This window comes from Micromonospora sp. D93, assembly GCF_018070365.1.
Lineage (GTDB): Bacteria > Actinomycetota > Actinomycetes > Mycobacteriales > Micromonosporaceae > Micromonospora > Micromonospora ureilytica.
In genome coordinates this window covers 56682-112385 of sequence record NZ_JAGPXW010000025.1, presented here as the reverse complement: position 1 = coordinate 112385, position 55704 = coordinate 56682, and the positions used below count along the sequence as shown (strand labels likewise).

Annotated in this window: 51 protein-coding genes (1 of these 51 cut by a window edge); 17 read left to right on the top strand and 34 right to left on the bottom strand. The window is 71.6% G+C overall.

What is annotated here, in order from left to right; genetic code table 11:
- The 6 genes from KBX71_RS24735 to KBX71_RS24710 all read right to left on the bottom strand — a co-directional run.
- On the bottom strand, positions 1-705 hold a 705-nt coding region (locus tag KBX71_RS24735), incomplete at its 3' end, for an IucA/IucC family protein (RefSeq protein ID WP_210820288.1).
- Positions 702-2330, bottom strand: coding sequence for an IucA/IucC family protein (locus KBX71_RS24730; RefSeq protein WP_210820287.1), 1629 nt, complete (start codon positions 2328-2330; stop codon positions 702-704). The genes KBX71_RS24730 and KBX71_RS24735, both read right to left, overlap by 4 nt.
- Complete coding sequence (locus KBX71_RS24725; protein ID WP_210820290.1) at positions 2327-3496, bottom strand: acetyl-CoA carboxylase biotin carboxylase subunit family protein; 1170 nt, start codon at positions 3494-3496, stop codon at positions 2327-2329. Before KBX71_RS24725 ends, KBX71_RS24730 begins: the two co-directional genes overlap by 4 nt.
- A 104-nt stretch (positions 3497-3600) precedes the next feature.
- Positions 3601-4299: a hypothetical protein gene (locus KBX71_RS24720; RefSeq protein WP_210820286.1), complete on the bottom strand. Its 699-nt coding sequence runs from the start codon at positions 4297-4299 to the stop codon at positions 3601-3603.
- A gap of 24 nt (positions 4300-4323) precedes the next feature.
- Positions 4324-4977 carry a DUF305 domain-containing protein gene (locus KBX71_RS24715; RefSeq protein WP_210820285.1) on the bottom strand — a complete coding sequence of 218 codons (654 nt, stop codon included), beginning with the start codon at positions 4975-4977 and terminating at the stop codon, positions 4324-4326.
- A 29-nt stretch (positions 4978-5006) separates the two neighbouring features.
- Positions 5007-6890 (bottom strand): sigma-70 family RNA polymerase sigma factor, encoded by a 1884-nt coding sequence (locus tag KBX71_RS24710; protein WP_210820284.1) that lies wholly within the window; start codon positions 6888-6890, stop codon positions 5007-5009.
- Between the two features lie 321 nt (positions 6891-7211).
- Here KBX71_RS24710 and KBX71_RS24705 point away from each other — a divergent pair, with 321 nt between their 5' ends.
- Complete coding sequence (locus tag KBX71_RS24705; RefSeq protein ID WP_210820283.1) at positions 7212-7397, top strand: hypothetical protein; 186 nt, start codon at positions 7212-7214, stop codon at positions 7395-7397.
- Between the two features lie 233 nt (positions 7398-7630).
- Entirely contained in the window at positions 7631-8437 is an 807-nt protein-coding gene (locus tag KBX71_RS24700) for a SigB/SigF/SigG family RNA polymerase sigma factor (protein ID WP_210820282.1), read from the top strand.
- Positions 8438-8442: 5 nt separating this feature from the next.
- On the opposite strand, the gene KBX71_RS24695 is transcribed toward KBX71_RS24700, so the two are convergent.
- The 10 genes from KBX71_RS24695 to KBX71_RS24650 all read right to left on the bottom strand — a co-directional run bounded on the left by KBX71_RS24695 (position 8443) and on the right by KBX71_RS24650 (position 18801).
- Positions 8443-9510 carry a DUF2855 family protein gene (locus KBX71_RS24695; RefSeq protein WP_210820281.1) on the bottom strand — a complete coding sequence of 356 codons (1068 nt, stop codon included), beginning with the start codon at positions 9508-9510 and terminating at the stop codon, positions 8443-8445.
- A 90-nt stretch (positions 9511-9600) separates the two neighbouring features.
- Positions 9601-10818, bottom strand: a complete 1218-nt coding sequence (locus KBX71_RS24690; RefSeq protein ID WP_307847292.1) for a PP2C family protein-serine/threonine phosphatase — start codon at positions 10816-10818, stop codon at positions 9601-9603.
- A gap of 29 nt (positions 10819-10847) precedes the next feature.
- The gene (locus KBX71_RS24685; RefSeq protein ID WP_210820279.1) at positions 10848-12338 is read right to left on the bottom strand and encodes a glycoside hydrolase family 130 protein; all 1491 of its coding nucleotides are present in this window, start codon (positions 12336-12338) and stop codon (positions 10848-10850) included.
- Positions 12335-13387 carry a glycosyltransferase gene (locus tag KBX71_RS24680; RefSeq protein WP_210820278.1) on the bottom strand — a complete coding sequence of 351 codons (1053 nt, stop codon included), beginning with the start codon at positions 13385-13387 and terminating at the stop codon, positions 12335-12337. The genes KBX71_RS24685 and KBX71_RS24680 overlap by 4 nt, the downstream gene beginning before the upstream one ends.
- Positions 13384-14520, bottom strand: a complete 1137-nt coding sequence (locus KBX71_RS24675) for a glycosyltransferase (RefSeq protein ID WP_210820277.1) — start codon at positions 14518-14520, stop codon at positions 13384-13386. Before KBX71_RS24675 ends, KBX71_RS24680 begins: the two co-directional genes overlap by 4 nt.
- Positions 14521-14636: 116 nt before the next feature.
- Positions 14637-15641, bottom strand: a complete 1005-nt coding sequence (locus KBX71_RS24670) for a glycosyltransferase family 4 protein (RefSeq protein WP_210820276.1) — start codon at positions 15639-15641, stop codon at positions 14637-14639.
- A complete protein-coding gene (locus KBX71_RS24665) occupies positions 15638-15811 on the bottom strand; it encodes a hypothetical protein (RefSeq protein ID WP_167492970.1) in 174 nt (57 codons plus the stop codon). Before KBX71_RS24665 ends, KBX71_RS24670 begins: the two co-directional genes overlap by 4 nt.
- Before the next feature lie 299 nt (positions 15812-16110).
- Positions 16111-17142, bottom strand: a complete 1032-nt coding sequence (locus KBX71_RS24660; protein WP_210820275.1) for a medium chain dehydrogenase/reductase family protein — start codon at positions 17140-17142, stop codon at positions 16111-16113.
- Positions 17143-17231: 89 nt separating this feature from the next.
- Positions 17232-17789 carry a TetR/AcrR family transcriptional regulator gene (locus KBX71_RS24655; RefSeq protein ID WP_210820274.1) on the bottom strand — a complete coding sequence of 186 codons (558 nt, stop codon included), beginning with the start codon at positions 17787-17789 and terminating at the stop codon, positions 17232-17234.
- 130 nt (positions 17790-17919) lie between these two features.
- On the bottom strand, positions 17920-18801 hold the full coding sequence (locus KBX71_RS24650; protein WP_210820273.1) for a helix-turn-helix domain-containing protein: 882 nt from the start codon (positions 18799-18801) through the stop codon (positions 17920-17922).
- A 131-nt stretch (positions 18802-18932) separates the two neighbouring features.
- Between KBX71_RS24650 and KBX71_RS24645 the strand changes: the two genes are divergently transcribed.
- A complete protein-coding gene (locus KBX71_RS24645; protein ID WP_210820272.1) occupies positions 18933-19799 on the top strand; it encodes an oxidoreductase in 867 nt (288 codons plus the stop codon).
- On the opposite strand, the gene KBX71_RS24640 is transcribed toward KBX71_RS24645, so the two are convergent.
- Complete coding sequence (locus KBX71_RS24640; protein WP_307847290.1) at positions 19796-21343, bottom strand: MFS transporter; 1548 nt, start codon at positions 21341-21343, stop codon at positions 19796-19798. The genes KBX71_RS24645 and KBX71_RS24640 overlap by 4 nt on opposite strands.
- A gap of 104 nt (positions 21344-21447) precedes the next feature.
- On the opposite strand from KBX71_RS24640, the gene KBX71_RS24635 reads away from it, so the two are divergent.
- Positions 21448-21927, top strand: coding sequence for a helix-turn-helix domain-containing protein (locus KBX71_RS24635; RefSeq protein WP_210820270.1), 480 nt, complete (start codon positions 21448-21450; stop codon positions 21925-21927).
- A gap of 122 nt (positions 21928-22049) precedes the next feature.
- Positions 22050-23300 (top strand): HNH endonuclease signature motif containing protein, encoded by a 1251-nt coding sequence (locus tag KBX71_RS24630; RefSeq protein WP_210820269.1) that lies wholly within the window; start codon positions 22050-22052, stop codon positions 23298-23300.
- Between the two features lie 295 nt (positions 23301-23595).
- Here KBX71_RS24630 and KBX71_RS24625 read toward each other — a convergent pair whose 3' ends face one another.
- The 6 genes from KBX71_RS24625 to KBX71_RS24600 form a co-directional block, all read right to left on the bottom strand.
- Positions 23596-23994, bottom strand: a complete 399-nt coding sequence (locus tag KBX71_RS24625) for a hypothetical protein (RefSeq protein WP_210820268.1) — start codon at positions 23992-23994, stop codon at positions 23596-23598.
- Between the two features lie 63 nt (positions 23995-24057).
- The gene (locus tag KBX71_RS24620) at positions 24058-26280 is read right to left on the bottom strand and encodes a glycoside hydrolase family 27 protein (protein WP_210820267.1); all 2223 of its coding nucleotides are present in this window, start codon (positions 26278-26280) and stop codon (positions 24058-24060) included.
- A gap of 46 nt (positions 26281-26326) precedes the next feature.
- Positions 26327-28414 carry an alpha-galactosidase gene (locus tag KBX71_RS24615; RefSeq protein WP_210820266.1) on the bottom strand — a complete coding sequence of 696 codons (2088 nt, stop codon included), beginning with the start codon at positions 28412-28414 and terminating at the stop codon, positions 26327-26329.
- Positions 28411-29232 (bottom strand): carbohydrate ABC transporter permease, encoded by an 822-nt coding sequence (locus tag KBX71_RS24610; protein WP_210820265.1) that lies wholly within the window; start codon positions 29230-29232, stop codon positions 28411-28413. Before KBX71_RS24610 ends, KBX71_RS24615 begins: the two co-directional genes overlap by 4 nt.
- Positions 29229-30149 carry a carbohydrate ABC transporter permease gene (locus tag KBX71_RS24605; RefSeq protein WP_210820264.1) on the bottom strand — a complete coding sequence of 307 codons (921 nt, stop codon included), beginning with the start codon at positions 30147-30149 and terminating at the stop codon, positions 29229-29231. Before KBX71_RS24605 ends, KBX71_RS24610 begins: the two co-directional genes overlap by 4 nt.
- 1 nt (position 30150) lies before the next feature.
- The gene (locus KBX71_RS24600; protein ID WP_210820263.1) at positions 30151-31446 is read right to left on the bottom strand and encodes an extracellular solute-binding protein; all 1296 of its coding nucleotides are present in this window, start codon (positions 31444-31446) and stop codon (positions 30151-30153) included.
- Positions 31447-31605: 159 nt separating this feature from the next.
- On the opposite strand from KBX71_RS24600, the gene KBX71_RS24595 reads away from it, so the two are divergent.
- The 8 genes from KBX71_RS24595 (at position 31606) to KBX71_RS24560 (ending at position 38748) form a co-directional block, all read left to right on the top strand.
- On the top strand, positions 31606-32352 hold the full coding sequence (locus tag KBX71_RS24595; protein ID WP_210820262.1) for an SDR family NAD(P)-dependent oxidoreductase: 747 nt from the start codon (positions 31606-31608) through the stop codon (positions 32350-32352).
- 35 nt (positions 32353-32387) lie between these two features.
- Positions 32388-33098, top strand: a complete 711-nt coding sequence (locus KBX71_RS24590; RefSeq protein ID WP_124818433.1) for a FadR/GntR family transcriptional regulator — start codon at positions 32388-32390, stop codon at positions 33096-33098.
- Positions 33095-34240: a galactonate dehydratase gene (gene dgoD, locus KBX71_RS24585; protein ID WP_196928571.1), complete on the top strand. Its 1146-nt coding sequence runs from the start codon at positions 33095-33097 to the stop codon at positions 34238-34240. The genes KBX71_RS24590 and dgoD overlap by 4 nt, the downstream gene beginning before the upstream one ends.
- Positions 34234-35073 carry a hypothetical protein gene (locus KBX71_RS24580; protein ID WP_210820261.1) on the top strand — a complete coding sequence of 280 codons (840 nt, stop codon included), beginning with the start codon at positions 34234-34236 and terminating at the stop codon, positions 35071-35073. The genes dgoD and KBX71_RS24580 overlap by 7 nt, the downstream gene beginning before the upstream one ends.
- A gap of 10 nt (positions 35074-35083) precedes the next feature.
- Positions 35084-35704, top strand: a complete 621-nt coding sequence (locus tag KBX71_RS24575) for a bifunctional 4-hydroxy-2-oxoglutarate aldolase/2-dehydro-3-deoxy-phosphogluconate aldolase (RefSeq protein WP_210820260.1) — start codon at positions 35084-35086, stop codon at positions 35702-35704.
- Positions 35701-36642, top strand: a complete 942-nt coding sequence (locus tag KBX71_RS24570; RefSeq protein ID WP_210820259.1) for a sugar kinase — start codon at positions 35701-35703, stop codon at positions 36640-36642. The genes KBX71_RS24575 and KBX71_RS24570 overlap by 4 nt, the downstream gene beginning before the upstream one ends.
- Before the next feature lie 20 nt (positions 36643-36662).
- Entirely contained in the window at positions 36663-37544 is an 882-nt protein-coding gene (locus KBX71_RS24565) for an SMP-30/gluconolactonase/LRE family protein (RefSeq protein ID WP_210820258.1), read from the top strand.
- A 100-nt stretch (positions 37545-37644) separates the two neighbouring features.
- Positions 37645-38748, top strand: coding sequence for an L-dopachrome tautomerase-related protein (locus KBX71_RS24560; protein WP_210820257.1), 1104 nt, complete (start codon positions 37645-37647; stop codon positions 38746-38748).
- A gap of 22 nt (positions 38749-38770) precedes the next feature.
- Here the strand turns inward: KBX71_RS24560 and KBX71_RS24555 are convergent, their stop codons facing one another.
- The 9 genes from KBX71_RS24555 to KBX71_RS24515 form a co-directional block, all read right to left on the bottom strand.
- A complete protein-coding gene (locus KBX71_RS24555; RefSeq protein WP_210820256.1) occupies positions 38771-39523 on the bottom strand; it encodes a dienelactone hydrolase family protein in 753 nt (250 codons plus the stop codon).
- A gap of 116 nt (positions 39524-39639) precedes the next feature.
- The gene (locus tag KBX71_RS24550) at positions 39640-41649 is read right to left on the bottom strand and encodes an FAD-dependent oxidoreductase (RefSeq protein WP_210820255.1); all 2010 of its coding nucleotides are present in this window, start codon (positions 41647-41649) and stop codon (positions 39640-39642) included.
- 102 nt (positions 41650-41751) lie between these two features.
- Positions 41752-42432, bottom strand: a complete 681-nt coding sequence (locus tag KBX71_RS24545; protein ID WP_210820254.1) for a response regulator — start codon at positions 42430-42432, stop codon at positions 41752-41754.
- Positions 42429-44978 (bottom strand): DUF4118 domain-containing protein, encoded by a 2550-nt coding sequence (locus KBX71_RS24540; RefSeq protein WP_210820253.1) that lies wholly within the window; start codon positions 44976-44978, stop codon positions 42429-42431. The genes KBX71_RS24545 and KBX71_RS24540 overlap by 4 nt, the downstream gene beginning before the upstream one ends.
- 72 nt (positions 44979-45050) lie before the next feature.
- Entirely contained in the window at positions 45051-45932 is an 882-nt protein-coding gene (locus KBX71_RS24535) for a potassium-transporting ATPase subunit C (protein WP_210820252.1), read from the bottom strand.
- Entirely contained in the window at positions 45932-48127 is a 2196-nt protein-coding gene (kdpB, locus tag KBX71_RS24530; RefSeq protein WP_210820251.1) for a potassium-transporting ATPase subunit KdpB, read from the bottom strand. The genes KBX71_RS24535 and kdpB overlap by 1 nt, the downstream gene beginning before the upstream one ends.
- A 20-nt stretch (positions 48128-48147) precedes the next feature.
- The gene (gene kdpA / locus KBX71_RS24525) at positions 48148-49803 is read right to left on the bottom strand and encodes a potassium-transporting ATPase subunit KdpA (RefSeq protein ID WP_210820250.1); all 1656 of its coding nucleotides are present in this window, start codon (positions 49801-49803) and stop codon (positions 48148-48150) included.
- Positions 49803-49892 (bottom strand): K(+)-transporting ATPase subunit F, encoded by a 90-nt coding sequence (gene kdpF, locus KBX71_RS33950; RefSeq protein WP_036410889.1) that lies wholly within the window; start codon positions 49890-49892, stop codon positions 49803-49805. Before kdpF ends, kdpA begins: the two co-directional genes overlap by 1 nt.
- A 438-nt stretch (positions 49893-50330) precedes the next feature.
- Complete coding sequence (locus KBX71_RS24515; protein ID WP_210820249.1) at positions 50331-51371, bottom strand: TRM11 family methyltransferase; 1041 nt, start codon at positions 51369-51371, stop codon at positions 50331-50333.
- A 72-nt stretch (positions 51372-51443) separates the two neighbouring features.
- Here KBX71_RS24515 and KBX71_RS24510 point away from each other — a divergent pair, with 72 nt between their 5' ends.
- Positions 51444-52343, top strand: a complete 900-nt coding sequence (locus KBX71_RS24510) for a zf-HC2 domain-containing protein (RefSeq protein WP_210820248.1) — start codon at positions 51444-51446, stop codon at positions 52341-52343.
- A gap of 37 nt (positions 52344-52380) precedes the next feature.
- Here KBX71_RS24510 and KBX71_RS24505 read toward each other — a convergent pair whose 3' ends face one another.
- Together KBX71_RS24505 and KBX71_RS24500 are read right to left on the bottom strand one after the other, a co-directional pair.
- Positions 52381-53025, bottom strand: coding sequence for a TetR/AcrR family transcriptional regulator (locus KBX71_RS24505; protein WP_124818398.1), 645 nt, complete (start codon positions 53023-53025; stop codon positions 52381-52383).
- A gap of 118 nt (positions 53026-53143) precedes the next feature.
- On the bottom strand, positions 53144-53401 hold the full coding sequence (locus KBX71_RS24500; protein ID WP_210820247.1) for a hypothetical protein: 258 nt from the start codon (positions 53399-53401) through the stop codon (positions 53144-53146).
- A 141-nt stretch (positions 53402-53542) separates the two neighbouring features.
- Between KBX71_RS24500 and KBX71_RS24495 the strand changes: the two genes are divergently transcribed.
- From KBX71_RS24495 to KBX71_RS24485, 3 genes are all read left to right on the top strand, one after another.
- Positions 53543-53758: an AlpA family transcriptional regulator gene (locus KBX71_RS24495; protein ID WP_112621205.1), complete on the top strand. Its 216-nt coding sequence runs from the start codon at positions 53543-53545 to the stop codon at positions 53756-53758.
- 255 nt (positions 53759-54013) lie between these two features.
- The gene (locus tag KBX71_RS24490) at positions 54014-55174 is read left to right on the top strand and encodes an acyl-CoA dehydrogenase family protein (protein ID WP_210820246.1); all 1161 of its coding nucleotides are present in this window, start codon (positions 54014-54016) and stop codon (positions 55172-55174) included.
- On the top strand, positions 55164-55704 hold the 5' portion of the coding sequence (locus KBX71_RS24485; protein ID WP_210820245.1) for an acetyl-CoA C-acetyltransferase. It continues 674 nt past the right edge of the window; the window shows 541 of its 1215 coding nt (coding positions 1-541); the start codon lies at positions 55164-55166; its stop codon lies off the right edge, out of view. Before KBX71_RS24490 ends, KBX71_RS24485 begins: the two co-directional genes overlap by 11 nt.

Here is a 55704-nt window from a genome sequence, read left to right as displayed (position 1 = left end):
GGGCGGGATCAGCGACAACTGCCAGGGGTGCACCGGCAGGACGCGGTGCCCGCGCGGGGGGCGAGGCGGGTCGAGGGCGGCCACCAGCGGATCGAACGGCCCGGCCTCGGCGATCAGATCGTCAGGTACGGCGAGCCAGTGCAGCCGGAACGCCGTGCGCAGCTCCGGCGCGTACGCCCGCCAGCTGTCCGGGTCACCGCTGCGCCACTTCGGCGTGGGGTGGTGCGGGTGGCCGAAGACAAGTGACTGCTCGGAGTCGACGTAGGCGTCGATGGCAGGCTCACCGGTGGGGGTCGGATTCTCGGCCGGTCGCTCGGCCAGGAGCCGGGCCACTGTGTCCCGGCTGGCCCGGACCTGCTCGACGAACTCGTCGTTCGCCAGGCCGGTACGACTGGCGAGTTCCGCCGCGACCAGAGCGGCCAGCCCGTCCGCGTCCAGGTCCTCCCACCGTCCGCCGCCGATCTTCCGTTGCGCCGGCCCGGTGTAGCGGTGCGCGCCGAGCGGCGAGGTTCGCGCGACCTCGCAGCGCACTGTGACGTCGAGGTGCCGCAGCAGCAGCCGCACGGCGCCGTCGACCACGGCAGGGGTGCCGTCCGGCGGGGCCAGCTCGCGCAGCAGGCAGCCGAAGACGGCGTGGGCGGCGGCCAGGTCGGCGAGCTGACCGGCGTCGGTGACCGGCCGGGAGCGCAGCTGCGCGCTCGTCATCGTGTCTCCCGGAGGTAGTTCGGGCCGGTACGCAGGTAGTACTTGTTGATGTCGGCGCAGCCCAACCGCTGTTTGGGCAGCAGCGTGCCGGCGGTGAGCATCGCCTTGATGGGCAGCCGGGTGGCGTGCAGGACCCGCTCGGTGAAGGTCCGCGACGCCGGTCCGTCTCCCCACCGGTCGCGGGCGGCGGCGAGCCGGGGCACCAGCGCCTCGGCGGGTGACGGCACGGGTAGCCCTCGGGCCGCCAGGGCGACCAGTGGCGCGGCCGCGGCCAGGTGCAGGGTGATGGTGATGAACACGTCAGCCAATTCCTGCGGGTCACGCGCCCACATCCGGTCGTCGTGCAGGGTGAGCCCATCCGGGCCGTCGTGCCGCGCGTCCAGCCGGGCGCCGTCGTTGTCCTTGTAGAGCAGGCCGACCGCGCCGTCCGGGTGCACCAGCAGGTGGATGTTCTGCGGGTGCGCCTCCAGGGCGATCCCGTGGCGTAGCCAGAGGAAGACGTGCCAGTCGAGCAGCAGGTCCAGGTAGGACTCCAGCAGCGGGACGGGTCGATCCGGGCTGATCCGTTCGAGGACCGTGCCCGCCACCGGGTCGGCGGCGGCGAGTGCCGCGACCGGCACCACCTGGACATCGGCCAGGTCACGCGGGAATCGGCGCAGCAGGAAACCGCGCCGCTCGTCGCCGTCGACGTGCGCCCAGGTGCTCTCGTCGGCGTGCCGGATCCGACCGGCGAAGGTGGGTTCGGCGGCGGCGATCCGGTCGAGCAGTGCGGCGACGGCCGCGCCGTCGGCGAGCGAGCCCGGTTGCAGCGTGCGTCGGTTGCGCGCGCCGAGGCTCGCGGTCGGCAGCGGCAGTTTGAGGTGCACGTGCGGGTCGTGGTCGAGTGCCACCGTCCGCATGGACAGGGTGGGTCGCACCGGGGTCACCGGCAGCTCGGTCACCGGAAGCGTGTCGCGGGCCACGGTGATCGGATGTGCTGGCAGCAGCAGCTGATCCGGTCGCGGCGCGTGCGGCCACCACGATGGGAGTTCGCCCGCGAGCCGGACGTCCTCGGCGGGGACGGCGTACCAATGCAGCGCGAAACGGGGGGCGTGCTCCGGGGCGTACCGGAGCAGTTCGTCGTCGCGGAGACCGTGCCGGCACCGGTCGGTGGGGTAGACGGGGTGGCCCTGGTGGGCGGCGAGCACGTCGTCCAGGAGCGCCGACGGCAGGCCGCCCGGGGTGATCGCGCGTTCGGCGGCCACCTCGGTGAGCACCCGCTGCCGGTTGCGGGCGGCGAGCCGTCGGGCCCGCAGGTCGGCGCGGCACTCTACGCCGAACTCCCGCCAGCCGGCCTCGGCCTCGGCGTTGTCGCGCGGGGCGAGCAGCGTCAACAGCCCGTCCACCGTCTCCGTACGCTGCGGGTCGCCGTCGTCGACCACCAGCAGCACCATCGGCGCAGCACTGCGCAGGGACTGCTGGAACCCGTCCACCCGGACCGGGATGCGCAGCAGGCCAGCGCGGTGCGGCACCTGCCACCAGTCGGGCCCGTCCGCTCGGCCGGCGCTGAACAGACCGAGGTGGTCCTCGCGCAGCAGGCCGTCGAGCACCCGGGCGAAGACCTCCCGCTCGCAGTCGTCGCTCACTCGGCGATGGTCCACTGGAGGTCGCCACGGAGGGCTGCCAGCGACTGCCGGACGGTGGGCTCGTCGGGGCCGATCCCGTGCAGCACGGCGAGGTAGTCGCGGTTCGTGCCGGTGTGCTCGGCGGTACGGCCCACCTCGCGCAGCGGATGGCAGCCCAGCCGGACGTCGCCGTGGACGGTGTCCAGCGGGCCCGGTGCGGCGACGAGCCGGCCGGACCGGTCTGCGCAGACGTACTCGACCCGGGCGTAGCTGTCGACGGTGTCGGGCAGGCCGAGGGCGGTCAGCGGTTCGCCGAGGTGCAGCCGGATGACGTGCTCGAACAACGGCACACCGAGCAGTTCGGCGAGGATCAGGTCCATCCGGTCGCCGATGAGGCGGTAGTTCACCTCGATGAGCCGGACCCGGCCGTCGGAGATGACGTACTCGGTGTGGCAGGCGCCGAAGCCGACACCGAGCGCGTCGAGCCGCGTCCGCAGTTGGGTGCGCGTCCGCTCCGCCGGGGGCGACCAGGCGAGGGTCTCCTCGGTGAAGGTCGGTGGCGGGCCGAGGCCGGTGTGCCACCCGCCGAGGGAGGCCAGCTCGGTGCCGTCGCCGAGGGTTTCGAAGGTCCGCAGCTCACCGTCGAGGTACTCCTCGACCACAAGTGCCACGTCGGGCCGTCGGCCACGGATCTCGGCCACCCGGGCGACCAGCTCGGCGTGGTCGGCCACCAGGTACGCGTCCTCACTGGCGACCCCCTCGCGGGGTTTGACCACCGCGGGGAACACCTCGGTCGGCACCTTCGGGGCTGCGCCGGGGTCGACGGTGACGGCGCGTACCAGATCGAGGCCCGCAGCGGCGATCGCCCGGCGGGCGGCGGCCTTGTCCTTGCAGAGACGGGCGGCGTCCGGGTCCTTGCCGGGCAGGCCGAGCTTTCGGGCGGCGATCGCGGTGGCCTCCTGGAGATGGTCGCTGTTGGACAGTAACGCCACCGGTCGGGTCGGTGCCGCCGCCGCGACCACAGCGGCCGCGTCGCGAACCGCACAGCGCGTCACCTGCACGTCCGCCGGCCATTCGGCGGGCCGGTCGGTCAGCACGGTGGCCGCCAGCCCGAGCGACGCCGCCGCCGGGAGAAACCCGTCCAGGACGGCGTCGGTGGGGTTGAGCGCGGTCAGGTAGAGCCGCATGCCGCCTCCGTCAACTACCACGATGAGACGATTAGGGTAGCCTACCCTTATTGAGAGGTATGGTGCCCGGTCGGCGGGCGCTGGACCAGTGCGCCAAGCGACCGTCAGCCGTTGGCGTTCCAGAAGCCGACGAGCGTCGCGGTCCACCACCCGATCTGCGAGATCGTGGCGGCGGCGACGCCGGGCAGCAGGGCGGACCAGGGCGGACGACCCCGCACGGCCACGAGTCGATCCCGCACCCGGCCGAGGAACAGCCCGTTGATGCCGACCACCAGCACGGCGAGCAACTTGACCCAGACCAGCCCGGACGACGTGTCCGGGCCGAGGACCGCCCCACTGGCGAGCAGACCCACCAGGCCCAGCCAGATGAGCAGGTGCGCGCCGCGCGCGGCGGTCAGCACCGTGCCGAGGGGTTCCCGGCGCAGCAGCCAGCGGAGGCTGAACCAGTCCACCGTCAGCACCGCGCCGAAGCCCACCACGAGGCAGGTCAGGTGGCAGAAGAGCGCGACCATCCGCGCACCCGGCGAGAGGGTGACGTGCGGTGCCACGAGGATCGCGAGCAGCCACCCGAGACCGACCGACACTACCGAGGCGACGACCGCGGCGCGGCCGGCGGCGCGACGGTGACCACCACGCCAACCTACCGCCGGCGTCGAGGCGTCCGCGTCGGACGGCGATGCGCTCCGGGGCCGGTGCGTCGCGCGCCGGGCCGGGCGGATGGCGTCCGCCGTGACGGCACGGTGGGCGGGGCGGGACGCCCGGGACGCGGGACGAACGTCGGCGTGCAGGTCAGACGTCCCCATCGGCCGGCCCTCTGGACGGCATGCTCAGCCACCCGGTGCAGCTGTGGGCGCGCCGGGCCGGTCGTCCAGCGTGCGCAGCTCGGCGGCCCGCGCCTGCTGCATCCGGCCGGCGAGCGCCTTCAGCTCCGGGCTTCCCCCGGCGTTCTGCTCACCCCGGCACAGCACCACTGTCTGCGTGAGGTGCGCCCGGATCAGGGCAGCCGCCCGGGACGACACCTCGGCGTCGGACGCGGCTCGCAACTCGGCGAGGCTGGCATCGGTGACCATGCCCGGCATCTGATGCCCCTCGTGGATGTTCAGCTCCGGCACGTTGCCGGCGGCCAACAGCCCTCGCAGGTCCCGCAACTCCGCCTGATGAGCCGTCCGAAGTTCGCCGAGAAGAGCCCGCAGCGACGGATCCGCGTCCGCCGGTCGGGTGTCGAGCTGGTCGATCAGCGCGAGGGCGCCCTCGTTCATCGGGATCAGCAGTTGGATGAAGGCGTCGTCGGTGCCGTTGAGCACCACCGGCGCGGTCGGCACCGCGGCGGCCGACGAGGCGGTTGCCGACGAGGGCACCGGCGCCTGCTCGGTGCGGCCCCAACCCTGGGTGAGACCGACGGTCAACGCCGTGGCGACCAGGGTCACGATGACACCGGCCAACCGTCCGACCCGGACGTGGGACCCCTGGCGCTCCGCCATGATCTGCTCCTCCATCCGTTCGCCAGTGCTCAACGGGCGGCTTGGAACGCGCGGCCGACGACTGTCGCCTCGGTCCCGTCGCTGAACAACCCGGACCGGTCCTTGTCGGTGGCGGGTAGACCGAACCAGGCGTAGCGCTGCAGGTAGGAGAGTTGGCCGAGCATGGCGGTGGCCGCCGTCAGGAAGGCCGCCTGCTGCTCCTGACTAGGGAACTGCGGACCGCCCCCGGCGAAGCGGATCAGCGCGAACTCGGTCAGCCAGATCGGCTTCCGGTACCGCTGGTAGACGGCCTGGAGGTACTGCCGGAGTTGGGCCACAGCGGTGGCGGTCGTGAAGTCGGCGCCGAACCAGTGCAGCGTGATGAAGTCCACCCGGTGACCGCGGGCCTCGGCGCCGGTCATGAACCTGTCCAGCCAACCCTGCGGGTCCGGACCACCCCAGGCGACCGCCGGGCTGCCCAGCCTGCTGCCCGTCGCCATCAGCTGCGGCCACAGGTTCAACGCCTGCTCGACCGTCATGTTCGCCTGCTCGGGCATGTCCGGCTCGTTGAAGGTGAGCAGGTACGGTCCGGCGGCCTTGGCTCGAGCCAGCTCCGCGGCGGTGACGTTCTCCGCGCTGCGGATCATCGGCACGAACGTCGCACCGCGCGGAGTGCTGATCCCCGGATGCTGGGTGCCCCAGGTGTAGTACCAGCCGGCCTTGGAGTTCGCCAACGCCTGACTCGCGCCGGCGAAGTTCCACACCCCGACGCCCTTGCGCGCGGAGCTGACCACCGGCGCGACCGGAGCTTTCGACGAGGGCCGTGTGCTCGGCGAGGGCGCGACGCTCGGGGTGGCGACGGCGGTGGGCGCCGTGGACGGCGGCGCCGCCCACGAGGGTGCGGACGGCTCGTCCGGCAGGATCACCACAGCCATGGTGATGGCCAGGACGGCGGCGGCCACACCGGCGGCGAGGGACGGTACGAGGCCACGGGGCCGGTTCGCCGCGAGGTCGACGACGCTCTGGCCGCCGCCCGCGTCGGTGGACACTCCACCGGGTGGGGTCGGCCCGGCGGGGTGTCCGACCGTCGGACTCGGGGGCGCGACGGCCTGCGCGGCGGCCGCGGGGGCGGCCGCGTTCGGCAGGTGGGCGCCGAGACCCGCCGGCAGTGGCAGCAACGGCAGGCCGGCGAGCAGCCTGTCGATCGGCAGAAGCGTGGTGCCCAGGCGTCCGCAGAACGCGCAGTCGCGGACGTGTCGAGCCAGTCGCTTGCGCCACAGCGAGCTGGGGATGCCGTCCCACTCGGTGGTAACGGCGCCCAGATCCGGGCAGCCAGGGCGGGCGCGGAGCGCGCGTACGACGCCACGGGCGCTCTGGATCTGCTCCTTCATCCGGTGGATCCGCACCGCGACGTGCCCGGGTGACAACCCGAGCGCGTCGGCGACCTCGTTCCGGGTGATCTCGCCGGTCTCCTCCAGCCACCACAGCGAGAGCAGCTCCTGGTCGTCCGGGTCGAGCCAGCGGGTCGCCTCGGCGACCTCGCGTCGTTGGTCGGTGAGGCCGAGCCGGAGAATCGTCATCCCCGCGAAGTCGGAGGCGGGGTCGGGCACGTTGTGGATCACGTCGAGCCCGGCATCGCGGTTCAGCGCGACGCGCCGACGCGTCTCCCAGTCACGCACCTGGCGGATGGTGATCGCCACCAGCCAGGACCGGTAGGCCGCCGGGTCGTTGAGCGCGGGCAGGTACCGGATCACCCGTACCAACGTCTCCTGGACCACGTCGTCGACGTCGGCGTGCCCGCGCAGCGCACGGCCGACGATGTTGTAGACCAGCGGGAGCGAGGCCGCGACGACGTCGTCGAGAGCGCGCTGGTCGCCCTGCCTGGCCGCGACGACCAACCCGACATCGGGCAGTGCTCGACCGGCTGACGACATCTGTCTCACTCCTCGTGTGCTGATCCGCGCGGCACCCACGCTGGGTGTGCTGACCGCCCTCAAGATCGGAGACTCGCGGCAGCGGGTGGGATTACAGAATTCCCGGGCCGCTGGTTCGCCACAAGCGGAGCGGGTCCGTCGGCGGCGCATACAGGTCGACCGCGCCGGGTATGGTGCGGGGTGTCGGTGTCGCCGGGCGTTCGCCCGTGCACAGGACACCAGCATTCGAGCGCCAGCGTGTGCGCCGAAGCGTCACCAGGTCGCGCGGCCGACGTTGCCGAGACCTCAGACGCACCCCTCTCGTAGAGACAGGATCCCTGCATGACTTCGAACGACAACGATCGACCTGCCCTGTTCCTCGCCACGTCGAACGGCGACGGGCCGGACGGACCCTCGGCGACCTTCGACAGCAGCGAGGAGGCCATGCTGCGACTGCGCCACCCGTTCGCGGTGAAGGCGGCCCCGCCGGCCCCGGCCGCCGTCGACGCTGTGGAGCAGCGCGGCTGACCCGAGCGCGCCACCCCTACCCTGAACGCCTGGGTTCATACTTTCGGCTAGAAAATAGTCAGTCTTTCGGGTAGTGTCCGGGTCATCAAGTGGACGACATGACGCGGTGGCGAGGCCCGTGCTCGTGGCCCTGCGACAGCGCACCTTCGCCCGTACGTGCGCCCCGGCGGTAGCCGGTCCGGAAGACCCTTCCGGTCGACTCGATCGACGGGCCTGCGGGAAGGACCACCCACATGGCCACCATCGTCGACAACGCGACAAGCACCCGCACCGATCTGCGAAGCAGCGACCGGAGCCCGGATGAGCTCCTCGCCGCGATGAAGGCGACCCAGGCCGACGACCCCCGCCGCCCCGCACTGCGGGACCGCGCCATCGAGGCGTGGCTGCCGCTCGCCCGACACCTGGCGCGCCGCTACGGCGGACGCGGCGCACCGGACGACGACCTGGCCCAGACCGCCTTCGTCGGGCTCATCAAGGCCGTGGACAACTTCGACCACAGCCGAGGTGTCGACTTCAGCGGGTACGCCATTCCCACGATCATCGGCGAGATCAAGCGGTACTTCCGGGACCGCACCTGGGCGGTGCGCGTACCCGGCCGCCTCCAGGAGCTGCGCCTGTCGATCAGCGCGGCGAACAGCGCCCTGACCCAGACCCTCGGCCGCTCGCCGACCGTCGCCGACATCGCGTCCCACCTCGACGTGACCGAGGAGACCGTCCTGGAGGGGCTGGAGGGCGCACGCGCCTACCGGGCCACGTCGCTGTCCACCCCGACCGGCGCCGACGGCAGCCGGGAGCTCGGGGACACCCTCGGCGACGACGACCGCGCGTTCGATCTCGTCGAGATCCGCGTCGCCCTCGGCCCGGCCCTCGCCACGCTGCCGGAACGCGAACGCGAGATCCTGAGCCTGCGATTCCACGGCAACCTGACCCAGGCCCAGATCGCCGAGCGGATCGGCGTCTCGCAGATGCACGTGTCCCGGCTGATCACCCGCTCGCTGGCCGCGCTGCGCCTCCAGCTCAACCCGGACATCGCAGCCTGAGCCGGTCAGAGTTGGACGACGTGACCCACCCGTGGCGGCGTACGACCGGCGAGAACGTCGAGCCACGCGTGCTGGAGCGCCGCCGGCCCGGTGCCCACCCGAACGTCGAGCCACCCGCTCACGACGGCGGTGAACCGTTGCCATGCCTCGGTGAACCGCTGGTCGAGCCCGTCACGGCCCCAGTCGTTGCTGCGCTTGCGCATCTGCACCGGCGCGAAGAACACCTCCTCGGCGGCGTCAGCGTTCGGCGTCTGGTTGGTGAGCCCGACCGCGATGTCCCGGAGGAGCCGGTCGCCGAGGCGCCGACGCAGGGCGGCCCGGGTCGAGGGCGCGCCGGACAGGTCGAGGTAGACGGTCGGGACCACGTCGAGGGTGTCGATGTCGTCGTACGACACGACCTCGTCGTAGCAGCCGAGCGACCGGGTGAACGCCAGGTTGCCCTGTGAGGTGAGACCGACCAGGCGCGGCCCGCGCCGGTGCAGCTCGAACGCGGCGGCGTACGCGGTCTTGCTCGACGCCGATGACACCAGCAGCGCCTCGGCACCGTAGAAGTCGTTGTCGACGACCTGGTCGGCAAGCATGAACGAGGTGAAGAACAGCGGCCGGAACAGGATCAACAGATCCTCCTGGTCGCGCTGGTACGCCGGGTCGCCGGTGGTCGACCGGTACGCGTTGTACGGCGACGGCAGCTCGACCCGGTGCGGGCTCGCCTCACGGAATCCGGACGCGTCCACCCGGTCCGGCCGTACGACGAGGTGACCGGCGGGCGGGAGGTAACCGTAGATCCGTTGCCCCACCTCGACCCCCGCCACCGCCGAGGCGACCACCTCGGCGAAGCCCCAGAGCGGCGGCAGGCCCCACTGCGGCCCGAGCCCCTGGGCCGCCGGCGGGAAGAACTGCCAGTAGCGCATCGAGTCGCCGAGCACCGCGTAGGTCACGTTGTTGGCGGTGAGGCCGACGCGGTCCACGCGCAGCAGCGCCTCGCCGTCGGCCACGGCGGGGACGGCGCCATCGACGAGCGTGGTCTGCCCGAGGTCGTCACGCGCCACGGCGAAGGTCCATGAGTCAGCCATGAGGTGACGCTAGACAGCCTCACAATCGGAGACAAGTGCACTGCGAGTGCAAAATCCCACTGCGGCGCGGTCGGGGTTGCTGCGGCGCGGTTACGGGCCGGTGCTGGCGGCGAGGTCGCGGAGGTGCGCGAGCGGCAGGTGCGGTGGCTGCCACTCCACGAAGAGGGCCGTCGCGTCGTCTTCGAGCTGGTCGTCCTGGTAGCCGACGACCGCGCGGACCAGGCGACGCATCGTCTCCGGGCTGGGCAACCGGTCGTTGAGGGCGCGGTTGACGAAGTCGACGAGCCGGTCCAGCCCGAACTGCTCCCCCTCGGCGCTACGGGCGTCGGTGATGCCGTCGGTGTAGGCGAGGATGCGGTCCCCCGGGTGCAGATTCTCCTCGTGCACCCGCGGTCGGCGGGGGGACAGGTGGCCCAGGCCGAGCGGCAACACTGTCGGCCCCGGAAGCTCCCGAACGGCCTTGCCGTCACGCAGCAACATCGCACCGGGATGCCCCGCGTTGATCATGCTGAGGCGACCGGTCCGACGGTCCAACTCGATGAGCAACCCGGTCGCGAAGAAGTTCGGGTGCTCGGACCGCACCCACCTGTCGATGCTGATCGCCGTATCGACCAGGTCGAGGCCACACCGACGGGCGTTGCGGTACGCGCTGACCACCAACGAGGCCAGGGTGCTCGCCTTGATGCCGTGCCCACAGGTGTCGAAGAGCCCCACGCTGAGCACGTCACCGTTCAACGCATAGTCGAAGATGTCGCCGCCGACGTCGTAGCACGGTTCGAGGATGGCGGTGACCACCAGGTCGTCGGTGGCGAAGGTCAGCGGCGGGAGCAGGCCCCACACGATCTCGGCCGCGACCTGCATCGGCATCCGCCGCCGCATCCGCTCGACCACGTCGCCGTAGAGCCGGCGGTTGACCAGGATCTGGGCGATGTTGACCGCCACCTCCCAGGCCGGACCGTCCATCGTCTGGTCGGCGGCGGCCGGCGAGACGATCTCCAGTACGCCCATCCGCTCGCAGCCGAGCAGCAGTGGCACCCACACCCGGTCCGGGTTGTCGGGCGCACGCTGGATGTCGAGGGTGGTGAAGGCCCGGCCGGCGAGCGTCGTCTCGATCGGCAGCTGGTCCCGGTCGAGACCCGCACCGAGCAGCGGCACGAGGAGGGTCTGCGTGTAGTCGGCCAGATAGATCACGATCTCGCTGGCGTCGATCCCGGGCGCCGCGCGGGCGACCAGCTGCGACACCTCGTCCGGGCCACCCCGGGGCGCGTTGAGCTGCAACCAACGCACCACCTCGCCGACGTCGGCCACGCCCCACCTCCCCCTGTCCAGCGGTGAGGCTACCCCGCCCCAGCGCATTCTCCGCCCGCCCCGACCATCGCGCTGAGGAGCGCGGACAGCGGCACGGTGACGAATCCCACCCGGGCGTCACTCGCCCCGTACGGCACCCACAGCTCACCGTCGTACACCAGAGCACCGCAGGAGTAGACGACGTTCGGTACGTATCCGTCCCGGTCCTTGTCGTCGGGGGCGAGAAGCGCACCGGGCAGGTGCGCGACGACCCGCTCCGGCGTGTGCAGGTCGAGCAGGAGCGCACCGATCGCGTACCGACGCATCGGCCCGACACCATGGGTGAGCACGAGCCAGCCGACGTCGGTCTCGATCGGTGATCCACAGTTGCCGACCTGGATCAACTCCCAACTCTCGTCCGGTGCGTGCAACGGAGTCGGGGCCTGCCAGCGGCTCTCGCCGTCCAGAGCGGTCAGGCCGATGGTCTCGCCGTCGGCACGGCACAGTGCCAGGTGCCGGCCGCCGACGGTACGCGGAAACAACGCGAGCCCCTTGTTCCGGGCACCCGGACCGCGCATCGGGGTCATCTCGAACTGTCGCAGGTCGTCGCTGGCCAACGCGCGGGTGGCGATGTTCCGGCCGTCGTAGGCGGTGTAGGTGGCCCGGTACACAGGTCCGGATTCATCGACGAAGCGGACGAACCGCGCGTCCTCCATGCCGTTGCTCTCCGCCGGGGTGGCCGGCCAGAGCACCCGTTGGTGCAGGACCGTGTCGGCGGGGAAGGCCGTGGCGTAGCTACCGGCGTTGGTACGACGCAGTTGTTCGACGGTCCCCAACCCGGTGCTACGGGAGAGCAGATCGGGTGGCAGGTTGCCGAGCACCCGCTCGAAGGCGGCCTCGTCGTACCACTCGGGCAACGCGTCCAGCACCGTGGCCGCGACCTCGTTGTCGCAGTCCTCCTCGGCCAGGCCGGCAACGAGCAGGTCCCGGCGGTGCCGTACGCCCGTCCGCTGCCCGACGGCCAACGGTCCGGTCCGTTCGACGATCGTGAGCTGTCTCCCCGGTCCGACGATCGCGGTGGCGAAACCGATCGAGGACACGTGGCCCTCCCCGACCTGGCGCAGGCTGATGGCGACGCGCAACTGCCCGGGGTCGAGACCGGTCTGGTCCGGGTGGGCCACCATCGACGGATTGCACAGGGCGGCGGCCTCGACGGCGTACTCGTGGCTGAAGTAGGCGCCGACCAGCAGCCGGCTGTTCGGCGAGAGGTCCCGGGCCCGCGCGGCGCGGTGCCGGACCAGGTCGTAGTGGTGGTGGAAGGTGTCGGCCAGGTCGCGGTGCCGGGCGCCGAACCGGTCGAGGGTGTCCCGCAGCAGCCGGGTGGTCTCCTCGTCGTCCAGGTGCGCGACCCGGTCGATGAGCGCCTGCGCGCGGGTCCGTACCACAGCGGCATCCTCACCCGGCACGAAGAGCTTGATGATGACGCGGCGTGGATCCGGGGTGAGGATGACGTCGTGCCGGACGGCCAGAGACCCTGTCACGACCACCGCCGGGCGTGCTGCATGGTGGAGATGAGCGCGAGGGTGGACTCGGCCCCCTGGTTGAGGTTGGGCCCGTGCGCGGTCAGCCCGTCGTAGCCACCGCCGGTCGCCGGGTCCCACATCGGCGTGCCGAGGTCGTTGTCGCCGAGGAACCACCCGACGGCCTGCCGCACCCCGTTGTCCCACTCCGGATCCCCGGTGACCGTGGCGGCGGTGGCGCAGGCATCGGCGAGGGCGGCGACCTCGATCGGCTGCTGGTCGTGGTGCAGTCGTACGCCGCCGTGCCGCCATCCCCCGACCGGGACGACCGACAGTCGTCCGCCGCGGAACTGGACACCGCGCAGCCAGGTCAACATGCGCAGACCGTCGTCGAGAGGCGGGCCGCCCTCGCGAAGCTGGCTGGCGGCGATGACCACCTCGGCGAGGGCGGCGCTCGCGTAGGTCAGCTGCGGTGACGGCCACGGCCACCGCGGGTCCGGACCTGCCCGGCCGATCGTGCTGGCCGCGTCCGCCAGCAGGGACGCCGCGGCGACGTGGCCCGGGTGACGACGGAGCACCTCGGCCGCGCCGAGACCGGCGAAGGCCATCGTGTGTGGGGCCTTGGTCCGCCGGGTCGCGCCCCGGCTGAAGGCGACGAGCGCCTCCTCGCGTACCCATGCGGCGGGGCTGCGGGCGACGGCCGTGCCCAGGCCCCACAGAGCGCGACCCCACCAGTCGCCGAGCCCTGGTTCGTCGACCCAGCGCCGGTCGTACCCGAGTCGGTTGTGGAACGCGCCGCCGGCGTCCTGCGCGTGGGTCAGGAACGCCAGGTATCGCTCCGCCAGCCGGAGCAGTTCCTCGCTCGGCTCCGGCTCGCGGCTGACGACCACCAGGCCACGGGCCACGTCGTCGGTGCAGTAGCCGTGCTCACGCCGGACGATGGCGTGCCGTGCGTGCTCGAACAGACCGGTGTCGTCGCTCAGCCGGGCCAGGTGCGCGAAGCTGGGCGCGGGTGCCGTCACCCAGCGCCCACCCGTCGACGTCCGGGGGCGTCCGGTGGTCGCCGTCACGCCGGCACCGCGGCGACGGCGGGCGAGCGGGCATCGACCAGCTCTTCGGCGAGGGCGCCGTAGCGGGCCGCGACCGCAGGCCAACTCAGGTGCGCGGCCAGCGGACGAACCCGCCCGGCCAACCGGGCGGTCAGACCCGGTTCGGTCAGGACCCGCCGGATCGCCTTGGCCAGTGCCGCCGGGTTCTGGTGGGGTACGACCAGACCGGGCCCACCGGTCAGCAGCTCGACGGCGTGCGGGAACGCCGTCGCCACGACGGGCACCCCGGCGGCCACCGCTTCGATGAGCACGCCGGAGGTGACCTGTTCGCGGGAGTCGTAGGGCAGGACGACCACGTCGGCGGAGCGGATCAACCGGCCCAGCGCCTCCTGGTCGTGATAGATGTCCTGGTAGTCGACGGCGTGCGCGACGCCCAGCTGGGCGCCGAGCTGGTGCAGCCCCGCCCGGTACGCCTCACCGTGGTGCTCGATCACCTTCGGGTGGGTCCGTCCCGCCACCGTGTAGGTCGGAGTCGGTTCCAGATCCTGCAACCGAGCGAGGGCCCGCAACGACCACTCGATGCCCTTGCCCGGCCCGAGCAGCCCCCAGGTCAGCAGGTGCGGGCGGGTACGCCGGTCGACTGGTACACCGGCGAGCTCGGCCGCTCCGTGGGGAATCACCGTCACCTTGCCCGCTGGCACGGTGTACCCGACGAGCAGCCGGTCGCGGGCCGTGTCGGTCATCGTGACGACCGCCCCGGCGGTCGCCACGATCTGCTCCAACAGGGATCTCTGCCGGGCCGAGGGCTGGCTGAGCACTGTGTGCAGGACCACGATGCTCGGCACGCTGAGCCGCCGCAGCAACGGCAGCACCTCCTCGCCGTCGGTGCCGGGGTAGATGCCGTACTCGTGCTGGACGATCGCCACGTCGTACGCGTTCAGGGCGGCCGCCGCCTCCCGCCAGCCGGCCGGGTCACGCGCCGACCAGGTGTGCACCACCCCGGGCACGGGCCGCTGGTCGTCGCCGTGATCGGTGACCCGGACGATGCCACCGCGGGTGCCGTCGGCGGTCAGCTGGGCGGCGAGTGCGGCGTTGAACGTGGCCAGTCCGCACCGGGTCGGTGGGTGGGTGCTGAGGAATCCGTAGCTGGGCATGAACGTCGGGCCTTCCGGTTGTCGGCCACCGCAGAGGTACGGGGTGAGCCTCACGCGGGGACAGCGCACGCCGGTCAGCGTGTGTGACCGGCGGAACGAAGAGCGGTGCGGTTCGGTCAGTTGCCGACGAGCTGGTCGTAGACGGCGAGATAGTCGGTGACCATCCGGTCCGCGCTGAAGCGCTTCAGAGCCCGCTCCCGACACTCCACCCGATCGAGGCCGCCGACCCGGGTGATCGCATCGACGGCCTGGTCGACGGTGGAGACGAGGAAACCCGTCACCCCTTCGTCGACGACCTCGGGCATGGACCCCCGCCGGTAGGCGACGACCGGGGTGCCACAGACCATCGATTCCACTACCGACAGCCCGAACGGCTCGTCGAAGTCGATCGGATGCAGCAGTGCGGTGCTGTCACCCAGCACCTCGGCACGCCGCCGCGGACCCACCGAACCGAGGAAGACGACCTGGTCGCCATCGATGTGCGGGGCGACCTGTTCGGCGAAGTACCGCTCGTCCTGCACGATCCCGCAGATGGTCAGGGGCCGGCCGGCGCGGCGGGCGATCTCGATCGCGGTGTGGGTGCCCTTGTCCGGGTGGATCCGGCCGAAGGCGGCCAGCCCAGTGCCGGCCTGGCTGGTGAACGGCAGTCCGCCGACGTCGACGCCGTGGTACACCGTGGCCACGTAGTCGAGCTCCGGCGCCCGGTCGGCGTCGGAGATCGACACGTACGACGAGCGGGCTCGGCCGTAGGCGGGCAGGATCCCCGCGCCGGAGAAGCCGTGCACTGTGGTCAGCAGCGGCGCACGGCAGTGTTCCGCGAACGCCAGGGGCAGCCAGTCCAGGTGACTGTGCACCAGGTCGAACTGCGCCGAGCGGGCCATCGCGTGGGAGACGTGCATCGCCTCCCACACCCGGCCGTCCAGGTCCGGGTCGTCCGCGTACCCCCGTGGGCAGACTCCGTCGAGCTGGGCGGACGTGACGGAGTCAAGTGTCGCGAAGAGCGTCACGTCGATCCCACGACTGACCAGCCCCTCGGCGAGCAGGCCGGTCACCTGCTCCCACGGGCCGTAGTGGTGTGGGGGCGTACGCCAGGCGACCGGTCCGAGCAGCGCAATCCTCAAGGGGATGACGCGTCGACGAGATCAGCTGGGTTGAGGTTCAGGGTGGCGAGCAGCCCCGAGTGCTTGGCCGGGTCCACCCACTCGGGCAGTTCGCGCTCGACCCAGGCGGCCCGGGCCACCTGACCCCGGTCACGAAGTGCGGTGACGATCCGGTCCCTGGCGATCCTCATCTGGTACTCCCCTGGCTAAGGTGTTCAAAACGATCATTCGCACGGACAGTGGTCTGCACGTGCAGTCGGATCCGGACCACCAACCGTTCCGACCGCGATGGCGGGCGAAACTGACGGCCGGGACGTGGTCGGCGATCGGCCAACACCACCAGCGAGTCGCGGCGACGGGGATGACGTTCGGTAACGCCCCTGATGGGCTGGTGGCGACGGCGTCTGGCGGCCACCGGGGTCCCGGGCGACATGTTCACCGTACGCCCTCGCGGCGGTCCGCCGCACCAGCGCCCTGGACGGACCGGAGGTCAGGGCTCCAACACCACCTTGCCGGCCCGGCTGCGCTTCTCGGCGAACACAAGTGCGGCGGAGACCTCGCTGAGGGGGTAGCGGGCGGCGATCTGCGGCACGATCACTCCCTGCCGCAGCAGGTCGAGCACGATGCCGAGGTCGGTGCGCAGGCGACGGCGGAACGCGGCACGACGGGTGAGCTGACCGGCCCAGAAGTTGTAGAAACCGGCCCGGTGGCCGTTCGGCAGCGTGTTCCAGGTGTAGAGGCGGGCCAGCAGCTTCACGAAGACCCACACCACCGACTGCCCGGTGCCCACGGCGGCGGCGTTGCCGTAGACGACCAGTTTGCCGCCGGGGGCGAGCAGGGCGTACGAGGTGCGTACGCCTGGGCCGGCGACCGGGTCGAAGACGGCGTCGACGCCGCCCGGCGACAGCTCGCGGACCCGAGCGGCCATGTCCGGGTCGCGGTAGTCGAGCGGTTCGACGCCGAGTTCGCGCAGCCCGGCGTGGTGCCGCGCGGCGGCGGTGCCGATGACCCGCAGGCCGAGGTGTCGGCCCAGTTGCACGAGCACGCTCCCGACGCCGCCGTTCGCGCCGTGCACGAGGATCGTCTGCCCGGCCTTCAGGTCGGCGTCCCGCAGCATCTGCCAGGCGGTCACCCCGTTGACGACGACGGTCTCGGCCGCGGCGGGGTCCAGCCCCACGGGTACGGGGGTAAGGGCGTCGATGTCGACAAGCGCGTGTGTGGCCCAGGCACCGGTCTTGGTGACCGCCGCCACCCGGGTGCCGACCAACGCGTCGTCGCCGCCGGGACCGACCGCCCGGACCGTGCCGACGAGGTCGTAGCCGGGCACGAACGGGAACTTCGGCTGGCCGGGGTAGAGCGCGTGCCGCATCTGCTGCTCGGCGAACGAGATGCCGGTGGCCTCGACCTGGACGAGCGCCTGCCCCCGGGCGGGGACGGGCATCGCGCGCCGGTGCAGCAGGAGGCCGTCGGGCTCCACCACACCGGGCAGCACCACTTCGGTGATCGTCGTGTCGGTGGTCATCAGGGTTCTCCTTTGTTTGTAAGTGTGCACTCACACACTTGTCAGGTTCAAAGAGTGGGCCGCCGAAGCGGCCCAGCATCGGGGGTCGGTCAGGGGTGGCTCGGTCCGGGGTGGCGGATGCCGGCGGTCAGGGCGCGAGCCCAGGGCTCCGGGACCTGCTCCAGGCCGGCGGTCACGATCAGGTGGCACAGCTGGCCGTACGCGAAGAACTGCTGCACCTGCGCGTCGGTGGCCCCGGCGCGACTCTGCACGAAGGTCGCGACCCGCCGGTAACCGGCCCGCACCGCCTCGGCGACCTCCGGGATGTCCGTGACGGCCTGCGCCTGCACCTGGAAGAGCAGAAGATCACGATCGGCGATCAGCTCCGCGTACGCACCACCCATGGCGTCGAGGATCTCCTCCGGGCTGTCACCCGTGGCACGCTCGGCACCCGCCTCGATCGCGTCGGCGATCCGGTCGAAACACGCTCCGGCCGCCGCCACGAACAACCCGAGCTTTCCGGAGAAGAGCCGGAAGACGTACGCCTCGGAGATGCCGGCGGCCGCGGCCACGGCGGTGACCGGGGTGGCGTGGAAGCCGGCGCGCGCGAACACCGACACTGCGGTGTTCAAAACGGTGACCCGGCGGGCCTCGGCGGTGGATCGCATATTTGTAAGTGTGCACTCACAAACAAGCGCCGTCAAGCCCGTCGCCCTGCCATCCCGGCCGCCAGTGAGACCATGCGCAAGCGCTACGAGCACATCCCACCCGGGCGGCCCCGCAGCGGCCCTGACCGGCTCACTCCAACGGATAGAGGCGGGCCGGGTCACCGGGACGGACGCTGTCCGGCACGTGGTCAGCAGTGCTGGCGGCGATCGAGCCGAGCAGCGCCAACGAGCGGGCGGACTCCGTACCGGGCTCGGCGTGGTAGATCACCAGCAGCTGCCCGTCGGCGCCCGCCACCGCGAGCTTGTCGCAGTACAGGTCAAGGTCACCCACCTCAGGATGGTGCAGCCGACTGACGATGCCCTCCCGTCGACGCACCTCGTGGCGCGCCCACAACTGCCGAAAGCAGTCGCTCTTGAGTGACAGCTCCCCCACCAGCGCCGTCAACCGCGGGTCGTCGGTGGCCCCACCCGAGTCGGCACGCATCTGCCCCACCACGCTCTGCATCGCCTGCCGCCAGTCGCGGAACAGCTCCCGCTCGGCCTGGTCCAGGAACACCGCGCGGAGTCGGTTGGCGCCGGGGGCGAGATTCGGCGACAGTGCCCTCGCCATCGGGTTCGAGGCCAGGATGTCGAGGTAGCGATTCTGCACGAAGGCCGGCATGGAGAGCTGCCGCAGCAGGTGCAGGATGCTGGCCGGCACTCGCTCGACGGCCGGTCGGGCCGCCCGCCGCGACCGCGTACGGCTCAACCCGATCATGTACGCGGTCGCCTCCGGATCCAGTCGCAGCACTCCGGCGAGGGCGTCGAGGACCTGCACCGAAGGGTGCCGCTCGCGACCCTGCTCCAACCGGAGGTAGTAGTCGGCGCTGATACCGGCCAGCATCGCCACCTCCTCGCGCCGCAGCCCCGGCACTCGGCGCAGGCCCACGCCCGGGCCCAGCCCGACGTCCTCGGGCCGGGTCTGCTCCCGGCGGGCACGTAGGAAGTCGCCGAGCGGGTTCGTTGCGTCCATGCCACCGACGGTAGATCGCCGGACGGCCCGGTGACTGGCTGTGTCACTACCAGGAACAGCTCGCCCTGCCGCCGGCGCGGATGCCGACGGACAGTCGACGTGTACCCACTGCGATCACGGATAGAGGAAAGATGAGCGAGAACCTTCCCGGCGGCGCCCTCACCCCCGCTGACGGCCTCACCCTGAGCCGAATGGGCTACGGGGCGATGCAGTTGGCTGGCCCAGGTGTCTTCGGCCCGCCCCGCGACCGCAAGGAGGCACTGGCCGTGCTCCGCGAGGCCGTCGACCTGGGCGTCCGGCACATCGACACCAGCGACTTCTACGGGCCCGTGGTGGTCAACGATCTGATCCGTGAGGCGCTGTTCCCGTACCCCGAGGATCTGCACCTGGTCACCAAGGTCGGCGCGCGACGCGGCGCCGACGGCTCCTGGATCATGTCGTTGGAGCCGAAGGACCTCAAGGCCCAGGTCCGGGAAAACCTCGATCACCTCGGCTTGGACGTCCTCGACGTGGTCAACCTGCGGGTGGGCTCGGCGCACGGCCCCGAAGACGCACCCATCACTGAGCAGTTCGGCGCCTTAGCGGAGCTGCGCGAGCAGGGCCTCATCCGGCACCTCGGGCTCAGCACCGTCACCTCCGCCCAGCTCACCGAGGCCCAGGCCATCGCGCCGGTGGTCACCGTGCAGAACCTCTACAACCTCGCCAACCGGCAGGACGACGCCCTGGTCGACAGGTGCGCGGAGGAGAACATCGCGTTCGCGGCGTACTTCCCGCTCGGCGGGTTCACGCCGTTGCAGTCCGACACGCTCGACGGCGTGGCCGCCCGGCTGGGTGCCTCACCGCAGCAGGTCGCCCTCGCCTGGCTGCTCCAGCGGTCCCCCACCACCGTGCTGATCCCCGGCACCTCCAGCGTGGCGCACCTGCGGGAGAACATGGCGGCGGCCGACCTGAAGCTGCCGGCCGACGCGATCGCGGAGTTGGACGCGCTCAGCTCCTAGTGCTGGTGCGGTCGGTTGCGAATGAGGGTGAGCGCGAGCACGGCGGTGACCAGGAAGACGATGCCGTTGATCCGCAACCCGGCCTGGACACCGGAGGTCAGTGCCTCGGCGATCGCCGCCCGGACCGGGTCGGGCAGCGGCTGGTCGCCGTTGGCGCCGGAGGCCACCGCCGCCTGCACGGCGGTACTGGTGGGTTCGCCGACCTGGTGCGCGGCGAGCCGGTCCGGCAGGTCGGCCACCATCGTGGTGGTGAGGAGCGTGCCGAGCACTGACGAGCCGAGCACCGAGCCGACCTGCCGGGCGGCGTTGACCGCCCCCGAGGCCATGCCGGCCTGGGCGGGCGCGACGCTGGCCAGCGCCGCCGCCGTCGCCGGGGCGACCACCAGCCCGCTGGCCGCCCCGAACAACGCGAACAACGCCCAGCGGTGACCGAACGACGTGGTCGGCCCCTGGTTCGCCAGAGCGAAGCTCGCCACCGCACCGAGGACCAGGCCGAGGGTCAACGGCGCTTTGAATCCGGTACGACGGATCGCGCGCCCGGCACCGAAGGCGACCAGCACGTAGGCGCCGAACAGCACCAGCATCCGCCAGCCGGTGTCCAGCGGGCTGAGCGCCTGGGCACGTTCGTGGAAGAGGACCATCAGGATCGCCACGCCGGTGAAACCGAACAGCGACACCGCGCCGACGACCATGACAGCGCTGAACGACGCGGACCGGAACAGCCGTACGTCGAGCATTGGCGCGCTGGTCCGCAGCTCGACCAGCACGAACGCGACAAGCGCGACGACCGCGACGACCCAGGCCGCCGACACCACCGGGTTGGTGTAGCCGACCTTGCCACCCTGGATCAGCGCGTAGACGGCGGCCGCGATGGCGACGGTGCCCAGCAGCAGGCCGGGCACGTCGAGACGGGCGGCGCTCGGCCGGGACTCGGCCACCCCGACGACGGCGACGACGAGGGTGATCAGGCCCAGCGCGATGGTCGACAGGTAGACGCTGTGCCACTGGTAGTGCCGTAGCAGGGTGCCAGCGATCAGCGGGCCGATCGCGAGCCCGATGCCGGACGCCGCCGACCACGCGGTGATGACCTCGGTCCGTCGGTGCGGGTCGGTGAAGGTCGCGCCGAGGATCGCCAGGCTGTTCGGCAGGATCAGTGCCCCACCGAGGCCGGCGACCAACTGCCCGGCGATCACCCACGCGACGCTCGGAGCGCCGGCCACGACGGCTGCGCCCAGGATCATCGCGACGACCCCGGCACCGAACATGCGCTTACGCCCGTAGCGGCTGCCCAGGGTTGCCGCGGACAGCACGACGCTCGCCACCATCAGGGTGTAGGCGCTGGGGATCCAGACCAGAGTGGTGGGGTCGACCCGCAGGTCCCGCTGGATCGTGGTCAACGCGGAGACCGTCGCGGTGATCTGCAGGAACGTGATCATCGCGCCCAGGCACATGGCGATCAGGGTCACCGGGCGGGAGCCGCGGAAGGCTGAGCGGGCGGTGGCGGCCGCTCCGGACGGGGTCGGGGCCGTGGTGCTGGTGGTCACTGAAGATCCTTCAGGCTGAATGGTCTGACTTCCGTAGGCGGAAGTCAGCACGACCCAGTGAAGCACCTGGCTAGCCCTCACGCAAGTCAGGTACGCTGGAGGGCATGGAGGACCTACGAGACGATCGCGACTCCTGGACGAGCGAGAACTGCTCGGTGGCCCGGGCGATGGACATCGTGGGCAGCAGGTCGACGGTCCTGATCATGCGCGAGGCCCTGCTCGGCACGCGCCGCTTCGACGACTTCGTCCGCCGGGTCGGCGTCGGCGAGCCCGCCATGGCCGCCCGACTCAAGGAGATGGTCAGCGCCGGGCTGCTCGAACGATTCCCCTACCGGGAGCCGGGGCAGCGCACCCGCCACGAGTACCAACTCACCCACAAGGGCCGCGAACTCCTGCCCGTCATCACCGCACTGCGCAACTGGGGCGACACCTGGGCCGCCACCGACACCGGCCCGCCCATCGTCGCCACCCACCACGACTGCGGCGAGCCGGTCCGCGCGGTGCTCCGCTGCGCCGCCGGCCACGAGATAGCGGACGGCGACATCGACATCATCGCCGGCCCGGGCCTCGTCCGGCGCGACTGACCCTCCGGGCCACGACCGGGCCGGCCTGCGGCGGGCGCTGCCCGCCAACTCCACGTCGGGTGCCGCCAAGTCGATCGATCATGGTGACTGAAAGTGTCGTACACCTGTTCTAGCCTCGGGTCATGGTCGAGGAGTTGGCGCAGGCGGATGACGCGGTCGCCGCCTGCGTCGACGCCCCCGCCTGGCCGCTCCCGGAACATGACCTGATCGCCGCGCTCGACGCCGCGCACCGCCTTCAGCAACGCCTCGCCGCCGTCACCCTCACCCTCATCCACGAGATCGACGGCCGCGGCACCGCCCGCACCCAAGGAGCCTCCTCCACCGCGGTCTGGCTCCGCGAACGCCTCCGGCTGACCGTTCCCGCCGCCCGCCGCCTGATCGACCTCGCCACCGCCCTCGACACCGGCAACCCCGGCATCCGACAAGCGCTGGCTGATGGTGCCATCAGCCAAGACCAGGCCCGGGTCATCGCCGACACTGTCGACACCGTGAGCACGTCGGCCGACGCCGAGACCGCCGACAAAGCGGTAGGTGTGCTCGTCGGCTGGGCCGCACAGTTCGACCCCACCCACCTGCGCAAGCTCGGCACCCGCATCCTCGACCACGTCGCCCCCGACATCGCCGACGCCGCCGCCCAAGCCGCCCTCGACGCCGAAGCACGCCGCGCCACCCGCGACCGACACCTCACGTTGTCCGAGCAGACCGACGGTCGCCTGCGGCTCACCGGCACCCTCGACGCCGAAACCGCCAGCCTGCTCCGCGCCGCCATCGACCCGCTGAGCGCATCCTCCGGGCCCGACGACCAGCGTTCCGCCGGGCAACGTCGCCACGACGCCCTCGCCGACCTCTGCCGGCTCACCCTGCGCACCACCGAACTACCCGAGCACGGCGGCGACCCCGCCCAGATCGTCGTCACCACCAGCTACGACGGGCTGACGCGACAACTGAGCAGCGGCGCTCTCGACACCGGCCTCGGCCTCACACCCGAGGCCGTGCGTCGGCTGGCCTGCGACGCGACCCTGCTGCCCGCCGTCCTCGGCGGCACCGGCCAGGTCCTCGACGTCGGCCGACAACGCCGCCTCATCACTGGCCCACTGCGCCGCGCCCTCGTGCTGCGCGACCGAGGCTGTGCGTTCCCCGGCTGCGACCGACCACCGCGCTGGTGCCACGCCCACCACATCCACCACTGGGCCGACGGCGGCACCACCAACCTGGCAAACGCCGTCCTGCTCTGCGGCCACCACCACCGACACCTGCACCACAGCGACTGGACCGTCCACCTCGGCGGCGACGGCCACCCCGAATTCGTGCCACCCGCCTGGCTCGACCCCGAACAACTCCCCCGCCGCAACCACTACCACCGACGAACGTAGGAACAGCCAGCCGAGAACGATCACCCCTCAAGCCGGCCAACCACATCCGCACTCGGGTCACAGTGAGGGGACTTGATCTCGGCGGCCGGGCCGGCCGTGACACGCCCCTCGGCCGGGCCGCCCTGCGCCAATGCCGCGACCTCGTCCCGGCCTGAACCGGCCTGAACCGGCCTGACGGATGGTGCGGGTGGGGGACCGCCCGGTAGGTCTCCGGAGGTCTGCGGCATTACCGGCTCGGTCGCCGCGCCGGGTGCCGCGCAACAGCGGGTGCCGCGCAACAGCGGCCCGCCCGGTGTCAGCGGACGATCCGCACCACCTGTTCGGCCTGGGCGAATTCGCAGTTCGCCCCCGGACAGGCGGAGATCGACGCCAGCAGCAGCGCCTCGCCGGTGCGGAACGGAACGCCAGCGACATCGGCCGGGAAGAACGGAGACAACGGCTGCGCCTGACCGGTACAAATCCAGGCAGGGTACTGCGGTTCGGACGCGTAGGCGATGCGGTTGCCGACCGCCTGGGTGATTCTGGCACGCACCTCGCCGGAGGCGCCCTCGTCACAGGTCACCACGTAGTCCAGGCGCACACCGGCGCCCTTGGCCACCAGGGTCACCGAGCTGATCTGGAGGGTGGGGGTGGCGGCGGCCGCCGGAGCGGCGCCAACGAGCACGAGCATCGGCAGCACGAGGGCCAGGGTCATCGCGGTCAAGCGGCGGGTGGCGGGCCGCCGCCGGAACCTGGCCGGCGGCCCGCCACCCGCGGATCAGAGAACGATCTGGTGTACCCGGTCGTCCACGCCGCGTACCGCCAGCCAGGCGCTGCCGTTGGCACCGGCGGCGGCGCCGGGCGCACCCCGGAACGCGTCGGTGGCGAACTCACCGCGTCGGAACCAGCCGCCCCAGGCCCCGTCGGCCAGGTTGCGCTGCCAGAGCTGGTTGTCGGCGGCCAGCGCGAACAGGTAGACCCGGCCGGAGGTGGCGAGCAGTGTCGGGCTGCCGCTGGTGGTGCCGCCCAGGTTGGTCCAGGCCGACCAGGTGGTGCCGGTCCGGCTGCTCCACCACACCTCGTCGGTGCGGCTGCGTACCGCCACGTGCAGCACACCGGCGTCGTCGACGACAGCGCTCGGCCGACCGTAGAACGGCCGGTTCTCGGGAGCACCGACGCCCGTCCAGCCGGCGCTCGGCGTACGCGACCAGAGCTTGCCGTCGGCGCCGCGGGCGACCATCGTCCACTGCGTCGGGCTGCTCCAGGCCACAGTTGGCGCGTCGGTCAGCATGCCGCCGAGGCTGCGCCACGGTTCCCAACTGCCGGCCACGTAACTGCGCTGCCAGGCGGCGTTGTCGGTGCCGCGGACGAAGACGTCGAGCCGCCCGTCGGCGGAGCCGTACGCCGCTGGCTGGCCGAGGATCCGGCCGCCGACCGGGCCGCCGAGCGAGGTCCACCGGCTCCCCCAGGTCGTACCGGTGCGGGTGTTGACGGCCAGCGCACCGGAAGCGTCGCGGACGAAGGCGGTGGCGTGCGTGTCGTCCACCCGGACCAGCGCCGGGCTGGCGCTCGCGGTGCCACCGAGGTCGGCGCCGGCGACCTGGTCGGTGCCGGTCAGGCCGAGCATGGCCACCCCGTGCGCCGGCACCTCGACGGTGTACGAGCCGGTGAACGGCTGCGCGCCGGGGGTGCCCGGCTGGGCGTCCACTGTGGAGCGGGACCACAGGTCACGGACCTTTACCGACCCGCCGAGGGCGACGTCGGCGAAGTTCACGGTGATCTGCTGGGCGGTGTCGTGCCGATTGAGCAGCGCGACCGCCCGCTTGCCGGATCCGGCGAGCACCTTGCTCCAGACCTGCGCGTCGGTGCCGGTGTCGGCGACCTTGACGCCCTGCCGGACCAGTGGGTCCTGGTCCACCGCGATGACTTCCGGGTTGGTCAGCGCCGAGATCATCTCCTTCGGCAGGCCGCGCGGGTCGGAGCCGATCACCAGCGGCGCGGCCATGATGGCCCACATGCCGAGCTGCGTCTTCGACTCGTCCAGGCTCAACTCGTACCCGCCGTCGGGCAGCGGGCGCATCGGCAGCAGGTAGTCCGGGTCGTTGTAGTGCCCCGGTCCGGTGGCCGCCGGGTGGTACGCGTTGACGTCCATGTTGCGCAACACCCACGGGTACGCCCACTGCGGGGTCGGGTCGGTGAGCCCCACGTCGGTGTAGGTCCGCCAGGAGTCGGCGATGGTGGGCGCGTACGTGTAGCTCCAGGTGGAGAGCTGCTCCGGGGTGTACGGGCCGCCGCCCCAGTCCGAGCTGACCGGGTTGCAGATGTTGAGCAGCATCGGCCGGGGCGACTGGCGTACCGCGTCGGCCAACTCCCGGAAGGTGGTCTCCGGGTCGAGGCCGGCGGCCCGGCCGCAGAGCCAGTCGGCCTTCAGCGCGTCGAAGCCCCAGCCGGCGAACTGGGCGATGTCCGTCCGGTAATGGCCGTTGCTGCCGAGCCCACACTGCCCCGGCAGGTACGGGCCGGCGTCGGTGTACATGCCGGCCTTCATCCCCTTGCTGTGGATGTACGCGGCCAGCGCGGCCATCCCACCGGGGAAGCGGGCCGGGTCGGCGACGAGGTTGCCGGCCTCGTTGCGCGGGGTGGGCGCCGCCCAGTTGCCGTCGATCCAGACGTAGGTGTAGCCGGCGTCGCGCAGGCCACTGTTGACCATGTGGTCGGTGACCGACCGTACTTCGGCCTCGGTGGGATCGCCACCGAGACCGAAGTAGGTGTTCCAGCCCTGGTAGGGCGTCGGGGCGAGCCCGCTGTTGAAGAAGGTCGGCGCGCCCTGGTCCTCCGCGCCGGTGGCCGCCGGGGCGTGGCCGGGGTGACCGGGATGGCCGGGCCCGTGGCCGGCTTGCGGTGGGTCGGCGTGGGGTGGGCCGGCCATCGCCGGCATCGGGCTGGCCAGGCCCAGGCCGAGCACGGCCAGGGCAGCGGTCAGCTGTCGGTTCAGGCGCATGGAGGTACTCCTGTCCCTCGGGGGTGGGGGTGGTGGTGCTCCGATCTCAGTCGCGGGTCAGCACGATGAGGTCGGCGTCGTGGGTCGCGCTCCACCGCACGGGCAGGCCGACGGTGGCGAGGTGGCTGCCGGAGTAGTGCCGATCGCCGTGCGAGTAGCGGGCCGTCGGGTCGAGGCCGCGCAGGGGCAACCGGACCGGGCGGGACGGAAGCAGCCCGGCCCCGTCGAGCCGGCCGGTGTGCCAGGCCAGCACGACCACCCGGTTCTCGTCCGGCGCGGTGTACTGCACCGCACAGCGGGCCTGGTCGGGGCCGCCGATCAGGTGCACCTCGCCGTGCGTGACGACGTCCCGGATCTCCTTGTAGCGGGCGATCCAGCCGGCCGCCTCGACCCGCTGGGCCGGGGTCCACGCCCGGATGTCCGCGCCGATGCCGAGCACACCTGCCATCGCCAGGACGAACCGGAACGCCAGCGACCGGGGGCGACTGTCGAACAGGCCGGGCGCGTCGGTGACCCAGGAGCTGAGCAGGTGCGGGGCGTTGGCGTGCAGGAAGCCGTACTGGATGGCCAGCCGGTCCAGCGGGCCGGTGTTGTCGCTGGGCCAGAAGACGTCCGCCCGGGCGGCCATCGCCAGGTCGGTCCTGGCGCCCCCGCCGGCGCAAGCCTCGATCAGCACCCCTGGGTGGTCCCGGCGCAACCGCTCGTAGATCCGGTGCAGGTTGGCGACGTGCGCACCGTCCAGGTCGAGCGGGCCCATCCCGCCGGACCGGCCCGGCTCGGTACGCGGCCGGTTGAAGTCCCACTTCAGGTAGTCGATGTCGTACCGGCGCAGCAGGCCGTCGACTGTGGAGTGGACGAACTCGGCGACCTCCGGCCGACCCAGGTCGAGCAGGTACTGGTTGCGGACCGGTGTGAGGGGCCGCCCGTCGACGGAGTAGACCCAGTCCGGGTGCTCGGCGTACAGGGAGGACTTCGGGTTGACGCACTCCGGTTCGACCCAGAGCCCGAAGTTCAGCCCGAGCGCGCGGACGTCGGCGATGAACGCGTCGAACCCGGCCGGGAACTTCGCCGGGTCGGGCGTCCAGTCGCCCAGCCCGGCGGTGTCGTCGTTGCGGCCGACGAACCAGCCGTCGTCCACGACGAACGTCTCCACGCCCAGCTCGGCGGCGATCCGGGCGAGCACGAGCTGGCTCTGTGCCTCGACGGCGAAGTACGTCGCCTCCCAGGAGTTGTAGAGCACCGGGCGTCCGGTGAGCCGCTCCCCGGCCAACAATCGCTGGTGGGTGTGCCAGACCCGGGCCAGCCCGTCCAGGCCGTCCGGGCTGTACGCCCCGGTGACCACCGGCAGGGTCAGCCGCTCGCCCGCGGCCACCTCCAGCGGGCCGTCGACCAGCTGACGGCCGACCCGTACCCGGGTCAGGCCGCCGGTGTCCCGCTCGGCGCTGATCTCCCACGAGCCGGTCCAGGCCAGAGCCATACCCCACGCCGGGCCGGCCGGCTCTGCGGTGTCGCGCACGGCCAGCCAGGGCACGTGCAGATGCCCGGGTACGCCCTGGGAGCTGCCGATGCTGAACGTGCCGTGGCCCAGCTCGACGTGGGCGAGCTGGAACTCCTGCGACCACTGCCCCCACTGGTGGCTGAGCAGCGCGCCGTGCGGCGTCGGTACGCAGAACCCGCCCGATCCGGCCCGGACCACCCGCAGCGCGTCGGTGCCGTCGTTGGTCAGCTCGACCCACCGCTGCACCACGTCGGAGCCGACGGGCACCCGGTAGTGCACTGTGGCACGCAGCCCGGTGACCGGGTCGGCGAACTCGACGGCCAGCTCCCGCTGGTCGGCGTCGATCCGCGCGTCGGTGTGCACGAAGCCCACCCGGCGCTGCCCGTTCGAGGTCTCGATCACCAGGTCGGCGCCTGTGAACGGGCGGTCGGCGTCGGTGGCGTACTCGATGGGGGCCGCGTCCCCGGCGGTGAGGAACGGGACCGGGCCGTCGTAGGCGACCGGAGAGGGCCCGTCGGAGACGCCGTGCGGCCCCCACGCGACAAGTTCCAGCCAGCGACCGTGCGCGGGCACCCGCACTGCGTACTCGGTGTGCGTGCCCCGCAGCGTCCAGCGCTGCCCGGCCTCGGCGGTCACTTGACCGCTCCGAGCGCCAGGCCGGAGACGAAGTGTCGCTGGAAGCGGAGGAACACCGCGACGGTGGGGACGGCCGCGATGACCGTACCGGCGGCGATGACGTTCCAGGACGAGACGAACTGTCCCTGGAGGGCGAGCAACGCCGGGGTGACCGGCATGTTGTCATCGGTACGCAGCACGGTGATCGCCCAGAGCAGGTCGTTGAAGATCCAGGTGAAGGAGAGCGCCCCGAGAGCGGCCAGCGCGGGTCGGGTCAGCGGCAGCATCACCTTCGTGAAGATCTGCGCCGTGCCGGCACCGTCGATGGTGGCCGCCTCCTGGATCTCACCCGGCAGGTCCCGCATGAAGCCGTGCAGGACGAAGGTGTAGAAGCCGAGCCCGAAGCCGACCTGCACCGCGATCAACGCCCAGAGCGTGTCGTACAGGCCGGTGAGCTCACTGAACTTGGCCACCGGGATGAGCAGGATCTGCGGTGGGAGCAGGTTGCCGGCAAGCATCAGCAGCAGGATCGTCCGCCGGCCGGGGATCCGGAAACGGCTCAGCGCGAACGCGGCCATCGCGGCCAGCCCCAGGCTCAACGCCACCGACGGGACGGTGACCAGCATGCTGTTGATCAAAGCGCGCAGCTCGCCGCCGTCGGTCCACGCCTGCCGGTAGGTGTCCAGTGTGAAGGAGTGGGGCAGGCTGCCCACGCCGTGTGCGGCGATGTCGTCGAACGACCGGGTGGACATCACCACCACCCAGAGCACCGGGCCCAGCCAGAGCAGCGAGAGCAGGATCATGCCGGTGTGGAAGGCCCCGGTACGGAGCTTGTTCATGACGCTTCCTCCCGGAACGCGCGGACCAGGTAGCCGAGGATGACGGCCAGCGCGAGCACGAAGATCACGACAGCGATCGCCGAGGCGTAGCCCAGCCGCAGGCTCTGGAACGCTGTCGAGTACATGTAGGTGCTGAGCAGCTCCGACGAGTGGTACGGCCCGCCCTTGGTCAGCGACCAGACGATGTCGAACGAGCGCAGCGAGTCGATCACGATGACCGACAGCACTACCGCGTTGACTCCCTTCATCTGCGGGATGGTGACGTGCCGCAGCCGCTGCCAGGAGTTGGCGCCGTCCATCCGGGCCGCCTCGTGCAGCGCCGGGTCGATCGCCTTCAACCCGGCCAGGAACAGCACCATCACGTACCCGATCTGCCGCCACAGCGCGGGCAGGATCACCGCGTACAGGGCGGTCTGCGGGTCGGCGAGCCAGGGCCGGATCAGGTGCTCCAGGCCGACCGCCCGCAGCAGCGTGTCGGCGATGCCGTCGGGCTGGTAGAAGACCCGCCAGACCAGCGCGGTCACCACGAGTGAGAACACCACAGGGGTGAACAGCGCGGCCCGGTAGAAGCCGACACCGCGCCGCTCCTTCTGCAGGACGAGCGCCATCCCGAAGCCGCCCAGCACGGAGAGGCCACCGAAGAGCACCAGCCAGATCACCGTGTTGACAAGCGCACCCCGGAAGGTGGCGTCGCCGGCCAGCTCGACGTAGTTGTCGGTGCCGACGAAGGTCGGCGGTGTCATCCCGTCCCAGCGGGTGAGGGAGAACCAGAAGCCCTGGATCGCCGGCCAGAACACCCAGACGCTCTCGACCGCGAACGGCACGAGGACGAACGCCACCAGCAGCGGCGACAGTCGAGCCGACCGTCGCCGCCGCCGGGTGGGGGTGACCGAAGTCGTGGAGATCGTTGCTGTCACGTCAGCCCTTGAAGACCTTCTCGGCGCCGGCCTGCCACTCCCGCAGGATCGCGTCGATCTGGTCCGGCTTGTCGATGAACTTGGTGAGCGCGGTGTCCGCGGTCGGCTGGAGTGCGTCGCTGGAGTCGCGGTTGAAGAACTGGGTCAACTCCTTGGCCTCGTTCAGCATCGCCTTGCCCTTGACCACCAGCGGCGAGTCCGACGCCTTGGCCTTGGGGTTGGCCGGCAGCACGATGCCGGAGCTGGCCTTGACGTACGCCTCCTGGGCCTCGACCCCGGAGAGGTAGCTGAGCAGGGCCTTGGTGCCGGCCGGGTTGGCGGTCTTCGCGCTGGCGAAGAAGCCGTCGGTCGGCGCCTCCTCGGCCAGCGGCACCGCCGGGTCGATGATCGGGAACCGGAAGAAGTCCAGGTCACCGAGCGCGTCCTTGGGTGCCGCGTCGGCGAAGAACGTGCCGATCAGGAACATGCCGGTCTTGCCGGCCAGCAGCGCTGTGGTCGCCTCCTGGAACGGGTACGCCTTGCCCTTGGGATCGAAGTAGGGCAGTGCCTCGCGCCAGCGGGTGAAGACCGCCTTGACCTTCGGGTCGTCGAAGCGCTGCTTGCCGGCGAGCAGCTCGCGGTGGAACGGCGCGCCGTTGATCCGGATGTTGAGGTAGTCGAACCAGGCCGAGGCCACCCACGGGGTGTCGCCGAGGCCGATGCCGATCGGCGGGACGCCCTTGCTCTTCAGGGTCTCGCAGAGGGCCAGGAACTCGGTCCAGGTCTTCGGCTCCTGTACGCCCCACTTCGCGAAGTTGGACTTGCGGTAGAAGAAGCCCCACCAGTAGTTGTTCATCGGCACGAAGATCTGCTTGCCGCTGGCGTCGGTGGAGAGGGTGCGCAGCGACTCGGGGTAGTCGTCCAGCGACTTCCAGACCTCGGAGACGTCCAGCAGCAGGTTCTTGCTGGCGTAGTCGTTGGCGACCGAGCCCGCGTACCAGGTGTAGAGGTCCGGCGGGTTGGCCGAGGTCAGGTAGGTCGGCAGCTGGGTCCGGAAGGTCTCCGAGGCGATCGTGTTGAGGCTCGCCGTGCCCTTGCCCTGCGCGTTGAAGGTCTCGATCAGCTTCTCCATCGCGGCCTTGGCCTGCGGCGAGGAGAGGTTGGACTGGATGGTGACCGCGCCCGAGCCATTGCTCGTCGTCGGCCCGCTGGCGGAGCTGGCGCACGCGCTGAGGAACGAGCTGGCGCCGAGCGCGCCCAGGCCGGCGAGCCCGAGGTGGCCAAGGAATCGCCGGCGACCGGGGTCGAAGTCGCTCACGGAGGTATCCCTTCCTTTACGACACTCAGCGTCACCACGCGATGTGTCGTCCATGTGAATGCTGTGACGAGAAGGTTGCATCGGCCGTCGCCGACTGTCAAGATATCTTCGTAATTAATGATTAGAAGAGACCAAGGCGAGGGTCAGGTGGATCAGCCTATGCGCCGGCTTGAGGGCAAGAACGCGCTGGTCACCGGCGCGATGGGCGGGATCGGCGCGGCCACCGCCCGGCGGCTCGCCGCCGAGGGGGCAGCTGTCGCGCTGCTCGACGTGGCCGACACGGCCCCGCTTGCCGAGGAACTGACAGCGCGAGGCGACCGTGCACTGTCCGTAGTGGGCGATGTCAGCGACGAGGCCGACTGGACGGCCGCCGTGCGCGCCGTACGGGACCGCCTCGGCCCGGTCGACATCCTGGTCAGCACCGCGTACGCCGTGCGGGTCGCCCCGGCCCACGAGACCAGCCGACAGTCCTGGGACCACCAGCTCGGCGTCAGCCTCACCGGCTCGTTCCTCGGCGTCCGCGCCTGCCTGGACGACCTGCGGGCACGCTCGGGCGCGGTGGTGCTGATCTCCTCGGTGCACGCGCTGGTCGGGTTGCCCGGCCGGCCCGCGTACGCCGCTGCCAAGGGTGGCCTGCTCGCGCTCGGCCGCCAACTCGCCGTGGAGTACGGCCCGCAGGTCCGGGTCAACACCGTGCTGCCCGGGCCGATCCTCACCGCCGCCTGGGCCGACGTGTCCGAAGAGGACCGGCAGCAGAGCATCGCGGAGACCGTCGCCAAGCGCTTCGGCACACCGGACGAGGTGGCCGCCACTGTCGCCTTCCTCGCCTCGCCGGACGCCGCCTACATCACCGGCGCGAGCCTCGTGGTGGACGGTGGCTGGACAGCGGTGAAAGCCTCGGCCTGAGAGATCGATACCGACCAGCGAAAAGGCCAGGAGCATTGGCACAGTACGCACGCCGCGGCGTCCACGGGCAGACCGTCGAAGCGATCGCCCGTCGCATCCTCACCGGCGAGATCGCCGCCGGCGCGACCCTGAACATCGTCGCGTTGCAGGAGGAGTTCGACGTCAGTCTCACGGCGCTCCGCGAGGCGCTGAAGGTTCTCTCGGCCAAGGGCATCGTCGACGCCCGGCAGAAGCGCGGCACCTTCGTCCGACCTCGCGCGGACTGGAACCTGCTCGACGGTGACGTGATCCGCTGGCAGTTCGCCGAGGGCACCGACCAGCGGTTGCTCGACCAACTGCACGAGGTGCGCGCCATCATCGAGCCCGCCGCCGCACGGCTGGCCGCCACCCGCGCCACCGAGGACGACCTGATCGCCCTCGACCGGGCACTTGCCGAGATGGCCCACGCCAACGGTGATCCCGCCGCCGCCATCGCCGCCGACCTCGCCTTCCACCGCGCGCTACTCACCGCCACCCACAACGAGCTGCTGGAGCGGATGGAGGTGGTGATGGAGACCGGGCTCGCCGAACGGGACCGTCTGGTGCACGGCGGCACCCCGCACGACGACCCGGTGCCCAGCCACCGCGCGGTGGTCGACGCGCTGCGCGACCGGGACGAGACGGCGGCCGAGACCGCGATGCGTCAGTTGCTGGACAAGGCCGTCCGCGACGTCGAGAAGGTACGGGGACGAAGGGGCAGTCAGTGAAGATCGAGCGGATCGAGACCTTCCTGGTCGCGCCACGGTGGTTGTTCTGCCGGGTGGAGACCGACGACGGGCTGGTCGGGTGGGGTGAACCGGTGGTCGAGGGCCGCGCCGAGGTGGTGCGCAGCGCCGTCGAGGTGCTCTCCGAATACCTGATCGGTGCGGACCCCCTGCGCATCGAGCAGCACTGGCAGGTGCTCACCAAGGGCGGCTTCTACCGGGGCGGCCCGATCCTCTCCAGCGCGGTCGCCGGCCTCGACCAGGCGCTCTGGGACATCGCCGGGCAGGCGTACGGCGCACCGGTGCACGCGCTGCTCGGCGGGCCGGTGCGCGACCGGGTACGGATCTACTCGTGGATCGGCGGGGACGAGCCCGGCGAGGTGGCCGACGCCGCCGCCGCCCAGGTCGCCGCCGGCCTCACCGGGGTCAAGATGAACGCCTGCGGGCGGCTCTCGCCGATCCCCACCTCGGCCGAGGTGGACGAGGTCGTCGGCCGGGTGGCCGCCGCCCGCGAGGTGCTCGGCCCCGACCGGGACATCGCTGTGGACTTCCACGGTCGCGCCGGAATGGCAGCGGTCCGCCGGATCCTGCCCGAGCTGGCCGCCCTGCGCCCGTTCTTCGTGGAGGAGCCGGTCCTGCCCGATCAGGCTCACCACCTGCGCGACATCGTGGCCAGCACGCCGATCCCGGTGGCCACCGGCGAGCGGCTCTACGGTCGCTCCGAGTTTCTCGGCCCGTTGCAGGCCGGGGTCGCCGTGGTCCAACCGGACCTGTCGCACGCCGGTGGGATCTCCGAGGTCCGCCGGATCGCCGCGCTGGCCGAGACGTACGGCGCGCTACTCGCCCCGCACTGCCCGCTCGGCCCGATCTCCCTGGCGGCCAGCCTCCAGGTGGCCTTCGCGACACCGAACTTCCTGATCCAGGAGCAGAGCATCGGCATCCACTACAACGCCGGCTCGGAGTTGCTGGACTACCTGGTCGACCCGGAGCCGTTCCGGTTCGTGGACGGGCACATCGCCCGCCTCGACCGGCCCGGGTTGGGCATCACCGTCGACGAGTCGGCCGTCCGCAAGGCCGCCCAGACCCCACACGCCTGGCGCAACCCGGTCTGGCAGCACGCCGACGGGTCGTTCGCCGAGTGGTGACCGGCGCGCGGCCGGTGGCGCTGCGGGTGGCGTACGACGCGGCGCACGGCGGCCGGTGGACGAGTCTGCGCGGCGGCGGCCGGGAGTGGCTCTGGCGCGGCCCGGAACCCGGCCGGCACGAGGTACGCCCCGACGACGCGTTCGTCGACGCCGGCGGTCTGGAGGAGTGCCTGCCCACAGTGCGCGGCGAGCCCGACCACGGCGAGGTGTGGTCGCGGCCGTGGCGCAGCGCCGGCCCCGGCACCGTTGTCATCGAGCGGCCGACGTTCACAGTCGACCGCCGGATCACCGACTCCGGCGGAGTGGTGGTGGCCGACTACCGGCTGGCCGCCGACCCCGGGCACCGGTTCGTGTGGGCCGCGCACGCCCTGCTGGACCTCTCCCCCGCCGCCCGCCTCGACGCGCCCGCCGGCACCCCGACCCGGCTGCACCCGGAGGCCGCCGCGCTCCTGCCGCCGGGCAGCTGGCCTCCCGACGCGCCGTGGTTGACCGGGCCATGGCCGGCCCCCGCCGGGCTGACCCTTGACACGTTCGGCAGGAACGACGGGACCGCGCTCGGCGCGGTGCTGCTCGACTGCGCCCGGGTCCAGGTGATCGACGGCGCCGACCGGCTGACCATGGAGCTGGAGTGCGCGGGCCAGCCCCGCAGCACCGCGCTCTGGCGCAACCTGGGCGGCTGGCCGGTCGACGGCCCCTACCGCAGCGTCGGCGTCGAACCGATGCTCGGCGCGGCCTTCGACCTGGCCGACGCCGGCCCCGACGACGCGGCGGTCGTCCCGCCCACCGGCGAGGTCACCTGGCGACTCACCATCTCCGCCCACCGCATCCCCTGAGGACACCGTGATGAACCTGCTCGACGAGCTGCGTACCCATCGACTGCTGGCCATCGTGCGCGGCCCGGACCCGGCCGCCGCGCTGGCCGCCGTGCTCACAGTGGCCGAGAGCGGCGTCGCCCTGGTCGAGGTCTCGTTGACAAGCGCCGACGCGCTCGGCATCCTGCGCCGCGCCCGGGCCGCTCTCGGGCCCGACTTCGCCCTGGGCGCGGGCACCGTGCTCAGCGCCGAGGACGCCCGCGCGGCGGCCGACGCGGGCGCCGGTTTCCTGGTCACCCCGGCGATCGCACCGAGCCTCGCCGAGGGTGGCCGGCTCGGTCTGCCGGTGCTCGCCGGTGCCCTCACCCCCACCGAGGTGGTTCAGGCCACCGACGGTGGGGCCGCCGCGATCAAGCTCTTCCCGGCCTCCCTCGGCGGACCCGACTACCTCGGCGCCCTGCGCGACCCGTTCCCCGGTACCGCGTTCGTGCCGGTCGGTGGGGTCGACGCGGACAGCGCGCGGCGCTACCTCGACCGGGGCGCGACAGCAATCGGCGTCGGTTCCCCGCTGCTCGGCGACGCCGTCCGAGGCGGCGAGCCGGCGGCGTTGCGCGAGCGCGTCGCCGCCTTCCTCGCGGCGGTCCGGCCGTGACCGACCTGCTCACGCTCGGCGAGACGATGGCGGCGTTCCGCACCACCGGCCCACTGCGGCTGGGCGGCACCGCCGGGATCTCGGTCGCCGGCTCCGAGTCGAACGTGGCGATCGGCCTGGCCCGGCTCGGCCACCAGGCCGCCTGGGTCGGTGTCACAGGCGCCGACGAGCCCGGCGAGCTGGTCCGCCGTACGCTGCGCGCCGAGGGCGTCGACCTGACCTGGTCCCGGGTCGACGCGACAGCCCCGACCGGGCTGATCCTCTTCGAGAACCGGGTCGCCGACATCAACCGGGTCACCTATTACCGCTCCGGGTCGGCCGGCTCCCGGCTGGGCCCGGCCGACGTGACCAGGGCCTTCGACGCGCCCGGGTCACCACCGCGGCTGCTGCACATCACCGGCATCACCTGCGCGCTCGGCGTCGAGCCGTACCAGGCGGTGGTGGAGGCCGTGCGGCGCGCCCGCGCGGCCGGCGCCACGATCTGCCTGGACGTCAACCACCGCAGCCGGCTCTGGTCGGTCGCGGAGGCCGCCGCCGCGCTGCGCCCACTACTGCCCTCGATCGACCTGGTGATCGCCTCCGACGACGAGTTGGCCGTGCTGACCGACGCGACCGACCCGGCCCCGGCGCTACTCTCGGCCGGGGTCACCGAGGTCGTGGTCAAACACGGCGCCGGTGGGGCGACAAGCCACAGCGCGAACGGCACGATCCACCGTCCGGCCCGGACGGTGCCGGTGGTGGACACCGTGGGCGCGGGCGACGCCTTCGTCGCCGGGCTGCTCTCCGGCTGGCTCGACGGCGTCGACGCCCCGACCCGACTGGACCGGGCCGTCACCACCGGCGCGTTCGCTGTCGCCACCCGGGGCGACTGGGAGGGCCTGCCCGATCGGGCCGAGCTGGCGCTGCTCGACCACGGCCCCGGCGGTACGGTCCGCTGACGATCCTTTGGAGGAGCACCATGGAGCTGACCGAGCCGACCGTCTGGAGCACCGACCGACTGGAGTTGGGTGAGGGCCTGCGCTGGGTCGACGACCGGCTGGTCCTCGTCGACCTGCTGGCCGGGCGACTGTTGGAAACCGACGGCGACGCCCCGACCCCACTGCGGGAGCTGCGCCGCCTCGACGTGCCACTCGGTGCTGTCGCCCCGGTGGTCGACCGACCCGGCGAATGGCTGGCCGCCGCCGGGACCGGCGTCACGGTGCTGCCCGCCACCGGCGACCCCCGACCGGTCGCCGAGCTGGTCGCCGACGCGCCCGAGCCGACCCGGATGAACGACGCGGTCGCCGACCCGCACGGCCGCTTCTGGGCCGGCAGCATGACGTACGCGATGGTGCCCGGCGGGGGCACGCTGTTCCGCCTCACCCCGGGCGCCGAGCCGGTCCCCGCGGTGACCGGGCTGACCATCCCGAACGGGCCGGCGTTCGACGCGGACGGCACCACCATGTACCTGGCCGACACCCCGCGGGGCGAGATCGACAGGTTCACCGTCGACCCCGCCACCGGAGACCTGCACGGGCGGGAGCCGTTCCTGAGGCTCACCCCCGCCGACGGCGGCCCGGACGGCATGACGCTCGACGCGGCCGGTCACCTCTGGATCGCGCTGTGGGGCGGCTCCGCGGTACGCCGCTACCGGCCCGACGGCACCCTCGACCGGGAGATCCGGCTGCCGGCCAAGCAACCGGCAGGCATCTGCCTGGGCGGCCCGGACCTGCGGCGACTATTCATCGGCACCGCCCGGGTGGGGCTGGACACGGCGGGCCCGCAGGACGGCGCGCTCCTCGCGGTCGACGTCGCGGTGCCCGGCCTGCCCGCCGCGCGCGCCGGCGCGCCAGCGAGCTGACCGGAGGCATATCGGACGCCAGGGCGGGAACAACCGCACCGAAGCGTCGTAACAGCCGACCGGTAGGGAGCGAGCCGATGAGCACCGTGGGACGGACGTCATGAACGGGCCGGTCGGCGACGAGCCGATGGGCGAGCTGGAGCTGGTGCACACCTTCACCGGCCCGATGCCGACCGGGGTGAGCGTCTCGCACCGGGGGCGGATCTTCGTCAACTTCCCGAAGTGGGGCGACGAGGTGCCGGCCACAGTCGTCGAGCTGCGCGACGGCCAGGAGATGCCCTACCCCGACCAGGCGTGGAACGACCCGTCCGGCGACGACGACGCTGGCGCGTTCGTCTCGGTGCAGAGCATCGTGGTGGATCCGGCCGACCGGCTCTGGGTGCTCGACACCGGCAGCCCGATGTTCCAGCCCACGAAGCCGGGCGGCCCGAAGCTGGTCCGGATCGACCTGGACACCGACACGGTCGCCCAGGTGATCACCTTCCCGGCGGACGTGGCGCTACCGACGACGTACCTCAACGACGTCCGCTTCGACCTGCGGCGAGGCGAGTCGGGCGTTGCCTACATCACCGACTCGGCGGCTTCCGGGCCGAACGGGATCATCGTGGTCGACCTGGCCAGCGGGGCCTCCTGGCGGCGGCTGCACGACCACCCGTCCACCAAGGCGGAGCCGCTGACGACGTTCCGCCCGGTGGTCGAGGGCCGACCGTTCCTCGAACGGCCAGCCGACGGGCCACCGAAGCCACTGACCATGGGCTCCGACGGCATCGCCATCTCCGCCGACGGCGACCGGCTCTACTACTGCCCGTTGGCGTCCCGGCGCCTGCACAGCGTCTCCACCGAGGCGCTGGCCGACCCCGGCGTCACGCAGGAGGCGGTCGCCGCGACAGTGGTCGACGAGGGCGAGAAGGGCACCGCCTCGGACGGCTTGGAGAGCGACGACGCGGGGCGGCTCTACCTCACCTCGTACGAGCACAACGCGGTGCTGCGTCGACTGCCGGACGGCGAGTACGAAACCCTGGTGCACGACCCGCGACTGCTCTGGCCGGACACCATGTCGGTGGCCACCGACGGATACCTCTACGTCACCGCCAACCAACTGCACCGGCAGCCGCAGTACCAGCGCGGCAAGGACCTGCGACGCAAGCCGTACGCGCTGTTCCGCACCCGCATCGACGCCGGCCCGGTGCTGCTCCGCCCCTGAGCGGGTGACGCTGTCGCCGTGCTCAGGTCGGCAGGGTGCGGTCCAGGAGGTCGAACAGGGCGGCCCAGTGACGCTCGGTGGCCTGCTCGTCGTACGCCGGCGTGTCGGCCATGGTGTAGCCGTGGTGGGCGCCGGTGTACACCTCGGAGCGGTAGCGCACCCCGGCGGCGTCGAGCGCCTTCTCCAGCGTGGCGATCTGCTCCGGCGTCATCGACTGGTCGGCGTCGGCGTGCCCGAAGTACACCTCGCCGGTGATCGCGTCGACGCCCAGGTGCGGGCTGTCCGGCGCCTCGGTGACGATCCGCCCGCCGTGGAAGCTGGCGACGGCCGCGATGCGGTCCGGGTGCGCCTCGATGGCCCTCAGCGCGTTGGTGCCGCCCATGCAGTATCCGGTGATGGCGACCGGGCCCGGCCGGACGTCGTCGCGGGCGGCCAGGAAGTCGAGGAACGCGGCCGTGTCCCGGCTGATCACCTCGGGGGTCAACGCGCCAACCAGCGGCATGATCTTCTCGAAGAGCGCGCCGCGCTGGTCGGCCTCGCCGAGGCGGGACAGGTCGAACAGCGGTGCCCGACCGGCCCGGTAGAACAGGTGGGGCGTCAGCACCAGGTAGCCCCGGGCGGCGATCCGCTCGGCCATCTCGACCAGGCGCGGGCGCGGCCCGAAGGCGTCCATGAAGAGCAGCACCGCCGGGAAGGGACCGTCGCCGTCCGGCCTGGTCAGCGATGCGTCCGCGACTCCGTCGCCGGTCGGGATGTCCACCGTCGTCGTCTGCACTGTGCCTCCTCGTACGCCGATCTTGGTCCGTTCGGAACGTTACTCGCCGTGTCGGCGCACCCGGCGGGCAGCCGCGTGAACGCGGCGTCAAGAAAGGCCGTTGCCGGTGGCGTCGGTCAGGCGCGCACGAAGCGCACCGCGTCCGCGACCACGAAGCCGTTGGTGTCTTCGGTACGGATCAGCACGCTGCCGTCGGTGCCCGCCGTGAACGGGTAGGTGCCCAGCGCCATCCACTGGCCGCCGGCCTGCCGCTGGTCCACCGTCCGGGTGATCAACCCCCCGGAGTACGCGATGTCCACAGGCACGTTTGTCGCCCGGTTCGGGTCCGCGGTCCAGCGCAACTGCACGGTCCACGACCCGGAGGTGGGCAATGAAGGGCGGAACCGCAGTCGGTTGACGCCCTTGGCGGTGTTGCCGTCGTGCTCGTAGTCGGGGCCGTAGTAGCCGCCGATGCTGGTGCTGCGCAGCCACGTCCCGGCCCGGGTGATCCCGCTGGTCGACGCGTTGTCCAGGATCACCTCGCTGGTGGAACCCCACTCCAGCACGGCGCCGTCCTGGCGTAGCCGGGCCTGGAGGGCGGGCACGGTGACGGCCTGCACGGCGAGGTTCCCGGTGAGCGCCAGGGACGCCGCGGTGGCCGCCGCCTGGCCGAGGATCATGAACACGGGTTCCATCCGGATCGAGCCATACGCGATGTGGCTCGCCGAGAGGCAGACCGGCACCACCAGGTTGGCGCACTGGGCCTGGTGGGGAACGATCGCGCGGTAGCTCACCGGGTACGGCGCCGGCACGCCGATCTGCACGTCCCCCTCGTTGCGCACCTTGCCGTCGACGACCACCCGCTGACAGTTGTGCGAGTCCATCGTGTAGCTGGCCAGGCCCACCGAGTCGGTGGCGCGTACCCGGCCCCGACAGTCGGCCTCGGTCATCACGTAGGCGGAGACCATCCGGCGTGCCTCGCGGATGTAGAGCATCGGCGGCCAGCCGCCGGTGGTGGTGAACTCGTCGACGGGCAGCCCCCACCGGGCCGTCGAGTCGCGGACCGATGCCGGCAGTCGGGGGTCGTTGGCCAGGAACCACATCAGCCCCTGCTGATAGGTGCGGTGCTCGGCGATGATGCTCTCCCGCGCGGCCCAACTCGCCGTCGGGTACGCGTAGTTGAAGCCGATGTTGTCGGTGGAGACGGCACCGTTGTTGTTGGAGTCGGTCTTGCCGCCGCCGATCGAGTGGGTGGTGAAGTACGGCCCGGTGTAGCCGGCCTTGATGTGCCGCAGCAGCAGCTCGTAGCGGATCGGGTCGTAGCCGGACGGTTTGCCGAACGGGATCCGGTTGGCGGCCTGGGTCAGGCACATCCGGAAGCAGTACGCCTGGATCTTGTCGTCGCCGCTGCCCTGCGGGGCGAGTGGGGCGGCGGAGATGCCCGGCAGCAGGCCGCTGGCGGGCGAGCCGGCCGTGACGTACGGGTCGATCGGGTACGCGAACTGGTGGGTGTTGCGTGACTGCACCCCGTTGATCGTCTCGCCGTAGGTGTCGTTGGACTCCCGCCCGACGGTGAACCCCACTCCGGCCGTGGCCAGCAGATCGCCCTCGTAGGTGGCGTCGACGAACACCCCGCCCCGGTAGATCGACCCGTCCTCGGTGCGCAGCTCGGTGATCCGGTCGCCGGTGCGACCGATGCCGGCCAGCCGGGCGTCGATGACCACCGGGACGCCCGCCTCGGCCAGCATCTCGGCGAAGACTGTGGCGGCGACGTGCGGTTCGAAGGTCATTCGCAGCGGCGACGTCGGCGTGAGGGTTCCGCCGTGGTACTTCACGTACACCCGGCGGTAGAACTCGGCGGCCAGCCCACCGATGGACGCCTGGACGCCGGTGTCGGTGGCGCCCAGCCCGGCGGTGCTCAGCCCACCGACGTGGCTCGTCGGCTCCACCACCACTGCGGTGCGGCCGAGCCGGCGCATGGTGATCGCGGCGGCCAACCCTCCGGAGGTGGCGCCGTAGACGACCAGGTCGGCGGTGGTGACGGCGGCTCGGGCGGGGCCGGCCCGGAACGGGTCGGTGAGACCGGCCAGGACGAGGCCGGCGCCGCCGGCGGTCAGCAGCCGACGACGGGACAGGTGCAGAGACACGGCGGGCTCCCGAGGGGTAACCGGTGAGGGGGACGGTTACAGAAGCACGCCGCTGCCGCTGCGAACGAGATTCTTCAATCTCTGCCGGCGGGTGTCAACGGTTCACGGCCGGTAGCGGTAGCCCATTCCCGGCTCGGTGACGAGGTGGCGGGGGCGGGCCGGGTCGTCCTCCAGCTTGCGCCGCAGCTGGGCCAGGTACTGCCGCAGGTAGTTTGTCTCGTTCTGGTATTCCGGCCCCCACACGTCCTGCAGGAGCTGACGTTGACTGACCAGCTTGCCGGGGTGACGCAGCAGCTTCTCCAGCACGCTCCACTGGATGGGGGTCAGCTTGACCTCGGTGCCGTCGTCCTTGCGCACGCTGTGGTCGGCCAGGTCGACTGTGTGCTGACCGATCCGCAGTGCCGGCACCGCCTCGCTGGGCCCGCCGAGGCGGCGGGTCACCGCGCGGATGCGGGCCAGCAACTCCTCCACCCCGAACGGCTTGGTGACGTAGTCGTCAGCACCCGCGTCGAGTGCCGCGACCTTGTCCTCGCTGCCGGCCCGACCGGAGAGCACGATGATCGGCACTGTGGTCCAGCCACGCAGGCCCCGGATCACCTCGACGCCGTCGATGTCGGGCAGGCCGAGGTCCAGCACCACCAGGTCGGGCGGGTGGCTGGCGGCGGCCCTCAAGGCGGCGGCGCCGGTATCGGCGACGTCCACGTCGTACCGGCGGGCCCGCAGGTTGATGCGCAGGGCACGCAGGATCTGCGGTTCGTCGTCGACGACCAGGATGCGCGTCATTCCCGCGGCCCCTCCGAGGTGTTCTGCGCGGCCGGCAGCCGCAGCACCATGGTGAGCCCACCGCCGGGGGTGGTCTCCGGGGTGATGCTGCCACCCATCGCCTCGGCCAACCCCCGGGACAGGGCAAGACCGAGACCGACGCCTGTCTGGTTGTCCCGGTCACCGAGGCGTTGGAACGGCAGGAAGACGTGCTCCCACTGGTCCTCCGGGATGCCCGGCCCTCTGTCGATCACCCGCAGCTCGACCTGACCGGCGTGGGCGCTGGCGGTGATCGTGGGCGGCTGTTCGGGTGGGCTGTACCGCAGCGCGTTCGCGACGATGTTGACAAGCACCCGTTCCAGCAGGCCCGGGTCGGCGGTGGCGGCCGGCAGGTCGGCCGGGATGTCCGTGCCGACCGTCGCGGCAGCCGGGCCAAGTTCGTCCAACGCCAGGGGTACGGCGTCCTCCAGGCCGATCGCGGTCGCCGAGATGCCCAGCACGCCCGCCTGGAGTCGGCTCATGTCCAGGAGGTTGCCGACCAGCCGGGCGAGGCGGTCCAGCGACTCCTCGGCGGTCTCCAACAGCTCCTCGCGGTCGGACTCGTCGAACTCGATGTCGTGGCTGCGCAGGCTGGTCACTGCCGCCTTCGCGGACGCCAGTGGCGTACGCAGGTCGTGGCTGACCGCGGCGAGTAGCGCGGTGCGCATCCGGTCGGCGGCGGCGAGGGGCCGGGCGGTGGCGGCCTCCTCGGCGAGCCGTTCCTGGCGCAGCGCGACGGCGGCCTGGGCGGCGAACGCCTCGACGATCCGCCGGTCGGCGGCCTCCAACCGCCGGCCGCAGAGCACGACGGTGATCCGCTCGTCGACAGGTACCGCCGTCTCACCGCCTTCGGGGGTGCAGGCCGGGCCCTCGCCGACGCTGGCCACGATGCTCCAGGCGTGCTCCTCGCGGGCCCGGTCGGGGCGACCGGTGGCCTCCTCGGCCAACTCCAGCACGCTCACCGCGCGCAGCCCGAACGTCTCCCGGAGCTGGTCCAGCAGGGCGGGTAGGGGACGTTCGCCGCGCAACACACCGCCGGCGACGGCGGCGAGGGTCTGCGCGTCGGCGGCGGCCCGCGCGGCCTCCCGGGTACGCCGGGCTGCCACGTCGACGACCCAGCTCACCGCGAGGGCCACCCCGACGAAGACGGCCAGGGCGAGCAGGTTGTCCGCCTCGGAGATGGTCAGCGTGCGGAAGGGCGGGGTGAAGAACCAGTTGAGCAGCAGCGAGCCGCCGAGCGCGGCGACCAGGGCCGGCCACACCCCGCCGACCAGCGCGACCCCGACCACCCCGGCGAGAAACAACAGAATGTCGTTCGTCAACGTCAGGTCGGGCAGGGTCTTCAGCAGCACTGTGAGCAGCGGCATGCCCAGCACCGCCAGGCCGAAGCCGAGCAGCCGGCGGCGTCGGGACAGCGCCGCCGGCACCGCCGCCGCCCGGCGACCCTTACCGGCCTGCCGGTGGGTGACCAGGTGCACGTCGATCGAGCCGGAGAGCGCTGTGGTGGTCACCCCGACACCCCTGGCGAAGATCTGCGCGAGGCGACCCCGCCGGCTGGCCCCGAGCACCAACTGGGTGGCGTTCACTCCCTGGGCGAAGTCCAGCAGCGCGGCCGGCACGTCGGTGCCGAGCACCTGGTGGTACGTGCCGCCCAGGCTCTCCACCAGCACGCGTTGGCGGGCCAGCTGGGCCGGGTCGGCGCCGGCCAGCCCGTCGCTGCGGCCCACGTGCACGGCGAGCAGGTCGGCGCCCTTGCTGCGGGCGGCGACCCGGGCGGCGCGACGGATCAGCGTCTCGCCCTCCGGGCCGCCGGTCAACGCGACCACCACCCGTTCCCGGGCCTCCCAGGTGGCGGCGATCCCCTGCTGGCTGCGGTAGCGGTCGAGCTGCTCGTCGACCTTGTCGGCCAGCCAGAGCAGCGCCAGCTCGCGCAGCGCGGTGAGGTTGCCGACCCGGAAGTAGTTGCCCAACGCGGCGTCGATCTTGTCGGGTCGGTAGATGTTGCCGTGCGCCATCCGCCGGCGCAGCGCCTCCGGAGTCATGTCGACCAGCTCGACCTGCTCGGCGGCGCGGACGATCTCGTCCGGCACGGTCTCCCGCTGGGTGGTGCCGGTGATCTGCGCGACGACGTCGTTCACCGACTCCAGGTGCTGCACGTTGACAGTGGACAGCACGTCGATCCCCGCGTCGAGCAAGTCCTGGACGTCCTGCCAGCGCTTGTCGTGCCGGGAACCGGGCACGTTGCTGTGCGCCAGCTCGTCGACCACAGCGATCTGCGGCCGGCGGGCCAGCACCGCGTCCAGGTCCATCTCGGTGAACGCCGCGCCGCGGTAGTCAATGGTCCGGCGGGGCACCTGCTCCAGGTCGCCGAGCATCGCTGCGGTGTGTTGGCGGCCGTGGGTCTCCACGAAACCGATCACCACGTCGGTGCCACGCGCGGCCCGCCGCTGGGCCTCCTCCAACATGGCGTACGTCTTGCCGACGCCAGGGGCGGCCCCGAGATAGATGCGCAGTTCTCCGCGTGGCACGGGGACCATCCTCCCTGGTCAGATCGGCGGGCGGGGTCGTGCCGGTCGGCACGGCCCCGCCCGCGAGGGTGCTCAGCGTGCGGCGAACTGCTTGTCGAGGGCGAGGTTGAGCTCCAGCACGTTGACTCCGGGCTCACCCATGAAGCCCAGCCCACGCCCGTCGGTGTGCTCCTTGACCAGCTCGCGGACCGCCGCCGGGTCCGCGCCGCGCTCCCGCGCGACCCGGTTCACCTGCAACTCGGCGTACGCCGGGCTGATCTGCGGGTCGAGGCCGCTGGCGCTGGCGGTGACCGCGTCGGCCGGCACCGCCGGGTCGGCGGGCGCGTCGCCCCGGATCGGGGTGACCACCCCACCGGCGGCGACGTAGTCCTCGCCGGGCTGGGCCGGTTCCACCGTCACCCCCTCGTAGGTGGGGACGAACGGAGTGGCCGGGGCGGCCTGGTTGACGCTGACCACCCGGGTGACCGGACCGGTCAGACCGTCGGCGCGGAAGACCGCGAGCACGGCGCCCACCCCGTCGTCGGTGCAGTACGGGCGCCGGCCGTCGACGCCGTTGAGCTCACCGACGTCCTTGCTGCGCCCGCACACCTGGGTGAGCAGGCTCTCGCTGGATTCCTCCGGGTCGGTGGCGATGGTGTCGACGACGCTCTCCGGGCCGAGGTTGCTGGCCGAGGTGGAGGTCGGGTCGTAGCCGTCGCCGGCGGCGGAGGGTCGGGACTGGAAGTACCGGGCCACCGGGTTGCCGTCCGCGTCGGTGAAGGACTGACCGATCAGCGCGCTGCCGACAGTCGTCCCACCCGAGGTGATCAGCGAGCCGTCGGTCCTGTGGTTGAGGCCGGGTAGCTGACCGACAGCTACCAGGGCCAGCGGGTAGACCAGGCCGAGCAGCACCGTGAAGACGAGTACGGCGCGCAGCGCGGCGAGGTGTTGGGCGAGCCAGGTGGGTAGGCGCATCACGAAATCCCCGGGATGAACTGGATGAGCAGGTCGATGAGCTTGATTCCGATGAACGGCACGATGATGCCGCCCAGCCCGTACACCAGCAGGTTGCGGCTGAGCAGCTTCGACGCGGCGGCCGGCCGGTACCGCACACCCCGCAGGGCGAGTGGGATCAGCGCGATGATCACCAGGGCGTTGAAGATGACAGCGGACAGGATCGCCGACTCCGGGCTGGACAGCCGCATGATGTTCAGCGCGTCCAGACTCGGGTAGAGGCCGGCGAACATGGCCGGGATGATCGCGAAGTACTTCGCGATGTCGTTGGCGATGCTGAAGGTGGTCAGCGCGCCACGGGTGATCAGCAACTGCTTGCCGATCTCCACGATCTCGATCAGCTTGGTCGGGTCGGAGTCGAGGTCGACCATGTTGCCGGCCTCCTTCGCGGCCGACGTGCCGGTGTTCATGGCCACCCCGACGTCGGCCTGCGCGAGCGCCGGCGCGTCGTTGGTGCCGTCACCGGTCATCGCGACCAGCCGGCCACCCTCCTGCTCCCGCTTGATCAGCGCGAGCTTGTCCTCCGGCGTCGCCTCGGCCAGGAAGTCGTCCACCCCGGCCTCGTCGGCGATCGCCTTCGCGGTACGCGGGTTGTCACCGGTGATCATCACGGTCCGGATGCCCATCCGGCGCATCTCGTCGAACCGCTCCCGCATGCCGGACTTGACCACGTCCTTGAGGTGGATGACGCCGAGCGCGTGGGCGGGCTCACCGTCGACGTGCTCGGCGACGACGAGCGGGGTGCCGCCGGTGCCGCTGATCGCGTCCACGATCTCGCCGACCTGCTCGGTCGGGTGGCCGCCGTTCTCGCGTACCCACTTCATCACCGCGGCGGCGGCGCCCTTGCGGACCCGGCGGGCCGTGCCCACCGCGCCGGCGTCCACGCTGGCGTCCGGGGTGAGGTCGACGCCGCTCATCCGGGTCTGCGCGGTGAACGGTACGAAGGTGGCGTGCGGCATCACGCCGGGCTCGCGCTCGCGCAGCCCGAACTCGTTCTTCGCGAGGACGACCACCGAACGCCCCTCCGGGGTTTCGTCGGCCAGGCTGGACAGCTGCGCGGCATCGGCGAGCGCCGCGGGGTCGACCCCCTCGACAGGTACGAACTCGGCGGCCTGCCGGTTGCCCAGCGTGATGGTGCCGGTCTTGTCCAGCAGCAGGGTGTTGACGTCGCCGGCCGCCTCGACGGCCCGGCCACTCATGGCCAGGACGTTGCGCTGCACCAGTCGGTCCATGCCGGCGATGCCGATGGCGGAGAGCAGCGCGCCGATGGTGGTGGGGATCAGGCAGACCAGCAGCGAGATCAGCACCACGCCTGTGACACCGGAGTCGGTGATCGCCCCGCTGTCCGGCGCTGCCGCCTGGTACGCCTTGGAGAAGATGGCCAGCGGCTGGAGGGTGACAACGGCCAGCAGGAAGATGACGGTGAGCGCGGCGAGCAGGATGTTCAGCGCGATCTCGTTCGGCGTCTTCTGCCGGTTGGCGCCCTCGACCAGGGCGATCATCCGGTCGATGAAGCTCTCCCCCGGCTTCTGGGTGATCTTCACGATGATCTGGTCGGAGAGCACCTTTGTGCCGCCGGTGACAGCGCTGCGGTCGCCGCCGGACTCCCGGATGACCGGGGCGGACTCGCCGGTGATGGCCGACTCGTCGACGCTGGCGATGCCCTCGACGATGTCGCCGTCACCGGGGATGATGCCGCCCGCCTCGACGAGCACGACGTCGCCCTGACGCAGGTCCGGCGCCGGCACCGCCTCATCGCGGTAGGTGTTGGCCCGCGCGCCCGGCTTCCAGTCGATCAGCCGGGTGGCGATGGTGTCCTTCTTCGCCTGCCGCAGGGTCGCGGCCTGGGCCTTGCCCCGACCCTCGGCCACCGCCTCGGCCAGGTTGGCGAAGACCACTGTCAGCCAGAGCCAGATGGTGATCGCCCAGGCGAACACCGACGGGTCGATCACCGCCAGGACTGTGGTGAAGGCCGCGCCGACCTCCACGATCAGCATCACCGGGTTGCGCCACAGCGTGCGGGGGTCGAGCTTGCGGACCGCGTCCGGCAGGGACCGGATCAACTGCTTGGGGTCGAGCAGGCCCCCGCCGATCCGGTTGCCCTGGGTGGCGGGTGTACCGGGGAGTTGCTCTGTCGGGGCGGACGTGACGGACATGTCCTCGTTCCTCATGATGGTCAGAGCCCCTCTGCCAGCGGACCGAGCGCGAGCGCGGGCAGGAAGGTCAGCGCGACGAGGACCACAGTGACGCCGACGACCATGCCGATGAACAGCGGTCGGTGGGTCGGCAGGGTGCCCTCGGACGCAGGGGTGGGTGCCTGGCGGGCCAGCGAGCCGGCCAACGCGAGCACGAAGATGATCGGCAGGAACCGGCCGAGCAGCATGCACAACCCGAGCGCGGTGTTCCACCAGGCGGTGTTGACGGTGATGCCGGCGAAGGCCGAGCCGTTGTTGTTGCTGGCCGAGGTGAACGCGTACAGCACCTCGGAGAGACCGTGCGGGCCGACGTTGAGCGCCGTGGAGTTGTTGCCGGTGGCGAACGCCGCCGCCGTACCGACGAGCACCAGGATCGGAGTGATCAGGAAGTAGAGCGAGGCGAACTTGATCTCGCGCGACCCGATCTTCTTGCCCAGGTACTCGGGAGTACGACCGACCATCAGCCCGGCCACGAAGACCGTGATCACCGCGAGGATGAGCAGGCCGTACAGACCCGAACCGGTGCCGCCCGGTGCGACCTCGCCGAGCATCATGTTGACCATCGTCATCATGCCGCCGAGCGAGGTGAACGAGTCGTGGAACGAGTTCACCGCACCGGTCGAGGTGAGCGTGGTGGCGGCGGCGAAGGTGGCCGAGTTCGACACGTCGAACCGCACCTCCTTGCCCTCCATCGCCACACCGACCGCCTGCGGGACCGTGCCGTGGCCGGCCAACTCGAAGGCGTTGGTGATGGCGACGCTGGCGAACGCGAGGATGCCCATCACGGCGGCGATGGCGTAGCCCTGCCGGTTCTGCCCGACCATCCGGCCGAAGACCCGGGGCAGGCTGAACGGGATCAGCAAGATCAGAAAAATCTCCAGCCAGTTCGTCCAGCTGGTGGGGTTCTCGAACGGGTGAGCGCTGTTGACGTTGTAGAAGCCACCGCCGTTGGTGCCCAGCTCCTTGATCACTTCCTGGCTGGCGACCGGACCACCGGTGATGGTCTGGGTGCCACCGGTCAGCGTGGTCACGTCGGTGCCGCCGGACAGGTTCTGCACCACCCCGCCGATCATCAGCACGATGGCGCCGAGCACCGCGATCGGCAGCAGGATGCGCAGCACGATCCGGGTCAGGTCGACCCAGAAGTTGCCGAGCTGCCCGGTGCGGCTGCGGGCGAAACCACGTACCAGCGCCACCGCCACCGCGATGCCGACCGCCGCCGAGACGAAGTTCTGCACGGCCAGACCGGCCATCTGTACCAGGTGCCCCATCGTCGACTCACCCGAGTACCACTGCCAGTTGGTGTTGGTCACGAACGACGCTGCCGTGTTCCAGGCACCGTGGGTCATCACCGGGTCCAGGCCGAGGGACAACCACAGGTGGTTCTGCACCCGCTGGAACAGGTACAGGAACAGGATCGAGACCGCGGAGAACGCCAGCACGCTGCGGGCGTACACGCCCCAGGTCTGCTCGGCGGCCGGGTTGACCCCGACCAGTCGGAAGATGCCCCGCTCGACCCGCGACTGCTTCGTGCCGGAGACCGCCCGGAACATGTAGTCGCCGAACGGCTTGTAGACGGCGACGAGGGCCGCCACCAGCGTCAACACGAAGATGACGCCCGCTGTTGTCATGGTCATCAGAAGCGCTCCGGAAACAGCAGCGCGAACACCAGGAACGCGCCCAGGACGACCGCGAGCACCAGACCGACGGCGTTTACCGCGTTCACAGCTTCTCCACCGCCCGGACCACCAGGGCGAGCACTGCGAACAGCACCACCGTCAGGACCACGAACACCACGTCAGACACGCTGACTCCTCAGCCGGAAAGGTTCGTCGCGACCGCCTTCCGGTCGCGCCGGGCAATCAAAGCCCCACCAACCGCCGGACGGCAGCTGTCATAACGCGACCATGACGGAGGCGATCAGTTTCTTGACGTGGTTTTCACACCTGCCCACTGAACAGGTGAAATGCGGCACAGGCCCTCGGTGGGCCGCGAGGTCGAGACCGGGTTGTCCGCCCTTTGCTCTGCACCCGCGGAGGCGACACTCACGGTCTGTAGCTGGTGCCTCCGCGGGTGCAGAGCAAAGGGGGGATGCAGGGAGAGAGACCGTGCGCGACCCGGACGGGGTCGCTCATGGCGCGGCGGGGCGGAGGTGCGAGGCCGTTCAGGCCGGGCGGCGGGCCACCAGCACGTCGCGCATGATCGACTGGTCCACCCGGTGCCGCAGCGCGCGGTAGGGCTCGGCGTCGACCACGGTCAGGCCGGCGTCGGCCAACGCCGCCGCCGCGTCGTCCCGGCTGGCGACGTGGGTGTTCCAGGAGACACCGAGCGCGCCGCCGGGGCGCAACAACCGGGCCCAGACCGGAGCGGCGTCCGCGAGCAACGCCAGCGGGTCGCGGGTCAACCCCTGCCCGGCGGTACGACTGCCGTGCTGCACGCCGTACGGCGCGTCGGCGACGACCAGGTCCACGGTCTCGGGGCGGAAGAACTCCGCCGAGCGGGCCGTGTCGGCGTTGACCACGTCCAACAACTGCGTCTGGCCGGCCTTGTGCTCCTCGCGGGTCGGCGCCAACTCGATCCGCACCCGCCGGCCGACCACCTTGCGCTCCCGCCGCACCGGCCCCGACTCCAGCACCCGGTGCTTGACCCGCTTCTGCTTCAGCCAGGTGGTGATGAACGCCCGGTACGCCTCGACGTCCTTCTGGTCGCGCTCGATCCCGGCGGCGTCGAAGCCGTACATCAGCGCCTGGTTGAGGGTGGTGCCCCGACCACAGAGCGGGTCGAGCACCCGGAACCGGCGGCTGGTCATCTCGGTGGCCCAGTCCGAGGCGAGCAGTGTGACGTTGAGCAGCAGCTTGGTGAACTGCTCGTTGGTCTTGCCCGGGTACTTCTGGATGGTGAGCAGATCGTCGTCGTAGCGGTCCAGGCGGCTCCACTCGATCGGCCGCAGCAGCTCGCCCACGATCTCGAACAGCGCGTACCCGGCGGAGAGGTTGCCCAGGACGGCCAGGTCCCGCTCGGTCAGCCCATCGCCGCTGAAGGTGACGTAGGACGCGCCTCCGACCACCTCGGTGTCCAGCTCGCCGATCCGACCGTCCAGCGCCGAGCGGCCGAAGATCTCCAGCTCGGCCCGGGTGAGGTCGACGGCGGCGCGGGCGTACACCCGGTTGGTGGCGGGCAGGATCAGCAGGCCGTAACGCGTCATGATCCGGCGAGTATTCCACAACCAGTCACTGTCGCCGGGAACCGGAGCGGCTGCCGGAGCGACTACCGATACATGGGGTGTGAGCAGTGGCGGGAGGTCCTGTCCGCGCAGCTGGACGGGGAGGAGACCGCCGCCGAACTGACGGCGGTGCAGGGGCACCTCGACGGGTGTGCCGAGTGCCGGGCCTGGTTCACGGCGGTGGCGGCGGTGACTCGGCGGGTTCGTACCCGATTGGTCGTTGAGGTCCCCGACCGGACGGCGGCGATCCTGGCCGCCACCACGGCGGCGGCGGCCCACCGGTCGCGGTGGCGGCGCCTGGCTGGACGAGGCCGGTTGGCGACCGGGCTGCGCTCGGTGTTCGGGCATGGTGGGTCGGTAGCCGGACTACGCGCGGCGTTCGGACGTGGCCCGCTCGTCGCCGGCCTGCGGTCGGCGCTCGGGCTGCTCGGCGCGGTGCAGTTGGTGCTCGGCCTGGCCCAGGTGGGCCGAGGCGCGACAGCCGACCACCTGCACTCCACCGGCCAGCACCTGTGGCACGAGTCCGCGGCGTGGAACGTGGCAGTGGGCGCTGGCTTCCTGTTCGTGGCGCTGCGCCGCAGCCCACCCGCCGGGCTGCTGCCGATGCTCAGCGCGTTCGTCGGCACGTTGCTGCTGCTGTCGGTCAACGACCTGGCCACCGGATCGGTGGGCGCGGAGCGGCTGATCAGCCACGGCTTCCTGGTGGTCGGCTACCTGATCACCGTGCTGCTGTCCCGACCCGGTCTGCGCCCCGGCGGGCCGGCACCGCAGCGGCAGCCGACACCGTCCCGCTGGCGCTTCGGGGCCGACGAGGTGGACCGGCCGCTGCGGGTGGTACGCCCCGAGTCCTACCCGGCCCAGGCCGCCGACCGTTACGCCGCCCCGGCGGCGCGTGCCGGCCAGGCCGCTCCGGCGGCGCGTACCGGCCAGGCCGACGAACGGCGCGCTGCCTGAGCGTCGGCGGCCCGGCGGAACGGTCGGGCCACGGCACTCAGCGCTCTGGTCGCGTCGGCTCGCGGTCGGCAATGACCTGCGGGATGACCTGCTCGACGATGGTCAGCAGGGTGGTGGTGAGCAGCAGGTGCACCTGGGCGCGGGTCAGCGCGCCACGCTGGAGCCACTCGCGGGCGGTCGACGTCGCCAGCCCCCCGTACGCCCGGACCATCCCGCGCAACTCCTCGCGGTGCTCCGCCTCGCCGGCCAACCCGACGGCGACCAGCATGCGGTCCGCGGCGACCTCCTCGGCCTCGGCGAGCACCCGCTCCACGTCGGCGTCGCCGCCCATCCCCCGGGCGGTGACCGCCGCCAGCCAGGAGGTGCTGTGCCGGGAAACCACGTCGAGGAACCAGGTGACGCTGGCGTCGACCCGGGTCCGCAGATCCCCCTTGGGCAGCCGCTCCAGGGCAACCTCGGGAATGGTCACCATGACCCGGACGACCTCCAGGTAGAGGTCCTTCTTCGCCCCGAAGTAGTGGTTGACCAGGCCGCGAGCGACACCCGCCTCGCGGGCGACGTCGGTGGTCGACACGTCCGCGTACGGGCGCTCGCCGAACAGCCGGACCGCGCAGGCCAGGATCTGCCCACGTCGGGCGTCCGGCTCCAAACGGCGGCGGCGCGGAGCCGTCTCGACACTCATCTGCCCGACCCTATCGACAGCTCACCGCGCCAGGCCTCGCGTCAACCACCGCTCCGCCTTGATCAAGTGCTGAGAAGTAGGTGCCAGAGCCACTCCTGACCTACTTTTCATCACTTGATCACCGCAGGCCCTGACGCCGCCGGACCAGGTGACGGCCCAGGTGGCGCAGATTGGACGCCTCGGAGTAGAGCGCCGCGTTGATCGCACCCAGGGCCACCCCGGGTGCTCGCTGCACCCGGTCGACGTCCTGAACCACCCGCCCGATCAACGTGAGCCGGCAACGGAGATCGAACAACTCCCGCCGCGCACAGTGCAGCGCTGTCTCCAACCCCCCGACCCGCTCCCGCAGCCACGCCAACTCCGTCGCCTGATCCATCGGGCACCCTCCCAATGCTCGCGATCGCCGCCTTGGCGGCCCGGCCACAGTCGGACCGTCACGTTCACCCTCACCCATTCGAGACGACTGCGCACGTAGGTAGATGCAATTGGGCATGCCCGATCGCCCTACCGTCAAGTGATGGGTGAAGTCCCGGGTCCGCTGGTCGGTCCGCACGAGCTGCAGGATCTGCTCGGCGTGAGCCGGACCCGCATGCGTCAGCTCATCCGCTACCCGACCTTCCCGGCGCCGTTCCAGCGACTGCACGGCACGACGGTCTGGCTGCGTGCCGATGTGGAGGCGTGGATCGCCGAGCACCGCCCGCCGCGTCCCACCGACGGCGACGAGGCCGAGTAGTTCGCACTCGCAATCTTGGACACTTTCCGTTAGCTCGTAACGGAAACTGTCCAAGATCTCCGCGCGCCCGGTGACGGCAGGGGCACAGGTCCATGATCGACGACTTGGGGCCAGGGCCGCACGGTCTCGGGCTGGCGCACCCGGCCCAGGCATGACGGTCTCGGGCTGCGGACCCGGAACACCCCGACGCCCCCCGTGCCGGCAGGCGATCACGACTTATTGACATGCCGCCAACAGCGCGCGAGGGTGGTGCACATGCCGACTCCCCCGCCCGACGGCTCACCCTGGCGCGAGCCGGAGCATGACGACCTGGCAGATCTGGCCCGCACCTTCTTCACGAAGGAGGTGTTGCCGCACGCCGAGCGTCTGCAGGCGCAGGGCCACCCGGACCGCGAGCACTACCGGCGCGCCGGGGAGTTGGGGCTGCTCGGCCTGTCGGTCCCGGAGGAGTACGGCGGCGGGGGCGGCGGCTTCACCCACGAGGCCGTCCTGCTGCACGAGCAGGCGTACGCCGGGGAGAGCAGCCTCGGCCTGGCCGTCCACAGTGGCATCGTCGCCGGCTACCTGGTGGCGTACGGCAGCGAGGAGCAGAAGCGGCGTTGGCTGCCCGGCCTGTGCAGCGGTGAGCTGGTCGGCGCCATCGCGATGACCGAGCCGGACGGCGGCTCCGATCTTCAGGCGATGCGCACCCGGGCGGTCCGGGACGGCGACGACTACCTGGTGACCGGCGCGAAGACGTTCATCACCAACGGTGGTCTGGCCGATCTGGTCATCGTGGCCGCGAAGACCGATCCCGAGCAGCGGGCGGCCGGCGTCTCGCTGCTGGTGTGCGAGGTGGGTGGCGACCCGGCGGGGTTCCGGCGAGGCCGACTGCTGTCGAAGATCGGGCTGCACGCCAACGACACTGCGGAGTTGTTCTTCGACGAGTTCCGGGTGCCGGGGGCCAACCTGCTCGGCGGCGCCGAGGGGCTGGGCTTCGTCCAGCTCATGCAGCAACTCCCGCAGGAGCGGTTGGTCATCGGTGTCGGCGCGGTGGCCGCCATGGAACGGGCGGTCGCGCTGACAGTCGCGTACGCCAAGGAGCGCACCGCCTTCGGCAAGACCCTGATGGGTCACCAGAACACCCGGATGGTGCTCGCCGAGTGCGCCACCCGCGCCCGGGTCAGCCGGGTCTTCCTGGACGACTGCATCGTCCGGCACACGCGTGGCGACCTGGACGTTTCCACCGCGGCGATGGCGAAGTCGTGGCTCACCGACGGGCAGTGTGAGGTCGTCGACCGGTGCCTTCAACTCTTCGGCGGTTACGGCTACACGACGGAGTACCCGATCGCCCGGATGTACGCCGACGCCCGCGTCCAGAAGATCTACGGCGGCACCAACGAGATCATGAAGGAGTTGATCGCCCGTGCCCTCTGAGGCGTACGTCTATGACGCGGTCCGCACCCCGCGCGGACGCGGCCGGGACACCGGGGCGCTGCACGGGGTCAAGCCGATCTCCCTGGTGGTGGGCCTGATCGACGCGTTGCGGGAGCGCAACCCCGGCCTGGACGTGGGCCGGTTGGAGGATCTGCTGCTCGGCATCGTGACCCCGGTCGGCGAGCAGGGCGGTGACCTGGCGCGGGCGGCCGCGCTGTTGGCCGGGCTGCCCGACCAGGTGGGCGGGGTGCAGCTCAACCGGTTCTGTGCCTCCGGGTTGGAGGCGGTCAACTCCGCTGCCGCGCGGATCCGCTCCGGCTGGGAGCATTTGCTGCTCGCGGGTGGTGTCGAGTCGATGTCCCGGGTGCCGATGGGCTCCGACGGCGCGGCCTGGGCGACCGATCCGCAGACCGCGCTGGCGACGTCGTTCGTGCCGCAGGGCGTCAGCGCCGACCTGATCGCCACGCTGGAGGGCTTCACCCGGGACGATGTGGACGGCTACGCGCTGCGGTCGCAGGAGCGGGCCGCCA

Bases quoted from the DNA above. Each gene is read 5' to 3' on its own strand.
- KBX71_RS24725 (WP_210820290.1), bottom strand. From the start codon at position 3,496: ATGCGGCTCTACCTGACCGCGCTCAACCCCACCGACGCCGTCCTGGAC.
- KBX71_RS24720 (WP_210820286.1), bottom strand. From the start codon at position 4,299: ATGGGGACGTCTGACCTGCACGCCGACGTTCGTCCCGCGTCCCGGGCG.
- KBX71_RS24715 (WP_210820285.1), bottom strand. From the start codon at position 4,977: ATGGCGGAGCGCCAGGGGTCCCACGTCCGGGTCGGACGGTTGGCCGGT.
- KBX71_RS24710 (WP_210820284.1), bottom strand. From the start codon at position 6,890: ATGTCGTCAGCCGGTCGAGCACTGCCCGATGTCGGGTTGGTCGTCGCG.
- KBX71_RS24705 (WP_210820283.1), top strand. From the start codon at position 7,212: ATGACTTCGAACGACAACGATCGACCTGCCCTGTTCCTCGCCACGTCG.
- KBX71_RS24700 (WP_210820282.1), top strand. From the start codon at position 7,631: ATGGCCACCATCGTCGACAACGCGACAAGCACCCGCACCGATCTGCGA.
- KBX71_RS24695 (WP_210820281.1), bottom strand. From the start codon at position 9,510: ATGGCTGACTCATGGACCTTCGCCGTGGCGCGTGACGACCTCGGGCAG.
- KBX71_RS24675 (WP_210820277.1), bottom strand. From the start codon at position 14,520: ATGCCCAGCTACGGATTCCTCAGCACCCACCCACCGACCCGGTGCGGA.
- KBX71_RS24665 (WP_167492970.1), bottom strand. From the start codon at position 15,811: ATGAGGATCGCCAGGGACCGGATCGTCACCGCACTTCGTGACCGGGGT.
- KBX71_RS24660 (WP_210820275.1), bottom strand. From the start codon at position 17,142: ATGACCACCGACACGACGATCACCGAAGTGGTGCTGCCCGGTGTGGTG.
- KBX71_RS24655 (WP_210820274.1), bottom strand. From the start codon at position 17,789: ATGCGATCCACCGCCGAGGCCCGCCGGGTCACCGTTTTGAACACCGCA.
- KBX71_RS24650 (WP_210820273.1), bottom strand. From the start codon at position 18,801: ATGGACGCAACGAACCCGCTCGGCGACTTCCTACGTGCCCGCCGGGAG.
- KBX71_RS24645 (WP_210820272.1), top strand. From the start codon at position 18,933: ATGAGCGAGAACCTTCCCGGCGGCGCCCTCACCCCCGCTGACGGCCTC.
- KBX71_RS24635 (WP_210820270.1), top strand. From the start codon at position 21,448: ATGGAGGACCTACGAGACGATCGCGACTCCTGGACGAGCGAGAACTGC.
- KBX71_RS24630 (WP_210820269.1), top strand. From the start codon at position 22,050: ATGGTCGAGGAGTTGGCGCAGGCGGATGACGCGGTCGCCGCCTGCGTC.
- KBX71_RS24625 (WP_210820268.1), bottom strand. From the start codon at position 23,994: ATGACCCTGGCCCTCGTGCTGCCGATGCTCGTGCTCGTTGGCGCCGCT.
- KBX71_RS24620 (WP_210820267.1), bottom strand. From the start codon at position 26,280: ATGCGCCTGAACCGACAGCTGACCGCTGCCCTGGCCGTGCTCGGCCTG.
- KBX71_RS24610 (WP_210820265.1), bottom strand. From the start codon at position 29,232: ATGAACAAGCTCCGTACCGGGGCCTTCCACACCGGCATGATCCTGCTC.
- KBX71_RS24595 (WP_210820262.1), top strand. From the start codon at position 31,606: ATGCGCCGGCTTGAGGGCAAGAACGCGCTGGTCACCGGCGCGATGGGC.
- KBX71_RS24575 (WP_210820260.1), top strand. From the start codon at position 35,084: ATGAACCTGCTCGACGAGCTGCGTACCCATCGACTGCTGGCCATCGTG.
- KBX71_RS24565 (WP_210820258.1), top strand. From the start codon at position 36,663: ATGGAGCTGACCGAGCCGACCGTCTGGAGCACCGACCGACTGGAGTTG.
- KBX71_RS24560 (WP_210820257.1), top strand. From the start codon at position 37,645: ATGAACGGGCCGGTCGGCGACGAGCCGATGGGCGAGCTGGAGCTGGTG.
- KBX71_RS24545 (WP_210820254.1), bottom strand. From the start codon at position 42,432: ATGACGCGCATCCTGGTCGTCGACGACGAACCGCAGATCCTGCGTGCC.
- KBX71_RS24535 (WP_210820252.1), bottom strand. From the start codon at position 45,932: ATGCGCCTACCCACCTGGCTCGCCCAACACCTCGCCGCGCTGCGCGCC.
- kdpB (WP_210820251.1), bottom strand. From the start codon at position 48,127: ATGTCCGTCACGTCCGCCCCGACAGAGCAACTCCCCGGTACACCCGCC.
- kdpA (WP_210820250.1), bottom strand. From the start codon at position 49,803: ATGACCATGACAACAGCGGGCGTCATCTTCGTGTTGACGCTGGTGGCG.
- KBX71_RS24515 (WP_210820249.1), bottom strand. From the start codon at position 51,371: ATGACGCGTTACGGCCTGCTGATCCTGCCCGCCACCAACCGGGTGTAC.
- KBX71_RS24510 (WP_210820248.1), top strand. From the start codon at position 51,444: ATGGGGTGTGAGCAGTGGCGGGAGGTCCTGTCCGCGCAGCTGGACGGG.
- KBX71_RS24505 (WP_124818398.1), bottom strand. From the start codon at position 53,025: ATGAGTGTCGAGACGGCTCCGCGCCGCCGCCGTTTGGAGCCGGACGCC.
- KBX71_RS24500 (WP_210820247.1), bottom strand. From the start codon at position 53,401: ATGGATCAGGCGACGGAGTTGGCGTGGCTGCGGGAGCGGGTCGGGGGG.
- KBX71_RS24495 (WP_112621205.1), top strand. From the start codon at position 53,543: ATGGGTGAAGTCCCGGGTCCGCTGGTCGGTCCGCACGAGCTGCAGGAT.
- KBX71_RS24490 (WP_210820246.1), top strand. From the start codon at position 54,014: ATGCCGACTCCCCCGCCCGACGGCTCACCCTGGCGCGAGCCGGAGCAT.